This window comes from Geobacter sp. PheSNFMC (genome assembly GCF_059620965.1).
Map to the genome: position 1 here is coordinate 1 of NZ_JCAMRN010000033.1, position 55,062 is coordinate 55,062.

General features: G+C 65.4%; 37 protein-coding genes and 2 riboswitches. Of the genes, 18 read left to right on the top strand and 19 right to left on the bottom strand.

All coding sequences use genetic code 11. The annotated features are described in order from the left end of the window. The 10 genes from AC6CDK_RS09005 to AC6CDK_RS09050 form a co-directional block, all read left to right on the top strand. Window positions 1–3,117, top strand: a 3,117-nt coding sequence (locus AC6CDK_RS09005) for a fused MFS/spermidine synthase (RefSeq protein ID WP_496639806.1), incomplete at its 5' end; no start/stop codon positions are given. Beyond that, complete coding sequence (locus tag AC6CDK_RS09010) at window positions 3,114–4,427, top strand: cytochrome C (RefSeq protein ID WP_192905276.1); 1,314 nt, start codon at window positions 3,114–3,116, stop codon at window positions 4,425–4,427. The genes AC6CDK_RS09005 and AC6CDK_RS09010, both read left to right, overlap by 4 nt. A gap of 26 nt (window positions 4,428–4,453) precedes the next feature. Further along, complete coding sequence (locus tag AC6CDK_RS09015; protein WP_039643448.1) at window positions 4,454–5,902, top strand: YncE family protein; 1,449 nt, start codon at window positions 4,454–4,456, stop codon at window positions 5,900–5,902. Between the two features lie 20 nt (window positions 5,903–5,922). Next, window positions 5,923–8,100, top strand: a complete 2,178-nt coding sequence (locus AC6CDK_RS09020; protein WP_066358294.1) for a hypothetical protein — start codon at window positions 5,923–5,925, stop codon at window positions 8,098–8,100. A gap of 22 nt (window positions 8,101–8,122) precedes the next feature. Beyond that, window positions 8,123–8,722 carry a GNA1162 family protein gene (locus AC6CDK_RS09025; RefSeq protein ID WP_039643451.1) on the top strand — a complete coding sequence of 200 codons (600 nt, stop codon included), beginning with the start codon at window positions 8,123–8,125 and terminating at the stop codon, window positions 8,720–8,722. Further along, window positions 8,694–9,872 (top strand): hypothetical protein, encoded by a 1,179-nt coding sequence (locus AC6CDK_RS09030; RefSeq protein ID WP_192905275.1) that lies wholly within the window; start codon window positions 8,694–8,696, stop codon window positions 9,870–9,872. Before AC6CDK_RS09025 ends, AC6CDK_RS09030 begins: the two co-directional genes overlap by 29 nt. Window positions 9,873–9,960: 88 nt before the next feature. Then, entirely contained in the window at window positions 9,961–11,676 is a 1,716-nt protein-coding gene (locus AC6CDK_RS09035; protein ID WP_039643454.1) for a peptidylprolyl isomerase, read from the top strand. A gap of 15 nt (window positions 11,677–11,691) precedes the next feature. Further along, complete coding sequence (locus tag AC6CDK_RS09040) at window positions 11,692–13,674, top strand: cytochrome c3 family protein (protein ID WP_226048271.1); 1,983 nt, start codon at window positions 11,692–11,694, stop codon at window positions 13,672–13,674. Window positions 13,675–13,685: 11 nt separating this feature from the next. Next, window positions 13,686–14,966, top strand: coding sequence for a cytochrome c3 family protein (locus tag AC6CDK_RS09045; RefSeq protein ID WP_039643456.1), 1,281 nt, complete (start codon window positions 13,686–13,688; stop codon window positions 14,964–14,966). 4 nt (window positions 14,967–14,970) lie between these two features. Further along, entirely contained in the window at window positions 14,971–15,876 is a 906-nt protein-coding gene (locus tag AC6CDK_RS09050; RefSeq protein WP_039643458.1) for an NHL repeat-containing protein, read from the top strand. A 675-nt stretch (window positions 15,877–16,551) separates the two neighbouring features. Here AC6CDK_RS09050 and AC6CDK_RS09055 read toward each other — a convergent pair. From AC6CDK_RS09055 to AC6CDK_RS09075, 5 genes are all read right to left on the bottom strand, one after another. Beyond that, on the bottom strand, window positions 16,552–19,050 hold the full coding sequence (locus tag AC6CDK_RS09055; protein WP_192905274.1) for an ATP-binding protein: 2,499 nt from the start codon (window positions 19,048–19,050) through the stop codon (window positions 16,552–16,554). Then, entirely contained in the window at window positions 19,047–20,291 is a 1,245-nt protein-coding gene (locus tag AC6CDK_RS09060; protein ID WP_192905273.1) for an MFS transporter, read from the bottom strand. Before AC6CDK_RS09060 ends, AC6CDK_RS09055 begins: the two co-directional genes overlap by 4 nt. 169 nt (window positions 20,292–20,460) lie before the next feature. After that, the gene (locus AC6CDK_RS09065) at window positions 20,461–21,828 is read right to left on the bottom strand and encodes an L-lactate MFS transporter (protein WP_039643464.1); all 1,368 of its coding nucleotides are present in this window, start codon (window positions 21,826–21,828) and stop codon (window positions 20,461–20,463) included. Window positions 21,829–22,200: 372 nt separating this feature from the next. Further along, on the bottom strand, window positions 22,201–23,589 hold the full coding sequence (locus tag AC6CDK_RS09070) for a TatD family hydrolase (protein ID WP_039643466.1): 1,389 nt from the start codon (window positions 23,587–23,589) through the stop codon (window positions 22,201–22,203). Between the two features lie 104 nt (window positions 23,590–23,693). Then, a complete protein-coding gene (locus AC6CDK_RS09075) occupies window positions 23,694–24,785 on the bottom strand; it encodes a putative NPN-dependent ornithine cyclodeaminase (RefSeq protein WP_192905272.1) in 1,092 nt (363 codons plus the stop codon). 177 nt (window positions 24,786–24,962) lie between these two features. On the opposite strand from AC6CDK_RS09075, the gene arcC reads away from it, so the two are divergent. Beyond that, window positions 24,963–25,907 (top strand): carbamate kinase, encoded by a 945-nt coding sequence (gene arcC, locus AC6CDK_RS09080; RefSeq protein WP_192905271.1) that lies wholly within the window; start codon window positions 24,963–24,965, stop codon window positions 25,905–25,907. Next, the gene (locus AC6CDK_RS09085; protein ID WP_192905270.1) at window positions 25,904–27,268 is read left to right on the top strand and encodes a cyclic 2,3-diphosphoglycerate synthase; all 1,365 of its coding nucleotides are present in this window, start codon (window positions 25,904–25,906) and stop codon (window positions 27,266–27,268) included. The genes arcC and AC6CDK_RS09085 overlap by 4 nt, the downstream gene beginning before the upstream one ends. On the opposite strand, the gene AC6CDK_RS09090 is transcribed toward AC6CDK_RS09085, so the two are convergent. The 12 genes from AC6CDK_RS09090 to AC6CDK_RS09145 form a co-directional block, all read right to left on the bottom strand. Further along, entirely contained in the window at window positions 27,228–29,045 is a 1,818-nt protein-coding gene (locus AC6CDK_RS09090) for a KUP/HAK/KT family potassium transporter (protein WP_192905269.1), read from the bottom strand. The genes AC6CDK_RS09085 and AC6CDK_RS09090 overlap by 41 nt on opposite strands. A gap of 82 nt (window positions 29,046–29,127) precedes the next feature. Beyond that, window positions 29,128–29,267: riboswitch (cyclic di-AMP (ydaO/yuaA leader) on the bottom strand. A gap of 64 nt (window positions 29,268–29,331) precedes the next feature. Further along, window positions 29,332–30,036, bottom strand: a complete 705-nt coding sequence (locus AC6CDK_RS09095) for a response regulator (RefSeq protein WP_039643476.1) — start codon at window positions 30,034–30,036, stop codon at window positions 29,332–29,334. Beyond that, complete coding sequence (locus tag AC6CDK_RS09100) at window positions 30,026–32,725, bottom strand: DUF4118 domain-containing protein (RefSeq protein ID WP_192905268.1); 2,700 nt, start codon at window positions 32,723–32,725, stop codon at window positions 30,026–30,028. Before AC6CDK_RS09100 ends, AC6CDK_RS09095 begins: the two co-directional genes overlap by 11 nt. Then, the gene (gene kdpC, locus AC6CDK_RS09105) at window positions 32,722–33,291 is read right to left on the bottom strand and encodes a potassium-transporting ATPase subunit KdpC (protein WP_192905302.1); all 570 of its coding nucleotides are present in this window, start codon (window positions 33,289–33,291) and stop codon (window positions 32,722–32,724) included. Before kdpC ends, AC6CDK_RS09100 begins: the two co-directional genes overlap by 4 nt. A 16-nt stretch (window positions 33,292–33,307) precedes the next feature. Continuing rightward, window positions 33,308–35,377, bottom strand: a complete 2,070-nt coding sequence (gene kdpB, locus AC6CDK_RS09110) for a potassium-transporting ATPase subunit KdpB (RefSeq protein WP_192905267.1) — start codon at window positions 35,375–35,377, stop codon at window positions 33,308–33,310. Window positions 35,378–35,412: 35 nt separating this feature from the next. Further along, window positions 35,413–37,167 carry a potassium-transporting ATPase subunit KdpA gene (kdpA, locus tag AC6CDK_RS09115; RefSeq protein WP_192905266.1) on the bottom strand — a complete coding sequence of 585 codons (1,755 nt, stop codon included), beginning with the start codon at window positions 37,165–37,167 and terminating at the stop codon, window positions 35,413–35,415. Between the two features lie 181 nt (window positions 37,168–37,348). Next, entirely contained in the window at window positions 37,349–37,558 is a 210-nt protein-coding gene (locus AC6CDK_RS09120) for a hypothetical protein (RefSeq protein WP_039643486.1), read from the bottom strand. 309 nt (window positions 37,559–37,867) lie between these two features. Then, window positions 37,868–40,492 (bottom strand): tetratricopeptide repeat protein, encoded by a 2,625-nt coding sequence (locus AC6CDK_RS09125; protein WP_192905265.1) that lies wholly within the window; start codon window positions 40,490–40,492, stop codon window positions 37,868–37,870. A gap of 62 nt (window positions 40,493–40,554) precedes the next feature. Then, entirely contained in the window at window positions 40,555–42,255 is a 1,701-nt protein-coding gene (locus AC6CDK_RS09130; protein WP_192905264.1) for a protein arginine N-methyltransferase, read from the bottom strand. A gap of 260 nt (window positions 42,256–42,515) precedes the next feature. Further along, window positions 42,516–45,326 (bottom strand): GPMC system transcriptional regulator, encoded by a 2,811-nt coding sequence (locus AC6CDK_RS09135; protein WP_039643493.1) that lies wholly within the window; start codon window positions 45,324–45,326, stop codon window positions 42,516–42,518. An 84-nt stretch (window positions 45,327–45,410) separates the two neighbouring features. Then, window positions 45,411–47,255, bottom strand: coding sequence for a TIGR04442 family protein (locus AC6CDK_RS09140; protein ID WP_192905263.1), 1,845 nt, complete (start codon window positions 47,253–47,255; stop codon window positions 45,411–45,413). 102 nt (window positions 47,256–47,357) lie between these two features. Beyond that, window positions 47,358–48,113 (bottom strand): GPMC system MBL fold metallohydrolase, encoded by a 756-nt coding sequence (locus AC6CDK_RS09145; protein WP_039643497.1) that lies wholly within the window; start codon window positions 48,111–48,113, stop codon window positions 47,358–47,360. Window positions 48,114–48,242: 129 nt separating this feature from the next. Between AC6CDK_RS09145 and AC6CDK_RS09150 the strand changes: the two genes are divergently transcribed. Then, on the top strand, window positions 48,243–49,265 hold the full coding sequence (locus AC6CDK_RS09150) for a GPMC system family 4 glycosyltransferase (RefSeq protein WP_192905262.1): 1,023 nt from the start codon (window positions 48,243–48,245) through the stop codon (window positions 49,263–49,265). Window positions 49,266–49,310: 45 nt separating this feature from the next. Here AC6CDK_RS09150 and metX read toward each other — a convergent pair whose 3' ends face one another. Next, entirely contained in the window at window positions 49,311–50,417 is a 1,107-nt protein-coding gene (gene metX, locus AC6CDK_RS09155; protein WP_039643501.1) for a homoserine O-acetyltransferase MetX, read from the bottom strand. A 93-nt stretch (window positions 50,418–50,510) separates the two neighbouring features. Continuing rightward, window positions 50,511–50,613, bottom strand: a riboswitch (SAM riboswitch). A gap of 256 nt (window positions 50,614–50,869) precedes the next feature. On the opposite strand from metX, the gene AC6CDK_RS09160 reads away from it, so the two are divergent. The 5 genes from AC6CDK_RS09160 (at window position 50,870) to AC6CDK_RS09180 (ending at window position 54,741) form a co-directional block, all read left to right on the top strand. Next, window positions 50,870–51,259, top strand: a complete 390-nt coding sequence (locus AC6CDK_RS09160) for a DUF948 domain-containing protein (protein ID WP_039643503.1) — start codon at window positions 50,870–50,872, stop codon at window positions 51,257–51,259. Between the two features lie 5 nt (window positions 51,260–51,264). After that, window positions 51,265–51,576: a YtxH domain-containing protein gene (locus tag AC6CDK_RS09165; protein ID WP_039643505.1), complete on the top strand. Its 312-nt coding sequence runs from the start codon at window positions 51,265–51,267 to the stop codon at window positions 51,574–51,576. Between the two features lie 77 nt (window positions 51,577–51,653). Then, a complete protein-coding gene (locus tag AC6CDK_RS09170) occupies window positions 51,654–52,970 on the top strand; it encodes a YhjD/YihY/BrkB family envelope integrity protein (protein ID WP_039643507.1) in 1,317 nt (438 codons plus the stop codon). Between the two features lie 149 nt (window positions 52,971–53,119). Further along, window positions 53,120–54,463, top strand: coding sequence for a penicillin-binding transpeptidase domain-containing protein (locus tag AC6CDK_RS09175; protein WP_192905261.1), 1,344 nt, complete (start codon window positions 53,120–53,122; stop codon window positions 54,461–54,463). Window positions 54,464–54,513: 50 nt separating this feature from the next. Beyond that, window positions 54,514–54,741, top strand: coding sequence for a hypothetical protein (locus AC6CDK_RS09180; RefSeq protein WP_039648133.1), 228 nt, complete (start codon window positions 54,514–54,516; stop codon window positions 54,739–54,741). Window positions 54,742–54,749: 8 nt separating this feature from the next. On the opposite strand, the gene AC6CDK_RS09185 is transcribed toward AC6CDK_RS09180, so the two are convergent. Continuing rightward, window positions 54,750–55,062 (bottom strand): metallophosphoesterase family protein (locus AC6CDK_RS09185; protein ID WP_496639809.1); only part of this gene is annotated, 313 nt, incomplete at its 5' end.

The window sequence follows — 55,062 nt, forward strand, 5'->3', positions numbered from 1 at the left end:
CGACAACCGGTGAAACATCCCTCGGTTTCCGGCCTCTGCCGGGGCGAGGGTTTTGAGCGTACCATGCCGATCCTCATTACCGCTCTCATCTATCTGATCTTCTTCCTCTCGGGAGCCACCGCCCTGGTCTATGAGGTCATCTGGGTCAGAAAGCTCAGCCTCGTCTTCGGCGGCTCGCACCTGGCGGTAACCACGGTGCTGGCCGTGGTCATGGGAGGGCTTGCCCTGGGGAGCTGGCTCTTCGGCCGGCGCGTCCGCACCACCCGGAACCTGCTGCGGCTCTACGGGGCCCTTGAGATCGGCATCGCCTTTTTCGCCCTGCTCTTCATCGCCCTGCTGAACCTCTACTCCCTGATGCCCGCCTACTCCTTCGAGTCTCTGACCGAGCATTCGCACCAGCTTTCCCGCGTGACCACGCTCGCCCTGCGGGTCGTGCTCGCCGCCATCGCGCTCATCGTCCCCACGACCCTGCTGGGGGGGACGCTGCCGGTGCTGGCCGCGTTCATGGTCCGGGGCCGGCGCGCGGTGGGGCGGGGAGTGGCGTACCTCTACGCCCTGAACACCTTCGGCGCGGTGGCCGGCTGCTTCGGGGCCGGATTCTATCTGCTGGGACGGTTCGGGGTATCGGACACCATGGCCGGGGCAATCACCGTGAACGTGCTGCTGGGCATCGCCTGTTTCGCGCTCCAGGGGCCGGCGGCCCGGCACCTGGCACCCGGCGGGGAGGAGGCCCCGGCGCCCCTGCCCGCCGTTACGCAGGCCGGGGAGAGAGCCCGCATCGGGCTCGTGGTCTGGGGGATCGGGGTCAGCGGCTTCTGCGCCCTGGGGTACGAGGTGCTCTGGACCCGGATCCTGGGGATCGTGATCGGCACGAACGTGTATGGCTTCACCCTGATGCTGGCGGCCTTCCTGACCGGCATTGCCGCGGGCAGCGGGGCCTACGGCCTGTGGGCCCGCCGTCTCCGGCCGCCCGAGGCGGGGGGCTGCCCCGTGTCGAGGCTGATCGGTGGGTTCGGCATGGTGCAGATCGCGATCGGCGTCAGTGCGCTGGTGGTGACGGTCCTCATCCGCGACCTTCCCACCAGGGGGCTCTTTCTCCAGGACTTTTTCACGGCGCACGGCACCGACCTGTTCCGCGCGCGGCAGTTCGCCAGTTTCGCTCTGGTCTTTTCCTACCTGTTCATCCCGGCCTTTTTCATGGGGGTTGCCTTTCCCCTGGCCGGGACCCTTGATGCCTGCCGCCGGCGCAAGGTGGGGCATGCCGTGGGCGAGGTGCTGACCTGCAACACGATCGGCGCCATTCTCGGCACCGTGGCGAGCGGTTTCGTGCTGCTCCAGATCTTCGGCATCGAGCGTTCCCTCTACCTGCTGGCCGCGATGAACGCCGGTTTCGGCCTGCTGATCCTGGCGAGCCTGCTGCGCGGCACCGCACGCGGGCTGGTCACGGCAGGCACCGTGCTGGCCGTGCTCGGCGGCATGGCCGCCGCAAGCACCATGCCCCGGGTCTGGGACGCCAAGTACTTTGCCATCTACCGCACCAACCAGCCGGAGGTGTTCAGGACCCCGGACCTGATCGCCGAGGCCAAGCGGCACACCGATGTCCTCTATTACGCCGAGGGGATCCAGTCCATCGTCAGCTCCATCAGGGTCCGGGGGGGCTACCAGGCGTTCCTGCGCAACGGCCGGATCGAGTCCTCCGACCACAGCGAGAGCCTCCAGAACCAGTACGCCCTGGGCCACCTGCCCATGCTCCTGCACCGCAACCCGCGCAAGGTGCTTGTGATCGGCGCGGGCAGCGGCATCATCCTCGGCGCCGTATCGGTCCATCCGAGCGTGTCCGAAATGACGCTGGCCGAGGTGGAGCCGAAGGTGCTGGGGGTGACGCGCTCCTTTGCCGCCTACAATCACGGCGTGCTGGACGACCGCCGGCTGAGGGTGGCGTTCAGCGACGGCCGCAACTACCTGGCGACCACGGGCGAGCGCTACGACGTGATCACCGCCGATCCCATCCACCCGTGGCTGAGCGGCGCCGGCTACAACTACACCCGGGAGTATTTCGAGCTGGCCGCCGAGCACCTGCGGGCCGGCGGCATCATGTGCCAGTGGCTCCCCCTTTACGACCTTTCCGCCGACGATCTCAGGTCGGTGGTCCGGACCTTCCGGCAGGCCTACCGCCACGTCCTGGTCTGGATGACCCAGGGCGATGCCATGCTCATCGGCAGCAACGCCCCCATCCTCCTGAGCGAGGACGAGCTGGCCGCCCGGATCGCCGCGCCGGCGGTGGCCGCCGATCTGGAGCGGGTGCAGATGGGGAGCGCCACCGATCTGCTGAGTTTCTTCGTCATGGGCACGGCGGGTGCCGACAGGTTCAGCCGCACCGGTAGAATTAACACGGACGACAACCTCTATCTCGAATTCTCGGTCCCCCGCTCCACCGGCAAGGCTTCGCTGCCCGAGGTCAACGTGAACGCCCTTGCCCGGCACCGGGAGAGCGTTCTCGCCTACCTGGACGAAACCGTGTCCCCGGCGGACCGGCTCGCCCGGGAGAACCGCTGGATGACGCTCGACCGTGCCGCGTCCCTGGCCCTGGAGGCCCGGGCCATCTTCCTGGGGGGGCGGTACGATTCGCCCCGGTTCGGTCTCCTGGTCTCGGCGCTGGAACGGAACTATGCCTCGTTCGCCCCGTGGCGGTTCCTGCGCAACGAATACCTGGAGGAAATGGCGAGCAGTCCGCAGCCGCTCGATCAACTGGCACTGGCCTTGCTTGATGAATCTGGTCGCCGGGTCGTCGTAAACGTTGCCGCGGTCATGAGCCGCGTCAGCCGTGAGCTGACGGTGGTTGATTTCGTGGACAGCGACGAGCGGGTGATCATCGGCCAGGCGGATATTAACGGCAGGGAACGGGACGGTTCGGCCAAAAGGCTGGCCGCCGAGGTGATGGAGGCTGTCCGGGTTGCCTACAACGAGGAATTGACCGGGGCGGAGGCGCGCGGCAAGCCGCTTCCGGACCAGGCGGTATTCGTCCGCAGGATGCGCGAAATCATCGCGACCATGACGGGCCGGCAGCACGGCAACCCGTACCCGGCCCAGGGACGGCCCATTAAGGAATCGGCGTGAAAACACCCAAGGCCATACTTGCGCTCCTGGTCCTGCTGCCGGCACTGCTGCCGGCCACGGGGGGCCGTTCCCTCGCCTTTCACGAGGGGGGCGCGGGCGAGTGCGAGGGGTGTCACACCATGCACAACTCGGAAGGGGGCTTCGCGGTGGCCTCCAACGGCCGGCCGGCGGGCATGGGCAACCGGTATCTCCTGAAGGGGGGCGATTCCAGCTCCACCTGCCTGAACTGCCATGAGAAGGCGGGGGACGTGGGTCCCACCTCCTATCACGTGAGCACGCCGGGGTCCGAGATGCCGTTCGGCGTTCCGCCCAAGCAGTTGGGGCCGGGCGGCGATTTCGGCTGGCTCAGGAAGTCCTACACCTGGATTCCGGCCTTCGGCTCGACGCTTTCGAACAGCGAGGGGGACCGGCACGGCCACAACGTGGTTGCGGGGGACTACGGCTATCTCCAGGATGCCCTGAAGATGACGGCCCCCGGCGGCAGCTATCCGGCGGCGAGCCTGTCCTGCGTTGCCTGCCACGACCCCCACGGCCGCTACCGCCGCGACCAGGACGGCTCCATTGCGGTCACGGGCAAGCCGATCCGGGGTTCGGGGAGCTACGCCACCGGCGCCGAGCCCGATGCCGCCATGGCCGTGGGCGCCTACCGGCTCCTGGGGGGGAACGGCTATTACCCCAAATCGCTGGGACCGGCTTTTTCCTTCATCAACGGGCCCCCGGCCGCGGTGGCCCCGGCCGACTACAACCGGAGCGAGAGCACCACCGCGACCCGCGTGGCCTACGGCCAGGGGATGTCCGAGTGGTGCCGGAACTGTCACCCGAACATCCACCGGGACGGCAGCGGGGGAGGGCTGGTGCACCCGGCCGGCACCGAAGCCCCCCTGGGCGGCGTCATGGTGGATTACTACAACCGCTACATCAAGACCGGGGATCTGTCCGGCGTGGAGGCCACCTCCTGGCTGTCGCTGGTCCCCTTCGAGGCGGGGACCAACAACTATGCCCTGCTGCGGAACATCGTGACGGCCACCCCCACCAAGGGGCCCAGCACCGCGGACGGCACCCCGCGCGTCATGTGCCTCACCTGCCACCGGGCCCACGCCAGCGGCTGGGACGGCGCCACCCGCTGGAACACCAAGACGCCCTACGTGACCTACAGCGGCAAGTATTCCCAGGAAGGGGAGGCCTACCAGCCCTACGGCCAGGGCCGCAGCGAGATGGAAGCCCTCAGGGCGTACTATGACCGGCCCGCGTCGCTCTTCTCGCCGGAGCAGGCGGCGCTCTGCACCAAATGCCACACGTCCGTGCCATGACCGTGGCTAGGGGATCGGGGAGCACCATGAACGAGAATCCTCCCAAGCGCATGACGTCCCGCGGGACAGCCCTCCTCATCGTCCTGTGGGCCGCCGTGCTCGCCGTGCTGGCGTGCAGCGGCTGCCACGCGCCCGTTGTCGTCGCCAAGCCCCAGTTGTTCGCCGAGGGTGAGCTGTTCCTCTACCTGGAGCCCTTCCCCCGGGACGCCAACCGGCTCGATTTCACCGTGGCGGGGGTTTCGGCGATCAAAAACGACGGCACGGAGATACCCCTCACCCTCAGGCTGACCGAGGCGACCCCCGCCACCATGAAGTGGCAGCGGATGCTGGGGTCGGCGATCCTGCCGGGGGGGCGGTACAGCGGCCTGTCGTTCCGGATTGCGGGGGCGGGCATCAAGACCGACGAGGGGCGGATGGCCCTGCTGCCGCCCGAGAAGCCGGTCATGATCGAGTTCCCCTTCGTGGTGGAGCCCCAGAAGGCGGTCCTCGTCTCCCTCACGCTGGATGAAGAGGCATCGGTCAGCAAGCGCTTCAGCTTCTCGCCGGTCTTCAAGGCCGAAATCCCCGGGCGGCCCCTGTGGGGACTCACGGGCTTCGTCACCAACAAGGGGGCCAACACCATTGCGGTGTTTGACAAGCGGGAGGCCCGGGTCACGGAGTTCATCGAGACCGGGCGGGCCCCGGCCGGCATCGTCTTCGACCAGGCGGCGCGGCGGGCCTATGTGGCCCTGTCGGGCGACGACGCCGTGGAGGTCATCGACCTGATGGCCGACTATTCCCTGACCCGCATCCGCCTCAGCATCGGCGACGCCCCGGCCGAACTGGCCCTGACCCCCGACGGCAGGACCCTGCTGGTCTCCAACAGCGGCTCCAATACGCTCAGCTTCGTGGACCCGGCCTCCCAGTCGGAACTGGCTCGGGTCATCGTGGGGAGCAGGCCCGGCGCCGTGATCGTGGACCGGCTGGGACGCACGGCCTACGTGCTCAATACCCTGTCCAATTCGGTGTCGGTGGTTGACATCGCGCGGCGCGCGGTGGTCGCCACGCTGCCTACCGAAACCTCGCCGCTCTGGGCGCAGTTGAACCGAAGGGGCGACCGGCTGCTGGTCATCCACGAGCTCTCCCCCTACCTGGTCGATATCGATCTCACCACCCGGAGCACGGCCAAGCGGGTCTACGTGGGGATGGGGGCGCGGACGATCAAGATCGATACCTCTACCGACCAGATCTATATCGCCAAGCGGGGCGACTCCGTGATCGACGTCTTCGACCCCTTCTCGCTCCTTCCGGGCAATTTCATCACCGGCGGGGGCAGCCCCTCGTACCTGACCATCGACGGCGAGCACAACAATCTCCTGGCCCTCCTCTCCGGCTCGAAGCGGCTGCAGTTCATCGGCCTGGTGGGCAAGAGGGAGGTCGCGCAGATCGACGTGGGCGACGAGCCCTACCGCGTGGTCGTGGCGGGCGAAAGGTAAGGCGGAGCGTGGGCAACGGGATGCGGATACTCCGGAGGGTCATGGCGGCAGCGGCACTCGCGGCCGCGTTGCTTCCGGCCGCGGCAGGGGCCGAGGGGCTCCGGGGGTTCCTGGAGCTGGGCTACGTCACGTCCGATACCCAGTCGACGGATGCCGGCAACGTGACCACGTCCACCAAGAGCAGCTCGATCCTTCAGCGCTACAACCTGTCCCTGGACCGGATGCTCTACCCGACCCTCCGCTTCACGGGCGGCGGCACCGTTGACTACACCATGACCAGTGCGGAGTTGAACGACACCCAGCTCGATACCACCCTGCTGAAGGTGAGCCCCTTCCTGGACCTGACCCTGGGCACCCCCCTCTATTCCGCGGGGCTCGGCTACAACCGGCGCCAGGAGATCGCCGATACCGAGGGGGTCGGCTCGTCCAACATCATCCACGAGAACTATAACGCCAAGCTGAGCCTCAGGCCCGAGGGGCTCCCCTCCCTGGAGTTCCTCTACACGCGGACCAATTCCTATGATTCCGAACGGGCGTTCCAGGACGTGGTGCTCAATTCGTACAACTTGGGCTCCCGCTACAAGCCGGTGGATCAACTGGAGCTGAACTACCAGGGCCTCTACACCGATGCCACGGACAACCTGACCCGGAACAACGCCACGGTCCTGACCCACACCGGCCGGGTGACCTACAACGATCAGTTCTGGCAGGACCGGGTCACCCTGTACGCCAACTACAACATCTCGTCCCAGGAGACCAACAGCGCCCTGTTCCGGCTCTTTCCCACGGCCGGCCTGTCGGCCCTGACCGATACGCCCCTGCTGGTCACCCTGGCCGCCAACCCGGCGCTGGTGGACGGGAACCTGAACACGGGGAGCGCCGTCAATATCGGCATCCAGCCGGTGGGGGGCGACATCAGGCCCCGGAACCTGGGCTTCGATTTCGGCGGCGCAGTGTCCGTGAACCGCATCCGCGTCTGGCTCAACACGGACCTCCCCCCGGACATCGACAACCGGTTCTCCTGGACGATCTACACCAGTAGCGACAACCTGAACTGGACCCTGGTGCAGCTCCTGCCCACGGCCCCGTTCAGGAGCAACGAGGCGGGCACCGGCTGGTTCTACGAGCTGAGCTTTTCCGGCGCCACCTCCCGGTACCTGAAGGTCGTTACCTCGCCCCTGCCCCTGGGCACTGTTTCGTCGAGGGACCCCACCGCGAACCTGACCGACATCCAGGTGACCGAACTGGAGGCATTCGTCCAGTTCGAGGAGGTGCAGCGGCGTACCACGACCCAGCTTTCCCACGTGCTCGACACGAACATGCGGGTGCGGATTCTGGAGAACCCGAACCTGAACTACGAACTGAGCTACTACTACGACCGGAGCGACTCGGATTTCATCTCCACCTCCCGGTACATCCTGTCGAACGGCCTCTCCGCGAGCCACCGGTTCAACCAGTACCTCTCGGCCAGCGCCCGGTTCGCCCGGGAGGACTCCAAGGAGAACCAGGGCGCCCGCGTCTCCTACATCTACAGCACCCTGCTGACGGCCACCCCGCTCCCCACGCTAATGCACAGCCTGGTCTTCAGCGGCCGCAACGAGGAGGTCGCGGGGAGGAAGAGCGACACCAATTCGCTGTTCCTCAACAACAGCGCCACCCTCTACCGGGGAGTGGACGTGAACCTGAACGGGGGCTACAGCATGGCCACCGCCGAGTCGGGCCAGAAGACCAATACCACCATCATCACCTTCGGCCTCACCCTGCTGCCCCACTCGACCCTGACGGTGAACGTGAGCTATTCCGGCAACATGACCGATCAGACCGGCGGCGGCTTGCCCGACAACTCCACCTTCACCCACCGCGGCGACCTGTCGGCGGCCTTTAACCCGCTGCGCTCCGTTTACCTGTTCGGGGCCTTTGGCGTCATCATGGAAAAGAACAAGGACATGGTCACCACCCGGAACATCGGCGGAACCTGGTCCCCGTTCCGGGACGGCGCCCTGCAGTTGAGCTTTTCCTACAACGAGGCGTACAATTCGTCCGCCAACCAGAAGGACCGGACCATCGTGCCGAGCCTGCGCTGGAACATCCGGGGCGGTTCCTACCTGGATGTGTCCTATCTGTACCTGAAGAGCACGTCGGTCAGCCAGTCGTCCGACTCGCGCACCTTCAGCAGCACCCTGAGATTCGCGTTCTGACTTCCACGGAGAGAGGGCATATATGAGATCACGATTCGTCACCCACACCGGCGCCCTGATACGGGCATTCTGCGGAATCTTCGGCCTCGTCGCGCTCCTGCTGATGCAGGGCTGTTCCCACGTGGAGCATTTCCGGGACCCCAACATGGACTTCGGGTCGATCCAGAGCGTGGCCGTGATGCCCTTCGGCAACCTGTCCAAGGATACCCAGGCCGCGGAGCGGGTCCGGGACGTGTTCAACACCAAGCTGCTGGCCACGGGGGCCCTGTACGTCATCCCCGTGGGCGAGGTCAGCCGGGTGACGGGGGTGGCCGGCGTCATGAACCCCACCGCCCCCACGCCCGAGGAGGTGGTGAAGCTGGCCAAGATGATCAAGGCCGACGCGGTCATCACGGGCATGGTCCGGGAGTACGGCGACGTCCGCTCGGGCTCGTCCATGGCCGACGTGATCTCCCTGAGCCTCCAGGTTATGGAGGCCCAGACCGGGAGGGTCGTCTGGTCCGCATCGGCCACGGAGGGGGGGATCGGGTTCACTGACCGCCTTCTCGGCGGCGGCGGCAGGCCCCTCAACGATGTGACTGAGAAAGCGGTCGATGATCTCATTTCGAAGCTGTTCCAATAGACTGCTCGCACTGCTGCCGCTGGTGCTGCTTCTCCTGGCGGCGGGATGCGCGCGGCTTCCCGTGGAGGCCGGCCAGACGGACGGGCCGCTGGTGGCGGTCTACCCAATGGAGGACCTGAGCGGCGCCGACGCGCCCCTGGCGGCCATGCGCAGCGGCATTACGGAGCGGCTCCGGCAGAGCGGGATGCGCATCATGGACGAGGCGGATCTGCGGCGGTTCATGGAGCAGCAGCGCATCCGCTACACCGGCGGCCTCGATCTGGAAACGGCCACCGCGTTCAAGGCCAGGGCCGGGGTGGATGCGGTGCTCATCATGACCCTGGAGTACTACAGCGAGGTGAGCCCCCCCAAGGTGTCCCTGGTTGCCCGCCTCGTTGCCACCGGGGAAAAGCCGGAGATCCTCTGGATGGACAGCGTGGGGATGGCCGGGGACGATGCCCCGGGAATCCTGGGGATCGGCATCGTGGAAGACCCGTCGGTCCTGTGGAACCGGGCCCTTGACCGCCTGTCCGGGTCGATGCTGCAGAATCTGGCCGGGAAGGCGGTTCCTCCCTCCGGCTGGGAGGGGCGGTTCCGGCCCAAGGAGGCGTACCGCTTCATGGCGCTGGACCCCAAGCGCCGTTACAGCGTGGCGGTCCTGCCGTTCTTCAACGAGAGCGAGCGCACCTATGCCGGGGAGATCATGGTGCTGCACGTGGTGAAGCAGTTGGCGTCGTCCAAGTTGTTGTCCGTGCTCGAGCCGGGGGTCATCCGGGGCAAGATGCTGGCCATGAGGATCATCATGCAGAACGGCATTTCCCTGCCCGCGGCGGACCTGCTGGCCAACAACCTGGAAACCGATTTCATCCTCACGGGCCGGGTCTTCGAGTACCGGGACATGCCCAGCGGCTCCGGCCGGCCCAGGGTGGATTTTTCGCTGCAACTGCTGGAGCGCTCCAGCAAGATGGTGGTCTGGGCCACCAAGAGCAGGAACACCGGGGATGACGGTGTTTTCTTCTACGACTGGCGCAGGATCTCCACCGCCAATGTCCTGACCGAGGGGATGATGAGGGCCCTGCTGGGGGTCATGGTCGAGGATACCCGCGAAGTGAAGATGACGCCGCCGCGGATGAGCCCGGAAGAGCTCGAACGGATATTGATGAGCCCGTAGGAATTTCGTAGTGCCAATCGTCCTGACGGCCGGCCGGAGCGGAGTGCCCGGCGCGGCCACAACCTGCATGGAGAGAAAGGGGAGTCTGATGAAGAAGTCTTTGGTTACGCTGATGGTAGCATGCATTGCCGCGGGAGCTCCGGTGGCGGGATATGCCGGCTCTACGGCAAAGCCGGAAAACGTGGAAGCCGCGCCGGCATCGGCCGACGTGATGACGATCAGGGTGAAGGTGCCCCTGTTCTCGCCGCTGTTTGCCGAATTCCCCGTGGCAACGGTCAACGACGAGCCGATCACCGTCAACGACCTGAATGCTTCCCTTGAAACGGTACACGAGGGGATGGCGGAAGGAACGCAGGCCCCCCGCCGGAACTTTACGGATATCCTCAACCGGATCATCACCTCCAAGCTCATCATCCAGGAAGGGCGCAACATCGGCCTTGACCAGCAGGAGCAGCCCAAGGAGATGATCGATACCTTTTCCCGCAAACTCCTGCGCGAAATGGTGCTCAAGGATCACGTGAAGGACATGCGGCCCGATCCCAAGGAGGTGGAGAAGCGCTACGGCCAGCTCAACGTGGAGTGGACGTTCTCTACCCTCATTTTCAAGGATGAGGCGGATGCCAAGAAGGCCCGCAAGGCCCTGGACAACGGCACGTCCTTTGACGATCTGATGGCCGCGGAGGTCAAGGAGAAGCGCGCCGAGGCCAAGCAGAATGAGAAGCTGAGGTACGAGCACATCCACCCCGATATCGTGAAGATCATCGATTCGCTGAAGCCCGGCTCCGTGGGCCCGGTGATCGACATGCAGAAGGGGGCCATGCTGTTCCGGCTCGATGCCGTGAAGCATTCCGACGACCCGAGGCTGAAGGAGAAGGCCGAAAAGGAAGTGCTCACCGCGGCCCGCTTCAAGGCCCTTGAAAAATACCGCTCCGACCTGATCGAGAAGCATCTCAAGCAGGACAAGAAGCTGATCAAGTCGCTCGATTTCGAGAAGGACAAGGCGGCATTCACCAAATTCCTGGAGGACAAGCGCCCCCTGGCCACCATCAAGGGGGAGAAGCCGGTGACCGTGGCCGACCTGGCCGAGGCGATCCGGATGAAGTTCTACCACGGGGTGGACATGGCCATCGACCAGAAGAAGGTCAACAAGGCCAAGGACTCCCTGCTGTTCGAGATCCTGGCAACGCGGGCCATTGAGAAAGAGGGCCGCGACAAGGGCTTTGACAAGAAAAAGGAATACCTGGACAAGGTCGCCGACTACCAGGACTCCGTGATCTTCGGCCATTTCGTGGAAAAGGTCATCCGCCCGGACGTGAAGGTAACCGAGGATGAGCTGAAGGCCTACTACGAGGCGCACAAGTCCGAGTACTCCTACCCGATCATGGTGGTGCTGGACGGCATTGCCTTCAACGATCAGAACGCGGCCCAGTCCGCCGCGGAAAAGCTGCGCCAGGGCATGGATTTCAAGTGGTTCAAGGAGAACGCCGAGGGCCACGTGGATGCCAAGGCCGCCGGGGTCATCCAGTTCGAGGACGTGCCGGTCACCCTCAAGACCCTGCCCGAGGGGCTGAACAAGGTCATCACCGGTGCCCAGACCGGTGAATACCGCGTCTACTCGGATCCCAACGGCTTCAACTACGTCATTCTGGTCCGCAACGTGATCCCCGAGCAGGTGCAGCCCTTCCCCGAGGTTGAGGCCGCCATCAGGAAGAACGTCCAGTCGGAACAGCTCAACAAGCTGATCGTTGAGTGGGCGGACAAGCTGAGGAAGGCGTCGGACGTCAAGATTTTCGCCGAGTTTTAACGGACTGGAGGAGCTATGCGCACCGTGCATGCACAACGACAACTCTTATTCCTGGTGGTGACCCTCCTGGTGGGGGGGCTCATTCTTCACCTGTCGGAGAGCCCGGCGCAGGCGGCGAAAAAGTTCGCCCGCAAGGAATGCGTCGACTGTCATGGCAAGTTCAATGACAAGTACCTCTCCATGAAGTACATCCACACCATCGTCAAGGAGCAGAAGTGCGAGGACTGCCACCTGCGCCACGGCATCGTGCCGAAGCTGCTGCTCAAGAAGGACGGCAACCAGCTCTGCTTCGACTGCCACGGCCGGGACAAGATCGGCCTGGACAAGCCCAAGGTGCACACCCCCCTGCGCCAGGGGAAATGTACCCTCTGCCACAATCCCCACGCCTCCACCACCCCGCACCTGCTCAAGGGTGACGGGCCGGAGTCCTGCTACGTCTGCCACAAGAAGGAGGATTACGAGAAGGGGACCATCCACGGCGCCATCACGAAAAAGGGCTGCGGCTCCTGCCACGCGGCCCACAGCTCCACCGAGGACAACCTCCTCAGGGACAAGGAGCCGAAGATCTGCCTCGGTTGCCACGACAGCGGCGCCGGCAGCTTCAAGAAGGCCCACGGCGGTTATCCGGTGGAAAACAAGCGCTGCACCATCTGCCACAACCCCCACTCGTCCACCGGCAAGAAGCTCCTCCGCTCCAGCGCCCATAACCCCGTTGCCACGGGCGGCTGCGACGGCTGCCACAATCCGGCCGGCGGGCCCGAGCCCTTCGGGGTGACCCAGAAGGGGAGCGAGCTCTGCTACCAGTGCCACGATGCGGCCATGCTCAAGGGGGCTGGCGGGGTGGTCGAGCACGCGCCGTTCAAGAGCGGCGACTGCCTCTCCTGTCACCGGGCCCACACCTCCGAGTTCGCGAAACTGCTCACGGCCGACGGCAACAACCTCTGCTTCGAGTGCCACAAGGACAAGAACCTGCGCGTTGCCGTGCCCCACAAGGTCATCACCGGCGACAAGAAGGGGTGCCTCTCCTGCCACCGGCCCCACGCGGCTCCCAACAAGGGACTGCTCACCCTGGCCGGCTCGGATCTCTGCTACTCGTGCCACGCCAAGACCAAGGAAGGGCTCAAGAACAAGGTGCAGCACGTGCCCTTCAACGGCGGTGACTGCAGCTCCTGCCATGACCCCCACGGCACCAACTTCGCCGCCATGCTCAAGGAGCGGGCCGATACGGTCTGCTACGGCTGCCACACCGATGCCGAGACCAAATTCAAGAAGACCTTCACCCACAAGCCGGTCATGAACGCCGACTGCGTATCGTGCCACGGCGCCCACGGCTCGGCCGAAAAGAACCTGCTCAAGAACACCGTGCCGCAGCTCTGCGCCCCCTGCCACGCGGACCTGATGAAGGCCGAGTCGGGCGGCTCCAGCCACATGCCGTTCAACGGCGGCCAGTGCCTCACCTGCCACGATTCCCACGGCAGCAACGTGCGGGGGATGATCGTGGACAACGAGGCGAAGCTCTGCTTCGGCTGCCACACGTCACTGGCGCAGGGCGACAAGGCCGCCAAGAGCTCCCATGCCCCGTTCCGGGGAGGGGACTGCACCAAGTGCCACAGCCCCCACAAGGCGAAGCTCAACAAGCTGTTGCTCGCCCAGGGGACCGACCTCTGCGTGTCCTGCCACAAGGGGACCAAGGAGCGGTTTGCCAGCGAGAAGGTTCACACGCCTGCGGAGCAGGATTGCCAGACCTGCCACAAGCCCCACAACGCGGGCCAGCCCTCGCTGCTCACCGAACAGCTCGTCACCCTGTGCGGCCAGTGCCACTCCTACGACCGTAAGCCGTTCGCGGACGCTCACCTGGGGATCTCCGCCACGGTGATGAACTGCATGAACTGCCACGATCCGCACAGTTCCAAGGACCCGAAGTTCTTCAAGAAGGTGATGCACGCCCCCTTTGCTTCGCGTTCGTGCTCTGATTGCCACGTGACAGGAAAACAGTAAAAGGAGCTCCCATGCACGCATATCGCACATATCTTTACACGCTCTGCGCGGTGCTTGTCATTCTGGGCGCATCCTTTGCGCTCGCCCAGGACAACGCGCTCAAATTCAAGCTCAAGCCGGATGCCACCGGCAAGCTCTGCTTCAACTGCCACGCGGCGTTCAAGGAGAAGATGTCCAAGCCCTTCGTGCACACCCCCCTGAAAAAGGGGGAGTGCACCGGCTGCCACAACCCCCATACCTCGACCCACGGCAAGCTGCTCTCCGCCGATAACGGCGGGGTCTGCTACCGCTGCCACTCGTCGGTGGTGCCCTCCGGCGCCAGGAGCGTCCACAAGGTGGTGGGCGAGGGGAGCTGCATGAAGTGCCACGATCCCCACTCGGCCCCCAACAAGGAGAACCTGCTCAAGGGTGGGAACGAGCTCTGCTTCGAGTGCCACAAGGAGATGGGAGCCACCCTGTCCAAGGTCAAGTACCGCCACATGCCCGTGGCCCAGGGGTGCCTCAACTGCCACGATCCCCACTCATCGGCCAAGAACCCGTACCTGCTGAAGAACGATATCATCCCGCTCTGCGTGGGCTGCCACAAGACCGACCGGCCCATGTTCGCCAAGAAGCACATGAACTATCCGGTGGCCAATGCCCGCTGCACCGGGTGCCATGACCCCCACGGCTCAGACAACCCGGGCATCCTCTACAACACGGTCCACAAGCCGGTGGCAACCCGCATGTGCAACCAGTGCCACGAGGAGGCCACCTCGCCGAACCCGCTGGCCACCAAGAAGACCGGCACCGATCTGTGCCGCGGCTGCCATAACGACATGGTCAACACCACCTTCGGGCTGAACCGGGTCCACGGCCCGCTGCTGAGCAAGCAGGGCTGCCTCAGTTGCCACAACCCCCACGCGGGCAAGCAGAAGGGCATCCTGCGCCAGCCCATGGCCGTGCTCTGCAACAGTTGCCACGTGGACAACATGAAGCGTCAGGAAAAGGTGGCATCGCCCCACGAGCCGGTCAAGAACGGCCAGTGCACGGCGTGCCACGACCCCCACTCATCCAACTACCTCTTCCTGACCAGGAAGTCGCTGGATATCGAACTCTGCGCCGACTGCCACGACTGGGCGCACCACTCGACCCACCCCATCGGCGAGAAGTTCCGGGATCCGCGCAACAAGAACATCCCGATCCTGTGCGTGAGCTGCCACGACGCCCACGGGACCGAGTTCAAGAAGATGCTCTACTATCCCAAGACCAGCGACCTCTGCGTCCAGTGCCACGAACAGTACAAGAGGTGATTCCATGGCAAAAACGATCATAACCATGCTTGCCCTTGCAGGAGCGCTCGCATCGCCGGCCCTGGGCGCCGACGCCATCAAGCTCAAGCACTTGACTACCGAGTTCAACGATGAGAAGGGGGGGACCATGAAGGCCCCCGAGGGGATAGCCTGCGGCAAGAGGCACCTGGTGGTTTCCGACACCGGCGGCGGACGGCTGCTGAGCTACAGCATCGAGAACGGCTCGGTGCGCGGCGGCACCGAGATCAAGGCAGAGCAGGTGCCGTACCCCACCAAGGTGCAGTTGACCTCCAAGGGGGACATCCTGGTCATCGACGGTAAGCTCCGCCGCATCGCCCACTTCTCGCCCGAGGGGAGCTTTGCCGGCTACCTGGATCTGAAGGGGGTTCCGGCGCCGGCCGCCATCGCCCCCCGCGGCATCCGCGTGGACGACAAGGACAACATCCATATCCTCGACATCTTCGGGGCGCGGGTCATCGTCACCGATGCGGCCGGCACCTTCCAGTCGCAGATGCCGTTCCCCGAGGGGTATCGCTTCATCTCAGACCTGGCGGTCAGCGCCAGCGGGACCACGCTTCTCCTGGACAGCGTGGCGTCCAGGGTCTATGCGGCCGCCCGCGGCGAAACCGCCTTCAAGCCCCTGACCGACGGGATGAAGGAGTATCTCCAGTTCCCCTCCAGCATTGCCACCGACAAGCAGGGGAAGATCTTCATCCTCGACCAGACCGGCAATGCCGTCGTCACCCTCGGCCAGGACGGCTCCTTCCAGGGCCGTCAGCTCAACATGGGCTGGAAGAACTCGTTCCTCCACTATCCGTCGCAACTCTGCATCAGCGAGGAGAACGACATCGACGTGGTGATCGCCGACAGGAACAATAACCGCATCCAGGTGTTCAGAGTGGTAAGATAGTTGCTAATGAAATAACAAAGCCCTCCACACGACAAGGCGGGAAGGCTCCTTTCAATTGGCCCGGAGATTTATTCTCCGGGCATTTTTTTTGTACGGCGAGCAATATCAGGCGGTTGGCGGCGCCGGTGGGGCGGCCGGGCGGGGGCAGCACGGATACGGGCCTGTTTCATGAGATACAGTTCTGTTACGTACACTTGTGTAACATGTGACACTTGATTAATGATATTCTTGGGTTACGTTAATGTTGTTCCGGGCGCCGGAGGCGGCAGCGAAAAAAAAAGAGGGAACACGTCAGGCGGGCAACACGGGATACGAGGAGCCTGCCGGACATGGGAGATCATAGCGGAAATTCGGCTGGGCAAGGACAGGTTTCGTTGATTTTTGGAGCCACTAGTTGTTCTATTGACCGATAACGCGGCGGGATATGGACCACCCGACCGGATTCGCAGCCGATCCGCCCTGAAAAACTATTGCGGGGCCGGTCTGCGGTGCTGACTCGGCCATACGGCCTCGTCCTTCGGGCAGCTTTGGCTGTCCAATGTGCTCCGCACATGGTGCCGTTCGCTCAAAAGCTCAACGTACCGATGGGTATGCCTCGCCTTTTCGCTCTCGTGCGCCGGGCATCCCGGCCTCCTCATAACGTTTTGCAACAGCCTGCTGAGTCCGACAGGCGTCCTAGACGCCATGTCTGGGGAGGACGATGGTGAAGGTCGTTCCTGCCCCGGCGCTGCTTTCCACGCTGATCCTGCCGTGGTGCTCCTCGACGATGCGCTGGGTGATGGAGAGCCCCAACCCGGTGCCCGCCCCCTTGCGGGTGAAGAAGGGCTCGAAGATGAGGGGCAGGTCGTCTCCGGCGATGCCGGGGCCGGTGTCGGCAACCGTTATCACGGCAGTGTCGCCGTCAACGCCGGTGGCCACCCGGACCGACCCGCCGTCGGGCATGGCCTCCAGGGCGTTTTTCACCAGGTTCAGGAGGGCCTGCCGCACCTTTTCCACGTCGATGCGGAACACCGGCACGTCGCCGGGCTCGAAGCCGAGCGCCACGTTCCGGCTCTCGCACTCCCGGCGCAGGAGCAGGAGCGTATCCTGGATGACGCGGTTCAGGTCGGCCTCCCGCAGGAATGCCTTGGGCGGGGATGAGAAGTTGAGCAGCCCGGCCACGAGCCGCTCCACCCGCTCGATCTCCTGGAGCGCCTTGCCCATCATTGCCTGGCTTTCGGGGTCGAGCCCGGCCCGGTCGTGGAGGTCGTCCAGGAGCAGCGACACCCCCGTGAGCGGGTTGCGCACCTCGTGGGCGATGCCGGCGGCCAGCTTGCCCAGGGAGGCCAGCCGGTCCAGCCGCGTCATCTCCTCCCGGAAGCTCTCCTTCTCGGTCTCGTCCCGGATGGTGACGGTGAGCCCGCCGGAACGGTCGGCATAGATGGGGAAGAAGCCCACCTCGAAATGCCGCTCCTTGCCGTCGGCCCCGAGCACGAGCGGCTCGCGTCCGTACTCGCGCCGGCCGGCCAGGGCAGCGGCGATCCGGCCGGTCATATCGCTCCATTGGCTGAACACCTTCTGGTAGGGGGCGCCGATGACCGCTGCCGGCCCCAGCAGGCGCGTGCCGGTGCCATTGATGGAGGTGAGCAGCCCCTCGGGCGACAGCGTCATGATGGCACTGGAGATGCTTTCCAGAACGCTTTCCTTGAAGTTGCGCTCATCCATCATGTGCCGCCGCGATTCCTCCAGCTCCTCCAGGGTCTTGAGGAGCCTGTTCTTGCGGAGCTCCAGCTCGTCGGCCATCCGGTTGAAGGTGTCTGCCAGCTCGCCCACTTCGTCGCGCGCGGTCACCTCCACCGTGGCGCCGGATTCGCCCCCCGCCAGCCGCCTGACCCCGTCGGTCAGCAGGGCCAGGGGGCGGGTGACGCCCCGGGAGAGGAGCCAGGCGCAGATGACCACCATCAGGGACGTGGCGGCCACGATGATGGCCGAGAGCCGCAGGTGTTCCCTGAGCTGGAGGTTGATGACCGCGGCGCCGGCCCGGGCCGTTTCGTGGAACTGGTCCGCCTGGAAGCCGATGGTTACCCCCCCGAAGATGCCGTGGCGCTTGTAGTCGCCGGTAGAGTAGGGGATCGGCGCGAAGGCCATGATCTTCTTGGCCCCCCCCACGTTGGTGATGTCCACGTAGCCCGACTGGCGCTCCCGCACCAGTTGGGCCACCCGGGGGTAGTTGGGGTGAATGAAGCCGGCGTGGTCCAGGTTGAAGGGGATGCGGCCCGCCTCGACGTCGGCGGGGGGGGAGTTCTTCGTGTAGGGGGGGACCAGGATGCCGTCGGCGTCCACCCCCCGGATGTCCCAGAACTTGGGATGGGTGATGATCCATCCTTCGTCGTCGAAGATGAAGGCGTAGTTGCCGCTGCGGTAGGAGGGGAAGACCACAGCCCGGTTCTGGCCGGGGCTGATGTGCTGGGAGAATTCCATCAGAAGGCGGTGGTCGAGGGACAGGACCATGACCCCGTCGAACCGGCCCCGCTTGTCGAACAGCGGGGTGGCGAAACGGATCACGCCCCGGAATTCCCTTCCGCCGTAGGCGTCCTCCGGTTCCCGGGCGCCGGCCAGTTGCTCATCTTTGCCCACGTGGAAGCCGGTGACGTGCGTCACGATGATTTCGCCCCGTTTCAACTGTCGGGCGCGCTGGAAGTAATCCTCCCGCAGGAACTCGGTCCGGGCGGGATCTGCCACGGTGCGCAGCCCGCTTTCGGGCACGATGGACCCTTCGCGGATCACCAGGGTTTCCCGGCCGTGGGCATCGATCACGGCCAGGGAGGCGTAGCGCGGGATCGACTCCCGCACCTCCCGGGGGGCCGCGGCGGTGCCGTCCCGCCGCCAGACCTCGCCGTGGCGGCTCTCGTAGAAGGCGGTCAGGATCCCGGGGGTGCGGGGGAGGGTGACGCAGAGCTTCAGATCGGCCTCGCAGTCCTGCAGGAAGCCGGCTATGCCCTCGGCCACCTGCTCGGCCCGCAGGCGCAGGCTTTCGGATGCCTGCCGGTCCGCGGCATCGGCGATCCGGTCGGCAAGGGTTTCCCGCACGTTGCCCAGGTTCAGGGCCAGGATGGCCGAAGAGACCAGCAGCGGCACCAGCGACAGGGTCAGCATGGCCAGCAGGATCTTCTGGAACAGGGAGAGCCGGTTCACCTTCGGCCTCCGGCCATGCGCGAGCTCTCGGGGCAGCGGCGCAGCAGCCACATGAAGATGGGCCCCGTGAGTGCGCCCGCGCCGGCCGTGGCAAAGGCGATCCCCCACTCGCCGCTCACCCCGGGCAAGGGCTCCCACCCCCGGCAGAGATCCAGCGCCCAGCCGAACACCGTGGGCGAGATCATGCCCAGCGAGTAGCCCACCAGCGACTGGAGCCCCATGGCCGCCCCCAGGTAGCCGGGGGCCACCAGCTCCGTGAGGCCGGTGGAGAAAACCGGCGACTCGGCCACGATGAGATAGCCGTAGGCCAGCCCCACGGCCACGGCCAGGTACGGAGAGACGTTGACCAGCCAGCCGAAGAGGAAGGACAAGGAGGCGCTGCCGAGCATGACCAGGGTGATGGTCCGGGTCCGGCCCAGCCGGTCCGAGAGGGTTCCGGTGATGGCCGTGGAAAAGGTGCCGATGCCGACGATGGCTGCCGCCGCGGTGGCAGCCCAGCCGGTGGCCGCCCCCTGGTCGATCCCCTGCCGCACCAGCGACGCCGTAAAGAACGGCGCCAGCCAGCTCCGCATGCCGTACATCTCCCACATGTGCGAGCCGTAGCCCAGAATCATGAGAAACGCCGGCTTGTTGCGCACGATTTCCTTCTGGAAGGTCTGGTCTGATGTCACGTGCCGGACCGGCTCGTATCCCCGGAAGACGATCAGGGAGAGCCCCGCGCCCAGGTAGACCCCGGCCGAGCAGACGAGAATCGCAACCCGCCAGCCCGCCACCGAAGCCACGGCCCCGGTCAACGCCAGCGACAGGGATGCCCCCAGCACCAGCGCCCCCACGTAGATCCCCACGGCACGCCCCCGCTTGGACGGCTCGAACCGCTCCGCCACCAGCTTCAGCCCCGGCATGTAGGTGCCCCCCATGCCGATGCCGGTCAGGGCGCGTAGGACCATGGCGGAGGCGTAGTCATGGGCGTAGAGGCCGAACAGGAGGTTCGCCGTTCCCGACCAGAGGGCCGCGCCGATGAAGATCCGCTTGGTGTTGAGCCGGTCAGTGAGGGCCGACAGGATCACCCCCGACGCGATGTAGCCCAGTTGGTAGACGGAAAAGACCGACCCCGCCATGGTGTTGTTCATCCCCCATTCGGCCTTGAGCAGCGGGAGCACGGCCGAGTAGTTGATGAACACCAGCATGATGAATATCTGCGCCAGGCAGAGTATGAGAAGCCAGCGTGCCTTGTCGGACATGGGGCGTTCCGGGATCGTGGTTGACTGTTGTTTTCAGGTTTAATGAATACGAAAAGTATAGCCAGTTTGATTCACCGGGACAACGGATTTGACCGGTGATCACAAAAAAGAAGGCCCCGCCGGAACGGGGCCTTCACTGGTGCTGGATACGTCCGTGCGGACTGCTTGGTTAACGCATGCCGCGCGGGGTGGAGGGGGTGAAGCCGAGGAAGTCGGCCCAGCCGCGCATGAAGCTCTCCATGAAGTCGCTGCGGGGAACCGGCTGCGCCGCGGCGGTGGCCGGGGTGGCGGCCTTTGCCGGTTTCAGGGCCAGGGAGACGAGGGCACCCACCGTGAGCAGCGCGCCGGCCAGGATGAAGGAGGCGTTGAAGCTGCCGGTCTGGGTGTTCAGCATCTCGGAGGCGCGTCCCATCACGAAGCCGCCCACGCCCCAGGCGGTGAAGAGAATACCGTAGTTGAGGCCGTAGTTCTTGAGTCCCCAGTAATCCTTGCTGAAGGAGGGGAACAGGGCCAGGTTGGCGCCGTAGTTGAAGCCCATGAAGGTTGCCAGCAGCACCACGAGGACGGCGTTGGGATGACCGGCGCTCACGACCGGGATGGCTGCGAACATGAGAACCGCCTGGAACACGAACATGATGAGCAGCGTCGCCATGCGGCCGATCCTGTCGGAGAGGACGCCCGCCACGACCCGGCCGCCCGCGTTGCCCAGGGCCATGATCGCCACTGCCAGGAACGCCATGCTTCCCATGCTCTTCTTGGCGATGCCGGCCACGCTGCCGATGACCATGAGTCCGGCGCCGGCGCCGATGAAGTAGGTGATCCAGAGGATGTAGAACTTGCCGGAACGGAGCATCTCGGAGGCCGTGGCATTGACCGCCGGCTTGGCCGGGGCTGCCTTGGCCGCGCCCTCGGCCTTGGGAACGTCGGCAGGCACGTAGCCGGCCGGCGGGTTGACCAGGAAGAAGGAGAGGCCGCAGACGATGACCGCGAAGGCGGCGGCGTAGATCAGCATGGCCTGCTGGATGCCCACGGTGCCCAGGAGATAGCTGGAAACCGGAGCGATGTAGACCGGGGCGAGGCCGAAGCCGGCCACCACGATCCCGGCGATGAGGCCGGTCTTGGAGGAGGGGAACCACTTGAGGGCCGGGGGCGTGGCAGCGGAGTAGCCGAAGCCGAAGCCCGCGCCGGCCAGGATGCCGAAGCCCATGACCCATGCCATGTAGGCATTGCTCTGGGAGAGGAGGGTGAAGCCGATGCCCACCAGCAGGCCGCCGATGAGGGCGGTGCGGGCCGGGCCGATCTTGTCCTGGCACTTGCCGGCAAGGATCATGGCAAAGGCGAAGGTCAGGCAGCAGACCGCGTAGGGGTCGTTGATGGAAGCCAGGTTCCAGTCGAAAGCCCCCGGGCCCCCCTTCTCGATGGACGTCTTGATGGCGCCCTTGAAGATACTCCATGCGTAGAGAACGCCGAGTGCCAGGTTGATCCCGGTGCCGGCGAGGGCTACTTGCCACCCCTTGTTTTTGACCTGTTCCGACATCGCGCTACCTCCTTATGAACGAGTTCAGACTCTGTGGACGAACGAAGTGCGTTTGTTTCAGATAGAGCAACTTGCATACCATTGTTATAAAATTCTGTTTATTTTAAAAATCGTTTTAAAAACAATATGTTGTAATGATGTGAAAATGTGTGGAACATTGCGAAGAGCTGGGGAGATTTTGCATAACTGCAAATTCAGTTATACCTGTTTGGAGCCGTTGGCCGGCGGCACGGGGGGTGGGGTGAGAAATTACGGCTCTAAAATCAGGGGGTTGGAGTTGTGTGCCGCACCGGCGCGATGGAGTTTGCAGAAATGCGAGGGGCAACGGTCACGTGCGAGGATGCGAAAAGGGGGAGGCGTCCGATGAGGGGCTTACCCCACCTCGGCATATTCGCGCTCCCGGAACTCGACGCCCAGGGACTCGGCCAGGGCGCGCACGGCGGCCACGTCGATGCCCGGCACGGTGACGGCCGTGGCCACCACCGTGGGGATGTACTGCCGGGCCTCCTCCAGGAACCGGCAGATGCCGGTGAAGCCGTTGGTGCCGAAGGGGGTGTTGCAGATGCGGGCGTAGGTGTCGGCGTCGGCGGCGTTGAGGCTCACGGAGATGCAGTCCACCAGGCCCTGCAGTTCGGGCAGGACGTTGCGGCCGTGGACCAGGTTCGCCTGGCCGTCGGTGTTGATGCGGATGCGGAAGCCGCGTTTCTTCAGTTCCCGCGCCACTTCCACGATCAGGTCGATACGGAGCATGGGCTCGCCGAAGCCGCAGAAGACGATTTCATCCACCGGCCCCGGCTCGCCCACGGCGGCCAGCACCTCGGTGCTGTCCGGCTCGTGGTCCAGCCGGAGGTGATGCCCTTTCACCGTGTAGTCGTCGAACTTGGCGCAGAAGGAACAGCGGTTGGAGCAGCGGTTGGTGATGTTCAGGTAGAGGGAGTTCCTGATCCGGTAGGCGATCCGGGCCGCCTGGTCGCTCTCCCCGATGCCGAAGAGCCGCCGGGCGTTGAGGGAGGTGATCCGTCCCACGTCCTCCAGGGAGAGCCCCTTGAGTTCCGCCACCTTTTCGGCGGCGAGCCGCACGTAGGCCGGTTCGTTCCGCTTCCCGCGGTGGGGGACCGGGGTGAGGTAGGGGCAGTCGGTCTCCACCAGCAGGTGCTCGACCTTGACGCCGCGCACCACCTGGCGCAGGGCTTCGTTGGAAGGGTAGGTGACGGTGCCGGGGATGGAGATCAGGAAACCCATGTCAATGCACTCCCGGGCCATGGCCAGGTCGCCGGAGAAGCAGTGGAGCACGCCACCCACGTCCCGGGCCTTTTCCTCGCGCAGGATCGCCATGACCCGCTCGTGGGCGTCGCGGTCGTGCACCACGATGGGCAGGGCCAGTTCCCGGGCCAGCCGGATGAAGCGGCGGAAGACCCGTTCCTGCTCGTCGCGGGGTGAGCGGTCCCGGAAGAAGTCGAGGCCGATCTCGCCGATGGCCGCCACCTTGGGGTTTCCCTGGGCCAGGGTCCTGATCTCGTCGTAGCAGCGGTCGGTCACCCGCCCCGCGTCGTGGGGGTGGATGCCCACGGCGCACCAGATCCGCTCGTGGCGGCTGGCCAGTTCAACCGCGGCCCGGCTGGACTCCAGGTCAGCTCCCACCGTGACGATGTGGGACAGCCCCGCCTCCCAGGCGCGGGAGAGCATGGCGTCGAAATCGGCCGCAAAGTCGCGGCCGTCGATGTGGGCGTGGGTGTCGATGAGAAAACCTGACAGGTTCATGGTGGTCCTTCCCGGTCCGAGAATGCCGATGGCGGCCTACGAGCCGCCATCGGAGATAAGGCTACCACGAACGGCCGTGCCGTGACAAGCCCGGCCGGGGAGGGTCATCCCTTCAGGTTGTGCCAGAGATTGACCATGAAATCCTGCACGTTGGTGAGGATGGCCCGGGCCTGGCCCGACCCCCGGTTGGCCAGCTTGTCGGCCCCGAATTCGGACATGTCCACGATATAGAAGTATACCGGCCGCACGGTGCCGTCATCCAACACCCTGTAGCTGGGGGTCATGTTGCCCACGGCAATGGCATGCAACTGGGTGGCCAGGGCGATGACCGTGGTGGCCCGGCGGGCGTGGGCGCGCATGGCGTCCTGGGCCTGGCGAGAATCGGTGATCACGTCGGGGAGCGGCCCGTCGTCCCGGATGGAGCCCGCCAGGACCACCGGCACCCGGCGCTCCAGGCAGGCGCGGATGATCCCGTCGCGAATTCCCAGCTCGGCGATGGCCCGCTCCAGGGAGCCGTGCCGCATGACCTCGTTGATGACGTCCAGGTGGTGGTAGTGGCCGCCGGTCACCAGGGCCTGGGTGTAGATGTCCTGGCCGAGGCCGGTGTGGAACAGGGCAGCCTCCAGATCGTGGGTGGCCAGGGCGTTGCCGGCCAGGAGCGCGTGGCAGTAGCCCGCCCCGACCAGGCCGGCCATGGCGGCGCGGCTGTCCCGGTCGAACGCCACGGCGGGCCCCAGGACCCAGACAATGTGGCCGTGGTCCCGGTCGTGGCGCAGGATGTCGTACAACTCGTCATAGGAGCGGGAAAAGGGGCTCTCCCGGGTGCCGCGGCTGCGGAAGGTGAACTTGCCGCCCCCTGCCCCGGCCGGGGCGTCGAACCCCGTGGTGTGCACGTAGATCCCCTCTTCGCCGTTCTCGGTCCGCCCCATTGCCACCCGGTCGCCCCGCCTGACCAGGCGGGGCTCCACCACCCTGAGCATGTCGCCGTCAAGCACCAGCACCGCGTCCATCCTGCTTCCCGCTGCCAGGAGCCAGCGGCCGCCCCCCAGGTGGACGTATTCGGGATAGTTTGAGGTGGCATGGAACCCGGCGGGGAGCACGCCGTTGCCGGGGGCCTCGGCCACGCGGACCGGCGGCGCGGCGGCCAGGTCGGGCCGGGTGAAGTCCGGGGACACATAGGCGGGAAAAGGTGTCATGGGCCATACCTCCCGGGGAAATCTCGGTAGCGTCAGGCAAAGTAAAGCCCCTGCCGGGGCGGTTGTCAATGGCCGGGCCTGCATCCGGCCGATCTCTGTGGTACCATTCCAGAGTCATTCATGAAGCCCGGGCCCCGGCAAGGGCCGCGGCAGGCAGATCACCACAGGGGAGAACCCATGACCGACAGCCCGAACCGGCCCATCCTGCTGGTCGCCCTCGGCGGCAATGCCCTGATCCGCCCGGGCGAACGGGGGACCTGCGCGGAGCAGTTCGCCAACCTGCGGCGTCCCATGGGGCAGATCGCCCGGCTGACCGACCGGTACCGGCTCATCATCACCCACGGCAACGGGCCCCAGGTGGGCAACCTCCTCATGCAGCAGGAGTCGTGCGCCGAGGTGCCGGCCATGCCCCTGGAGATCCTGGTGGCCCAGACCCAGGGGCAGATCGGCTACATGATCGAATCGACCCTGGAGAGCGAACTCCTGGCCCTGGGCGGCGAGAAGCGGTGCCTGGTGAGCCTGATCAGCTACGTGCAGGTGGCGGAGGACGATCCCGCGTTCCGCGCTCCCACCAAGCCCATCGGCCCCTACTATGCGGCGGCGGAGGCCGCGCGCTTCGCCTGGCCCATGGTGAGCACCCCCCGGGGATTCCGCCGGGTGGTGGCCTCGCCCGAGCCCCTGACCGTGGTGGAGAAGGACGAGATCCAACGGCTGGTGGAGATGGATTTCATCGTGATCTGCTGCGGGGGCGGCGGCATCCCCGTGACCCGGGAGGGACGCGCCTTTCACGGGGTGGATGCGGTGATCGACAAGGACCTGGCCAGCGCCTGCCTCGGCCGGGAAGTGGGGGTGGATACCCTGGTCATCGCCACGGACGTGGCCGGGGTGGCCACCGGCTTCGGCACGGCAGGGGAGACGTTCCTGCGGCAGATGGATGCGGCGCGGGCGGAGCAGTTGCTGGCGGCGGGCGAGTTTCCCCCCGGCTCCATGGGGCCGAAGGTGGAAGCGGCCGTCCGCTTTGTCCGGGGGGGCGGCACGCGAGCCGTCATCTGCCATCTGGACGAGATCGGGGCCGCGGTGGCGGGAACGGCGGGGACGGAGATAACCGGAGGGACGACATGAAGCGGAAACGGATCATCATCATGGGGGCGGCCGGGCGGGACTTCCACAACTTCAACTGCTGCTTCCGGGACAACCCGGCCTGCCGGGTGGTGGCCTTCACCGCAACCCAGATCCCCTACATCAGCGACCGGCGCTACCCGGCGGAACTGGCCGGAAAGCTCTACCCCCGCGGCATCCCCATTTTCCCCGAAGAACAGTTGGAGGAGCTCATCCGCCGCCTCAGGGCGGAGCAGGTGGTGTTCGCCTACAGCGACGTGGCCCATGAGCGCCTGATGCACACGGCCTCCCGCGTGTTGGCCTGCGGGGCCGATTTCACCCTGCTGGGGCCCGATGCCACCATGCTCGCGAGCCGGCTCCCGGTGGTCTCGGTCTGCGCGGTGCGCACCGGCTGCGGCAAGAGCCAGGTGGTCCGCTACTTCTGCGATATCCTGCGGGAGCGGGGCATCCGTCCCGTGGTGGTCCGCCATCCCATGCCCTACGGCGACCTGGCCGCCCAGGCCGTGGAGCGGATGGAGAGCATGGCCGACCTGGACCGCTTCCGGTGCACCATTGAGGAACGGGAGGAGTACGAGCACCTCCTGGACCACGGGGCCATCGTCTACGCCGGGGTGGACTACCGCAGGATTCTGCGGCGGGCGGAAAAGGAGGCGGCGGTCATCATCTGGGACGGGGGGAACAACGATCTCCCCTTCTTCCGCCCCGACCTGGAGATCGTGGTGGCTGACCCCCTGCGTCCCGGCCACGAGACTTCCTGGTATCCGGGAGAGGTGAACCTGCGCCGGGCGGCAGTGGTGGTGGTGAACAAGGTGAATGCCGCCGAACCGGCGGCCGTGGCGGCGGTGGAGGAGGCGGCCCGGAGCGTGAACCCGTCGGCTGCGCTGGTGCGGACGGAATCGGTCATCACCGTGGCGGACGGGGAGCGGATCAGGGGAAAGCGGGTGCTGGTTATCGAGGACGGCCCCACCATCACCCACGGCTCCATGCCATCGGGCGCCGGGCTTGCCGCGGCCCGCCAGTACGGCGCCGCGGAGGTGGTCGACCCGCGCCCCTGGGCGGCTGGCTCGCTGCGGGAGGTCTATGCCGCCTGGCCCCACATCGGGCCGGTCCTCCCGGCCATGGGCTACAGCCCCGCCCAGGTGGCCGACCTGACCCGGACCATCGACACGGTGCCGTGCGACCTGGTGATTGCCGCCACCCCCATCGACATCGCCCGCCTCACCGGCACCGGCCGGCCGGTGCTGCGCGCCTTCTACAACGTGGTCGAAGGGGAGGGGGCTCCGCTCCGGCGGACCTTTGAAACCTTCCTGAACACCTGGCAGGCTACATCTCGACCCGCGTCACCACCCCCTGAAGCTTGCTGACCGGCAGCTTGTTGAACTGGACGAAGTTGGCGCTCTGGCGCTTGATGGTGGCAAAGATCCGCCAGACGGGGTTGCCGGTGTCGATGTCCTCGATGCCGTAGAAGATGACCTTTTCCTCGACCCCGTTTTTCTTGAGCAGTTTCTCGATGTCCAGCCGCTCCATGTAGCCGGCGTTGACCTCGAAGGCATCGAGCCCGGTGCCGATTCTCCGCGTCAGCTTCGTCCTCACGTCAAAGGGCTCGTCGGTCCGCGTCAGGGAGACGAACAGGTTCCGCTCGTAGATGATGTTGCTCCGGATGATGCAGTGGATCACGTAGGGGGGCACCACGTGGGTTTCCCGCACGAAAAAGAGTGCGGTGCCGGGGATGTTGTGCCCCTTGGCGTAGATCTGTTCGTAGGAGAGGAGGAAGGTGTCCAGGTCAAGGGGCTTGAGGGAGCGGTACAGGGCTCGCTGGCCCCGGGTCCAGATCACCATGATCGCCAGGGGGATGGAGGCGAGCACCAGGGACCAGTAGCCGCCGTGGGGCAGCTTGTGCATGTTGGCGATGAGATAGGCGAAGTCGATGACGGTCACGGCCAGGGCGATGGGCACCTTCCACTTCTTGGTGGTGCGGGAGAAGATCATGATCATCATGATGCCGGTGATGGTCATGGTGCCGGTGACTGCCAGGCCGTAGGCCGCGGCCAGGTTTTCAGACCGCTGGAACAGGATCATGATGAAGATGACCGCCACCAGGAGCGACCAGTTGACCGAGCCGATGTAGATCTGGGACTTCAGGTGGGTGGAGGTGTAATCCACTTTCATCAGCGGCAGGATGCGGGTGGTGATCCCCTGGTAGACGATGGAGAACACCCCGCTGATCAGGGCCTGGGAGGCGATGATCGTGGCCGAGATGGTGAGGAGCAGGAACGGGATGTAGAGCATCGGCACCTGGCTCTTCACCATGGAGAAGAGGATGTTCGTGGCCTCGGGGTTGCGCAGGATGAAGGCCCCCTGGCCCAGGTAGTTGATGACCAGGGCGCAGAAGACGAAGTACCAGGCCCGGATGATCGGCTTTCTCCCCAGGTGCCCCATGTCGGCGTAGAGGGCCTCGCCGCCGGTGGCGCAGAGGATGACCTCGGAGAGGACGAAAAAGCCGGCCAGGCCGTTGTGCTTGAGGAAGAGGACGGCGTGGTGGGGGCTGATCGCCTGGACCACCGTGGGGGTGCCGATGATCGAGGCCAGCCCCGACACCGTCAGGGCCGAGAACCAGACGACCATGATGGGGCCGAAGGCAGCGGCCACCTTGTCCGTTCCCTTGAACTGGAAGATGAAGAGAAACACCGCGATGACCGCGGCCACCAGGATCAGGCCCCCCTGGGCCAGGTCCTCCAGGCCGGGGATCAGCCGCATCCCCTCCACGGCGGAGAGGATACTGATGGCCGGGGTGATGACCCCGTCGCCCAGGAGCAGCGAGACGCCGAGGAAGGCGAGAAAGCCCGCGAAGGCCGCCTGGCGCCCCGATTTGAGCAGCCGGATCAGGATCTCCTTGAGGACGATGGTCCCCCCTTCGCCCTTGCGGCCCAGGCTCATGGCCAGCCAGGCATACTCGACCGTGACGAGGATGATGAGGGTCCAGACGATGAGGGAGAGGATGCCGAGCACGTGCTCCGCGTCGGGCTTGGTCAGGGTCATGATGACCGTGAGGGTGTAGATGGGGCTGGTGCCGATGTCGCCGAACACCAGGCCCATGGATTTGATGATCCCGCCCCAGTAGGATTGGGCTTCGGTCTTCATGTACGCGCCTCCCGGATGATGTGCGTGAAGGGGCGGGAAACGGAAAAGCCGCCGGCAGGCGCCGGCGGCCCTGAGACCGCTGTCGTGCCCTTCCAGATGCCTACGAGGTTAGCTGACGGGCTCGAGGCTGAAAGTCCTCTATCCGGCGCCATTGCCGGAATACGCCCCCAAAGTGGGTCCCCCGCATCCGTTCTCGCGAACGGATCTCGGCTGCATGAATATCCTCCATAGTATGCTCCGTTCCACCGGCAGGTCAAGTCCCCCGTGACGGCCGGCGGCGCGCCGTTCATTGGACCCTCAGGCGATAGCCGACCCCGGGCTCGGTCACGAGGTAGCGGGGACGCGAGGGGTCGGGCTCGATCTTGCGGCGGAGATTGCTGACGTTCACCCGCAGCACGTGGGGCTGTTCCAGGTGGGCAATCCCCCAGATCTGCCGGAGGATCTGGCTGTGGGTCAGGACCTTGCCCGCGTGGACCGCCAGGAGGCGCAGCAGCTCGTACTCGGTGGGGGTGAGCTGCACCTCGGCCCCGTCCACGGTCACGCGGCGGCGCGGCAGATCCACCTCCAGCCCGCCGATCCGGCAGATCGGTTCGGGCGCCTGCCGGATGGAGCGGCGCAGCACCACCCGCATCCTCGCCAGCAGTTCCCCGATGCCGAAGGGCTTGGTCAGGTAGTCGTCCGCCCCGGCGTCCAGGGCATGCACCTTGTCGTCCTCCCGCTCCCGGACCGACAGCACGATGATCGGCACCGGCGACCACTCCCTGATCCGCCTGATGACCTCCACCCCGTCCAGGTCCGGCAGCCCCAGATCCAGGAGGATGAGATCGGGCCGGACGGCCGCGGCCGCGGCCAGGGCCGCGTGACCCGTTTCGGCCTGGTGGAGCGAGAACTCCTCCCCATCGAGGACGGTGCGGAGAAAGCGGCGGATTGCCGCTTCGTCGTCCACGATCAGGATCCGCGGCCGGTTGATGCCGCTCGCTTCATGGGCCATGGGAAACACCCTCCTTCGCCCCGATGGCCAGCGGCAGGGTCAGGGTCACCCGGAGCCCCCCCCCGGCCCGGTTCTCGGCCCGGATGGAGCCGCCGTGGGCCTCGACGATTCCCTTGCAGATGGAAAGCCCCAGCCCGGTTCCCTGGGCCCCTTCGGGCACCGCAATGCGGTAGAACTTGTCGAAGACCCGCTTCAGGTCCTGCTCGGGAATGCCCGGGCCGCGGTCCGTCATCTCGATTCGGAGCCTGCCGCCGTCCACCCGGGCCGTAATCTCCACGCCGCTGTCGGGCGGCGAATATTTCAGCGCATTGTCGAGCAGATTCACCAGCACCTGGGTCATCAGGACCATGTCCATCCTGACCAGGGGCAGGTCGGGGGGGAGGCGCACGTCGATCCCGCGCTCGCCGATCCGCCGTTCCAGGGCCGCCAGGGCGCACCCGATCAAGTCCTGAACATCGCTCAGCTCCTTCTTGAGCTTGATGGCCCCGGACTCCAGGCGGGTCATGTCGAGGAGGTTGCCCACGAAGCGGTTCAGTCGCTCTGCCTCTTCCCACGCGGTGTCGAGCAGCTCCAGCCGGGATTCGTCGGCCAGGGTGTGGACCTTGTCCCGCAGGGTGTCCAGGGCGCCGGTGATGGAGACGAGCGGGGTGCGCAGGTCGTGGGAGATGGAGTTGAGCAGGGCCCGTTCGAGGTTTTCCCGGGCCTGGAGGATCTGGGCCTGCTCGGCCTGGCGGGAGAGTTGGACCCGCTCCAGGGCCATGGCGGTCTGGGAGGTGAAGGCGTCCAGTAGGCGGCGGACCTGGGTGGAGCGGTAGTCGGCATCGTTTTTCAGCCTGACCCCCAGCACCCCGAGGATGGAGCCCGCGGTCTGGAGCGGCAGGTAGAGAAACCCCGCCGAGGCGAGGGTTTCGGTCCCCTGGCCCGCGGTCTGGCGGTTGCGGAACGCCCAGTCGGCCACGGCCATCTCCTTGACGTCGGGCTTGAGCCCCTTGCTGGCGGCGGCGACCCTGAGCCGGTCCCCCTCGGGAAGGAGCACGGCAACCCTGGCGGACAGGGACTCGCCGATGTTCCTGACCACGGCCCCAACGAGGGTTCCGATGTCGGCGGCGGCGGCCAGGTCGCGGCTCAGGTAGTAGAGGGAGGCGGTCTGCTCTTCCCGTTCCCGCACGGCCTCGGCCCGTTCGCGCACCGTGGAGACCAGGGTGCTGATGACCACGCCCACGGTGAACAGGGCGACAAAGGTGATCAGGTACTGGGTGTCTGCCACGGCAAAGGTCAGGTGCGGCGGGATGAAGAAAAAGTCGAAGGCCAGGACCCCCAGAAAGGCCGTGAGGATGGCCGGCTTGAGGCCGAGCCTCAGCGCGGCCAGCACCACTGCCAGCAGATAGATCATGACCATGTTGGTCGGCGCCAGGAAGGGACGGAGCAGGAGGCAGGCCAGGGAGGCCGCGACGACCAGTGCCAGGCTCGCCAGGTAGCCGGTGAGGGGAATCGGCCTCCGTTGCGCGGGAGGGACCGCCCCCTTTCCGGCTTCGGCCGGCTCGTAGCTGACCACGTGCACATCGATGGCGCCGCTCAGGCGGATGATCCGGTCCACCAGGGGCAGGTGCAGGAACTCGCGCCAGCGCGGCTTGGCCGGCTTGCCGACCACGATCCTGGTCACGTTGTGCCTGCGGGCGTAGTCGATGACCGCCTCCGCCACCGACGTGGCCGTCACGGTGGCGACCTGGGCGCCGAGGCTTTCCGCCAGGCGGAGATCCTTCCAGACCCGTTTCCGGTTTTCCTGCTCATGCCTGCCGTCGCCGGGGGGCTCCACGTAGACCGTGAACCAGGGGGCCTTCAGTTCGTCAGCCAGGCGGCGGGTGGTCCGGATCAGCCGCTCGCTGAACGGGCTGCCGCTGATGCTCACCAGGAGCCGCTCCGCCGCCGGCCAGGGGCCCGGAATGGCCCGCGCCTCCATGTAGGCCCGCATCTCCCCGTCCACGCGGACCGCGGTGCGGCGGAGCGACAGCTCCCGCAGGGCGATCAGGTTGCCGGGGCGGAAGAACTTTTCCGCGGCAAACGCGGCCTGCTCCGGCACGTAGACCTTCCCTTCGCGCAACCGCTGCAGGAGATCCTCCGGCGGGATGTCCACCAGCCGGATCTCCGCCGCCAGGTCCAGGAGCCGGTCCGGCACGGTCTCGCGCACGGCGATGCCGGTGATCTGCGCCACCACGTCGTTGAGGCTCTCGAAGTGCTGGACGTTGACCGTGGTAAAGACGTCGATGCCGGCCGCCAGGAGTTCCTCCACGTCCTGCCAGCGCTTTTCGTGCCGGGAGCCGGGGGCGTTGGTGTGGGCCAGCTCGTCCACCAGGGCGAGCTGGGGCCGGCGGGCCAGCACCCCGTCGATATCCAGCTCCGGGAGCATGACCCCCTGGTACTCGATCCGGGCCGCGGGGAGGATTTCCAGCCCTTCCAGGAGCGCATCGGTTTCCGGCCGGCCGTGGGATTCCACGTAGGCCGCCACCACGTCGCGCCCCTCATGCCTGCGCTCCCGGGCCGCCTGCAGCATGGCGTAGGTCTTGCCGACGCCGGCGGCGTAGCCGAGGAATATCTTCAGTTTTCCCCGCGCCCCCTCCGCCTCTTCGGCCTGGGCCAGTTTCAGCATCGCCTCCGGCGAGGGGCGTCTCTCGTCGTCCATGTCGCTCATGGCATCAGTGTATCCAATGCCAGATTCAGGGCAAGCACGTTGACCCGCGGTTCTCCCAGGAACCCGAGCTGGCGGCCCTCGGTATGGGCGGCGACCAGGCCGGCCAGGGCCTCCTCGCTCATGCCGCGGGCCCCGGCGACGCGGGGAATCTGCGCCCGGGCCGCTTCCGGCGAGATGTGGGGGTCGAGCCCGCTGGCCGAGGCCTGGACCAGGTCGGACGGGATCGGACCGGAAACGCCAGCGGCCCTGAGCGCCGCGACCCGGTCGGCCACCGTTTTCAGGTACGCGGGATTGGTCGGCCCGGCGTTCGAGCCGCCGGAACCGGCCGGGTTGCAGGCGAAGCCGGGGGTGGCCGAGGGCCGGGGCCAGAAATACTCCGGCGCGGAGAAGGGCTGGCCGATCAGGCCGGAACCGATCTCGCGGCCGTGCCGGTCAATGATGAGGCTCCCCGCGGCCTGCCCCGGGAAGGCGAGCGAGGCGATGCCGGTGACGAGCGCCGGGTAGATGCCGCCGCAGATGACGGTAAAGACGACGACCAGCAGGATGGCGGGTTTCAGGTCCTTCATGGCTGCGTCCCCCTTGTCACACAAATATCCCCACCACCAGATCGATCCCCTTGATCCCGACGAACGGCGCCACGATCCCCCCGACCCCGTAGATGAGGAGGTTGTGGATCAGGAGCTTCTCGGCCGGCATGGGCCGGAACCTGGTTCCCCTCAGCGCCAGCGGCACCAGCAGCGGGATGATGAGCGCGTTGAAGATGACCGCCGAGAGGATGGCGGAGAGGGGGGTTGCCAGGCGCATGACGTTCAGCGCGCCCAGTTGCGGATAGACCGAGATCATCATGGCCGGGATGATAGCGAAATACTTGGCGATGTCGTTGGCGATGCTGAAGGTGGTGAGGTTGCCCCGGGTCATGAGGATCTGCTTCCCCACCTCCACGATGTCGAGAAGCTTGGTCGGGTTCGAGTCCAGATCGATGATGTTGGCTGCCTCCCGGGCCGGCTGGGTGCCGGTGTTCATGGCCACGGCCACGTCCGCCTGGGCCAGGGCCGGGGCGTCGTTGGTGCCGTCGCCGGTCATGGCGACCATGAGGCCGGCCTCCTGGCTCTCGCGGATCAGGCGCAGCTTCTCCTCCGGCTTGGCCTGGGCCAGGAAGTCGTCCACCTGGGCCTCGGCGGCGATGGCCGCGGCGGTGAGGTAGTTGTCGCCGGTGATCATAACGGTCTTGATCCCCATGCTCCGCAACTGCTGGAAGCGTTCCTGGATCCCCCCCTTGACGATGTCCTTCAGGTTGACGACGCCGAGGATCTCGGTGTCCACGGAAACCACGAGGGGCGTGGCCCCGGCGCGGGCGATCCTGTCGACCACGTCGGCCAGGTCGCCGGGAACGGCCCTGCCGCCGAGCCCCGTGACAAAGGCGACGGTCGAATCGGACGCCCCCTTGCGGTAGTGCCTCCCTCCCGCATCCATGCCGGAAAGGCGGGTCTCGGCGCTGAACGGTATGTTCACGGCACTGGCGGGAAGCTCATCCATGCGCAGGCCGTACTTCTGCTTCGCCAGCACCACGATGCTGCGCCCTTCCGGCGTTTCATCGGTCAGGGACGCCATCAGGGCCGCCTCGGCAACCTCCTGTTCGGTATGCCCGCCCACCGGCACGAAGGCGACGGCTTCCCGGTTCCCCAGGGTGATGGTGCCGGTCTTGTCGAGCAGCAGCACGTTCACGTCCCCGGCCGCTTCGATGGCCCGCCCCGACAGGGCCACGACGTTCTTCTGGAACAGCCGGTCCATGCCGGCGATGCCGATGGCGGGCAGGAGCGCCGCGATGGTGGTCGGCGCCAGGCAGACGAAGAGTGCAGTCAACACCGTGAGGGAGACCGGCGTTCCCCGGCCGGCCGCCTGCACGCTGTACAGGGAAAGGGGGCTCAGGTTGATGCAGACCAGCAGGAAGACCACCGTGAGCGCGATCAGGAGCACCTCCAGGGCGATCTCGTTGGGGGTCTTGCGCCGCCTGGCCCCTTCGATCATGGAGATCATCCGGTCCAGGAACGTCTCCCCCGGGTTGGCGGTGATCCTGACGATGATGGCGTTGGCGGTCACCGTGGTGCCGCCGGTCACCGCACTCCGGTCTCCGCCCGATTCGCGCACCACCGGCGCCGATTCGCCGGTCACTGCCGCCTCGTTCACCAGGGCCGCGCCGGCCACCACCTCGCCGTCGCCGGCAATCAGCTCCCCCGCCTCCACCAGGATGCAGTCGCCCTTGCGGAGCTGGTTGGCGCCGACCGGCGTGACATCGCTGCCGAATTCGGGCGTGCCCAGCCGCTTGGCCGTCACCTCCGTGCGGGTCTTGCGCAGGCTGGCGGCCCGGGCCTTGCCGCGCCCCTCGGCCAGGGACTCGGCAACGGTGGAGAAGATGACCGTCAGCCAGAGCCAGAGGGAGACGAGGCCGGTGAACCAGGCCGGTTCCCTGCCCACACCGGCGAGCGACATGACAAAGGTGGCGAGGGTGATGACGCTGGCCATCTCCACGCAGAACATGACGGGGTTGCGCCAGAGGCTGCGCGGGTCGAGCTTCCTGAAGGATTCCGCCAGGGCGGGGCGCACGATCCGGGCGTCGAAAAGCGATATCGGTTGCGCTGAGTGTTTTGACATCAGTGTCTCCTGTAGGGGCACTTCATGGCGTGCCCTTACGAAATCACGGTCAGGTGCTCCACGATGGGCCCGAGGGAGAGGGCCGGGAAAAAGGTGAGAGCACCGATGATCAGGATGACCAGGGTGAGCCAGAGGGCGAAGGGCACCTTGTCGGTGGGAAGCGTGCCGAGGCTCTGCGGAACATACTTCTTCCCGGCCAGGGAGCCGGCCAGGGCCAGCATGGACACGGCCGGCACATACCGGCCGAGGATCATTGCAACCGAGCCGAGGAGGTTGTAGAAGTTCGTGGTGGCGTTCAGGCCGGCAAACGCGCTGCCGTTGTTGTTGGCCATGGAGGCGAAGGCGTAGAGCACCTCGGTGAGGCCGTGGGCGCCGGGGTTGGCCATGGACGACACCGCCTGGGGGGTGACCATGGCGAGCCCCGAAAGCACCAGCACCGTGACGCCGGCAATCAGGACCGTGACGACCGACAGCCACATCTCGCGCACTTCGATCTTCTTGCCCAGGTACTCCGGCGTGCGCCCGATCATGAGGCCCGAGACGAAGACCGCGATCACCGCAAAGGCGAGCATGGTATAGAGGCCGGAACCGACCCCGCCGGGGACCAGTTCCCCCAAAAGCATCAGGGTGAGGGGGACCATGCCGCCGAGGGGCGTGAGCGAGTCGTGCAAGGTGTTGACCGCGCCGCAGGAGGTGCCGGTGGTCGCCACCGTGAACAGGCTGCTTCCGGCCGGACCGAACCTGGTTTCCTTTCCCTCCATGTTGCTCCCGTGGACGCCGAGTTTCGCCACCAGCGGATTGCCGCCGGATTCCATGGCATGCAACGCCGCGAGGGAAGCGGCCAGGATCAGGAGCATGACCCCTAGCAGCGCCCATCCCTGGCGGGTGTTCCCCACCATGGCGCCGAAGGTGTAGGTGAGCGAGACGGGGACGAGGAGGATCAGGAGTATCTCCACCAGGTTGGTGAGCGGGGTCGGGTTTTCGTAGGGATGGGCCGAGTTGGCGTTGAAAAAGCCGCCGCCGTTGGTCCCCAGCTCCTTGATGGCCTCCTGGGAGGCGACCGGCCCCATGGGGATCGTGACCTCCTTCACGGTCACCCGTTCGACGGCCGGAATCCCCCCGGCATCGGTCTTCGGCGTGTCGTGGACGACCGGCTGGACCAGGGACACCGTCCTGTAATCGCTGACGTTCTGGATCACCCCCTGGGAAACCAGGACAAGGGCGGCGATCAGGGAGATCGGCGCCAGGATGTAGAGCGTGGCGCGGGTCAGGTCGACCCAGAAGTTGCCGATCAGGGCGGTCGTCCGCCGGGCAAAGCCGCGGATCACGGCGATCGCCACGGCGATGCCGCTGGCGGCTGAGACGAAGTTGTGCACCGTCAGTCCCGCCATCTGGGTGAAGTAGCTCGCTGCCTGCTCCCCGGCATAGGCCTGCCAGTTGGTGTTGGTGACGAAACTGACGGCGGTGTTGAGCGCCAGGGGCCACGGGAAGGCCGGCAGCCGCTGTGGATTGAGGGGGAGCAGGTGCTGCAGCGTCAGCATGGCAAAGAGCGCCGCAAAAAGGACCAGGTTGAAGAGGACCAGGGCACGCGCGTAGCGCTTCCAGTCCATCTCCTCCTCGTGCTTCACCCCGCAGATGCGGTAGAGGAGGTTCTCGCAGGGGACGAGAACGGGAGACAGGACGGTTCGCTCCCCTTGGAAGACCCGGGCCATGAAGGCGCCCAGGGGCTTGACCATAACCAGGAGGAGGGTGAAAAAGAGTACGGTCTGCAGCCATTCGTACAGGTTCATGGTTCAATCTCCGGATTGAACAACGCTAGTAAGTGTATCACATCGGTGGGATGCCGGCGGGGGCCGGTCCCGGCTCTCGTGTTTCGTGCGGGAAGCCCCCGGAAGTAATGGTGAGGCATTGTGGCTGCTGCCGAGGCGCGACGAGTGTCCTGCCCGCTTCATGTCCGACCTGAGCAGAGCCTCAGTCCGGCGTGGGGTGGGGTTTCGTCTTCTGCGGGAGCGTCGTCACGGTCCATGTCCTGCTCCGGCACTGGTAGACCGGTATTTCCCCCCTGCCGTAGGGCGGCGGCGCCACGGTCGTGGCCCCGTCAATCGTGCCGGCCATTGTTTCGTCCTCGAACCCCTCACCCTGGTACACGCCCGTGACGCAATCGAAAAAATAGATTTTCATGGCCGTCCTCCCGCGTGAACTCCTTGTCACTACCATAGCGGAAGGCGCCTCAACGCAGGCTCAAAAGAGGGGGGGACCGCATCAAGAAATCATCAAGAAGAGAGGCCCTGGAGAAACCGTTCTTTCCTGAGGCAGGGGCGGGAAAAAACAAAGGCCCCGGTTGAGCGGGGCCGTGCAGGACGGGAACTTGGCGGTCGGGATGGCGGTGGTTGTCGGGTGATCCGGTGCCGGGCCGGCCGGCGTTCATCCCTGTCGAAGAAGATCTGTCGCATCGCCCGGCTCAGATGTCCGGGAGGTCATGGCGGCAGCTTACTGCAGAACCGGCAGCCCGCTCGCGGTTTCATCGGCGCGGAACACGAAATCCTGGGCCCGGACGGAATCGCACAGCAGGCACGGCTTGACCTGGCCGCCCGTACGGCTGTCGATCCAGGCCGTCAGTTTGTCGTAGTTGCCCTTCACCGTGCTGTCAGGGAAGGATCGGCACGCCCTTTCCAGGAAGTCGAGGGACGTATCGATCTGATTGCGTGCAAGGGCAATGCACGCGTGCTGGTTGAGGATGATGTTGTTGATCGGGAAGCCCAGCTCCTCTGCCCGAGTCAATGCCGCCGTGGCTTTGTCGAACAGGCCCGCGCGAAGGTATGCGTTGGCGAGCTCCGCATGGACAGCGGGCACGTCAGGCAGAAGCTCCACAACGGCTTCTCTTTCTTCAACGGTATATTCGTACCCGCTGATGGTTCCGATGCTGCAGTAAAGATGCTGCATGACCGTATCAAGGTCTTTTTTGCGCTTTCTTTCCACGGAGATATCCATGAAGTCGTTCCGGAAGTAGACATCCGAGGTCAATCCCTGTTGTTCGCACAGATGACCGTAGTCTTCCGTGCCCGGAAGAAATGTCAATGGTGTAAGGTCGTAGCTGTTGGGCCGACCGGCCCGGATCAGGTCGATGCTCGCCTGGAGCGTGTCGGGCGTTTCTCCGCGATTGCTCACCATCATGTAGTAGTGGACGAGCATGCCGTACTTTTTGGCCGCGCGGGTCACCGTGAGGACCATTGCGGGGGTGATCCCCTTGTGTATCCTCTCAAGGATCTCCGGTGACCCCGATTCCACCCCGATCATGATCTCCTGGCAGCCTGCCCGCCTCATCCTGTGCAGTACCTCGTCCTCCATGGCATCCACGCGGGTGCTGCAGCTCCAGAGAAAGTCGAGCTTGTTCCCGATGATCGCGTCGCACATTTTCAGAGTACGCTGCTGGTTGGCGGTGAAGGTGTCGTCTGCGATCATGAGGTAGGGCACCGGCAGCCGGGCCAGCGCCTTCCTGAACATATCAATGCAGTAGTCTGTGGAGTAAAAACGGATCTTCCGTCCCCACAATACGGGATTGCCGCAGAACGAGCATTTGGAGGGGCAGCCGCGCGACGTCATCACGATGTTGCTTGAATAGTAGTCAAAATGGGATGCAAGCGTGTCGAGGTCACTGATCCGGGGGCGCACTGGGCCGAGCGACACCTCGTCACCGTTTCGCCACGCAGTGCCCGGGATTCCCACTGCCGGCCGGTGCGAGCGGATATGGTCGAGCAGCTCCATGAAGGTCTCTTCGCCTTCGCCGATGACAACCGTATCGATTGCGCGGTAATAGCGCAGCGTTTCAAGGGGGAGCGTCGTTGCGAAGGGGCCGCCGACGGTTATGTGGGCGTGGGGGTGGCACTGTCTGATCAGGGCGCACAGCGCACCCATGCCGCGCCGGTTGGAGTTGTAGGCGGATACGCCGTACACGTCGGCCCCGGTTTCGGCGATGAGGGCCACGATGTCGGCCCAGGGCGCGTTGAACAGATTGTACACGCGGACGTCGTGCCCGGCTTTTTTCGCCTGGGCCGCGATGGACAGCACGCCCTGGGTAATGGTCTTGAGTTCCCTGCTGATGGCGACCGGGCCGCCGGCGGTGGCGGGCGGGCCGAACGGCATGCCTTCCGGTACGTTCAGATCCGCGGACGGTATCTGCCACAACGGAGGGTAGATCAACACAATGCGCAGGGGGCGGGGCGCGTTTTCGTCTCTCCCGGCAACGGCTACCGCTTCGCCAGATCCGTCATGCTCATGGGAGGGGACCCGATACTTCCGGTCGAGCGACTCTGCGGATGCCGCCGCGGTCTGTGACGATAGCTCCCGGGGTAACGGGTGCGGCTGTCCCTCTGCCGCGTCCGCGGCGGGATACTCGGGATCGCGGATCAGATCCCCGTCCATGAGCAGGGGATTGGTCAGGCGCCGTAATGCGTTAGTCCAATCTTCCTGGTGCGCGAGAGACAGTTTCCAGCTTTCGAGCGCCTCATCCAGGCGGCCCATTTCCTTAAGGACGTTGCCGAGGCTCGCGTAGGCCTCTTCATACGTCGGCCTGATTACCGCTGCGCGGCGATAGCAACTCTCCGCTTCCTCCAGGCGGCCCAGGGCCTGAAGCGCGGAGCCGAGGTTGTAGTGCGCCTGGGCCAGATCCGGGTTGTTCTCGATGGCGCGGCGGAAACAGGCTTCCGCCTCGTCCAGCCGCCCCAGGCTGCTCAGGATGTTGCCGAGATTGTTGTGCGCGATGGCGTCGTTCGGCCGCAGCTTCAGCGCGTAGCGGCAGTAGTATTCAGCCTCGTTGAGCTGATTCAGCTCATAGTAGATGATGCCGATATTGCAGTGGATATCCGGGTCGTCGGGCAACAGGCCGGCGGCCTTCAGAAACAGGGGCAGCGCATCCCCGTTCTGCCCCAGCAGCAAGGTGCAGATCCCCAGTATCTTCCAGCCGAAACCATGATCGGGGAACCGTTCGGTAAGGCCCTTTGCAAGATGCGCCGCCTCTGCGTAGCGACCCTGCCGCATGTAGCTGATTACATTGCCGGTCTCGTGGGGCGTCGGCTCGCTTGCTTTCAGGTTGGCTCGTCTCAGTTTGCGGTTCATTGGTTCACCATTAAGACGTTACATACGGGATGCATGTCTGATCTGCCCCGTGCGAAGGGATGTCATGGGGTCACGATTTTCTTCAGAAAGAACCAGCAGGTCCTGATGTCGTGGGAGGCGATGATCTGCGCGACCTGGCCGGGCTGCACGTCGACGGGGGTTTTGAAGAGATAGACGCAGTGCTGCCAGCCGGATGCCACATTCCTCTCTGCCGGATGGTTCTCAAAGACGAAGGTATCGTCCATTTCAAGGCGTATCCACTGGATGACGCCGCAGCACCTGCCGGCCCTGGTGATCGGCACGTCTATGCCGTAGCTTCTGCTGGCGGGGAAGTGATCCGTGCCCATGAAGTCGAAATGAATGGCCCCGATACCGTCGCTCAGCAGTTCGATGTTGAGATCGTTCCTGCCGACATACTGCTTCGGGGGCACGATGTCGTTGAACCTCGACAGGTCGAAGCCGTAGACCTCGTCGACCCGGACGTTCATTTCGATGTCCCGTCCGCCGAACAGGGCAATCCGGACCGAGCCCCGGGCGGGGATGATCCGGGCTCCCGGCTTGAGCAGCCGCCGTTTTGCGTCTTCGATGCTGCTCAGAACGCCTTCGCCGAGAAATTCGCTCGACAGGATTTCCGAGACGAGCAGATCGGCCCGCTCTTCCAGGTCGACGCCGACCTCCAGGGTGGTGGACAGTTTCGGAATCACGGTGACCTGGTCCGCGAATCCGTTGTCTTTCACGATGGACGCGGCAGTCTCGGCAATTGCCGTGACCACCTCGCAGGTTGTCACGTGCCGTGCGCCCAGGCGGGCCGACATCATGGACAGAAGGCCCGATCCGGTCCCGATTTCCAGAACGCGCGTCTCCGGGGTGACCGCGGCCTGCAGGGCATTGAAATAGGCATCGTTCCTGGGCTTGTCGTTCATCATGGGCAGATGCCACAGGGGAACCGTGTCGCCGAGGGTCATGCTCAAGCCGTCATGGGCTTCCAGTTCGTAGGGGGAAAGCTCGATTGCCCGGCGGAAACTCGCCGCTGCCTTGTCCGGCTGGCGGAGCTTGAACAGGGTGTGGCCCAGGCCGATGTGGGCGCGGGTGTAATCCGGCATCAGCGACAGGGACTTCCGGTAGGTGGTTTCTGCCTCCTCCAGCCGGTTCAGCCCCTTCAGGCTCGTGCCCAGGTTATTGAGGGCTTCGGCAAAATCCGGCTTGAGGACGAGAGCCCTCCGGAAGCACTCCTCTGCCTCCCCATACCGTTTCTGATCATTCAGCACATTGCCGAGATTGTTGAGCGCCTCGGGAAAATCCTTGTTGATTTTCAGCGCAGTGCGATAGTTGCTTTCCGCCGCCTGGAGAAGCCCGATCTCTGCCTGGGCGATACCCAGGTTGGCGAAGGCCTGGGCATAATCCGGCTTGAGGCTGGTGGCCCGCTGCAGCCAGGGTACGGCTTTTTCATACTGCTCGAGCCGCAGGTATGCCACCCCGAGGTTGTGGTGCAGCTGCGCATCGCCCTGCGCCAGGTTCGCCGCCGTGGTCAACGGTTCGATTGCTTCCTTGAACCGCCCCTCCATGAGCATGATGACGCCGATCGCCTTCCAGACCACGGCGTGGTTGGGCCATTTGTGCACGGCCCCATTGATCTTCTGGTCCAGCAGGTCGAAGCGTCTGGAGTTGAACAGCGCCAGCGTGTCTTCAAAAAAAGTGCGGGGGGGATTGGTCACGGACAGATTCGGCCCTTGTCCCGCGGCATGCGCCTTCTTTTTTTTCATGCAGCATCTCCATAACGGGGAATGAACTGCCGGTTCGGGGTTATGTCTCGTGCAAAGTTTGCGCCATGCGTATCCCGCATGGCGCGAGTGGCTGAACGCCAAAGGGGTCCGTCATGGCGCAGGCGGTGCCCGGCGCCGGCGAGCGGCGCAGTAAGCGAGATCGCTACCGCCAATCGTCTTTTAACAGGCACGGCCAGTGCCCTGATCGGCCGGCACCGGCATTCGGGCCGGCCGTGCCGTCGGTTCCCGGGCTGCCGCTCTCAGATCTTCACCGTCTTGTACAAGAAATTCTTGAACTTGAAGAACCGCTTCCGTTCCTCGTCGTTTTCTTCCACATCGTCGCCCACGGCCTTGAGGTAGCGGGCCACCTGGGGCATGCTCCGGCCCGCCGCGTCGCGGCTCCGCTCGATGACGAGCCGGACGGCGTCGCGGGGGATGGCGTTGCGGGAGTAGGGCTCGTAGACCGCTTCCCAGAAGGTTTCGCCATTGGCGATCTTGTCCAGGATTTCCGTCACCATCCGGTCGTTCAGCTCCTGGGTGGCGGTGGCAGGGGCGAACTCGCGCATGCCCGCGGCCAGGGCGCGTCGGACGTCGTCGGCGGTGAGCACCGTGCCCTTGCGGAAGAAGAGCGCCCGCAACAGGATGCTCCGCAGCTCCCTGATGTTGCCGTGGTAGTGGTGGTTCATCAGGAGCCGCTTGGCCTCCTCCGCCAGGGTGGGGGCGGCGTCCTTGGACTCGTCCCCCCGGTAGGTGCGGTAGAGCTTGCCCAGGAAGTGGGTGGCCAGGTCGGGGATGTCCTCGCGCCGCTCGTTGAGGGACGGCACCTGCACCGCCAGCTCCGACAGCCGGTGGTAGAGGTCCTCCCGGAAGTTGCCCTTGCGGATCTCTTCCGCCAGGTCCTTGTTGGTGGCGGCCACCAGGAGCACCCGGCTGAAGCGTTCCTGGTTTTCCCCCAGCCGCACGAACCCGCCGTTGTCCAGGAACCGGAGCAGTTGCACCTGGGTCTTGGGGTCGGCATCGCCGATTTCGTCCAGGAAGACGATCCCGCCGGCGGCATCCTCCAGGATGCCCTTGCGGTCGCTGTAGGCGCCGGTGAAGGCCCCCTTCTTGTGGCCGAAGAGTTCCGAGTAGGTCAGGTCACCGCTGTAGGCCGCGATGTTGGTCTTTTTCACGGGGAGCTGGCCCGCGGGGTTGAGCTTCTCCCGGTACATCTCGTTCAGCTTGTTGTAGAGGTTGTTGAAGAAGAACTCCTTGCCGGCACCGGTCTGCCCCTGGACGAGGATGGAGGGGAGGCCGATGGTCGCCTCCTGGAGGACGTTCTTGCTCCAGAGGGTGATCCGGTTGAAGAGGGGCACCGACACGGTGTTGATGAAATCGACGATCTCCTGGGCCTTGCGGCTGTTGCCGATGATGTTGCCGAGCCGGTAGGAGGATATCTGGGGGTCCTTGTAGGCCACGTCGGTCTTGAGCCGGGTCACCTCGCTCTGGAGCCGTTCGATCCGCTGGATGTCGGAGATGTGCCGGGAGGTGAGCCGGTCGATGATCTGCAGGATCCGCTTGTGCTCCTCCGTGAACCAGGCGGGCTTGAGCGAATTGAGGCAGACCACGGCGATCACCTCGTCGTCGCAGACGATGGGGACCGCGATCTCGCTCTTGATCAACTCGTGCATGGAGCGGTGGAACCCTTCACCCCCCTGCTCGTCCGCCACGTGGGCGATGATCTTCGGCTGCTTGGACCAGGCCACGTAGCCGGTGAGGCTCCGTTCCTCGGGGGGGAGCTCGTGGCCGCCGATCCTGAAGGGGGGAATGTACTTCTTGAGCCACGACTTGTTCTTGGCCCCGACGATGGTCCCTTCCTCGTCTTCCACCACGAGCCATTTTTCGCCGTCGCGCTCCTGCACGATGGCGATGCTGCCGGTGTCGGCGCCGATCAGCTCGGTGGCCATGGAGAGGACCCGGGTGAGGAAGGGAGAGAGCTCCTCGTTGCGCTCCTGGAGGAGTTCGGTGATCTCGGCCAGGACCCGGATCTCCAGGTGCTCGCCGCCGATCTCGTTCACCATCCGCTCCGCCATCTCCGCATGGGTCTGGAGCAGGCCCATCTCGAAGTCGGAGAAGCGGTACAGGTCTTTGGTGAAATAGTTGACCAGGCAGATGACCTTGCGGCTCGATGCCTCGTAGCGGGGCACCACGTAGAGGGAGCGCAGCGCCATCTGTTCGGTGAGGGCCTTTTTCTGGAGCTCCTGCTGGGTCAGGTCCGGGATGAAGAGCGGCCGCAGGAGCCGCTCGTCGGCAATGACCGCGTTGTCGTCCAGGAACCGGGAGATGAGGGAGGTTCCCCTCTGGAGGGCGATCTCTCCCTGCTCGTCGTATTGCTTTTTGAGGCTGGGGTCTTCCGAGTGGCTGGCCAGGATGGCGAGGCGCGACGAGCCTTCCGGGCCGGCAACGGGCACCAGCACCGAAGCGAGGGTCAGCCGGTCGATGAGGCGCACGGCCGACTGCACCATGAACGAGGCCGCTTCCCGTTTCTTGTACTCCTCGACCCGGCGGGCGAGCAGGAGCTGCTGGTGGTAGATGCGGGCGACGTCGAGCCGGTCGGCCACGGAGGTGACGAACTCGCCCAGGAGCGCCTTCCCCTTGCCCCGCAGGATCTCCCCCGGCCGGAAGCGGTCGATGCAGACCACGCCGATGGATTTCCCCTGGCTCACCACCGGCAGGATGTAGCTGTGGCCGATGGCGAAGCGCTCGGCAAAGCCTCGGTCGAAGGTGTGTTTTCCTTCCGGCTCGTAGTGGAACTCGGCGGCGTACTGGGACACGAAGACGCTGGAAACCGACGCCTCCCGGGAGATGATGGGAAAGCTCACCTCACGGATCTCCTCGGTCAGGGGGCCCGAGGCGTGGACACAGGTGAGGACGCCGCGGGTCAGGTCTTCCAGGTAGATGCGAAGCCGGTCCTGGCCGGAGACGAGGCGCACCCCTTCGGCCAGCAGGTGGAGCATCTCCGCCAGGTTTTCCTTGCCATAGGCAACGATCTGATCTCGCAAAAGGGGGAGGTGCGACGAACGGGACTCCATTGGGACCTCTGAGTGTAGAAAGTGTACTCAGGGCCAGTGTAGGTGAAGGGAGAGGGGAAAGTCAAGGGAGGCGGGCGCGCCCGGTCAGCTCAGCCCTTTTCGGATCTGGTACAGCTCCTCCAGGTCCAGGTCGTTCAGCTCGAAGTACTCCCGCTCCAGCTCTTCCACGTAGAAGCGGTCGAGGCCCGAGTTTTCCAGGAAGTCTTCGCGCAGGGCGGTGTCCCGGTCGGCAATGATGCGGGGCAGGAGGCCGTGGAGGTAGACCGCTTCCTTCTGGATGGTGAGGATGGCCTCGTCGAAGAGCCGGTCCGGGACGTTCCCGTCGACGAGCTTCTTGGCGATCAGCTCCTCGTTCACCTCGCGCCTGAGGGCCTGCTGATCCGCCTTGGTGGTGTACTTCGAGTAGAAGTTCCGGATGCGGTCACGCACGTGGGACAGGAGCAGGATCGCCAGGCGCTCCTCCTGGTCGATGGTCAGCAGGTGCTCCATCAGGGCGGCCACCGTGAGCCGGTTCTGCTCGATTTCAGTCAGGCCGCGCCGCAGGGTGGTGATCTTCATCCGGCCGTAACGCCCCAGATACTTGTTTTCCAGGAGCCCCGCGATGAAAAGCTCGTCGAACAGGCCGTCCCGGAGCGAGTCGAAGGCGATCTTGTTGCCCAGCAGGCTGCGGACCATTTCTTCGGTGATCCGGACGTTTTCCATGAAGGCCAACTGGTTGATGGCCTGGGAGGTGGTGTCGTACCGGTCGAAAAAGGTGATCAGGTAGGAGAATCCCTCGATGATGGCCAGGTCGGCGCCGTCGCGCATCTTTTCGTCGCAGAGGCGGCTGGCGTCCAGCAGCAGCTCCTCGAAGGCGTGGTCCCGGTTTTCGGCGGCCTTCTTCTTGGCGAACAGGAGCCGGGCCATGTCCTCCCGGTCGATGACGCTCTCGATGTCCCGCTCGGACAGGAAGATTCCTTCCAGGATCTGGCGGATATCGGAGAGATAGTCCTGCTCCTCGGGCGCAACCAGCTTCTTGTCGTTTTTCAGGACTTCGTCCAGGGTGTAGAAGAGCGCGCCCGGGATCTTGTTGCGGACCGACAGGGTCTTGAGCCGAGTGAGACGGGCATTCTCGAGCCGGCTGATCTCCCCCTTGCGGTGGCAGCCGATCAGGATGTTCTTGTACTCGTCAACGATCCGGCGGTTGGCCGGGTGCTTGTACATGACATCGATCCTGATCCGCTCCTGCTGGTAACGGTCGATGCCGTGGCGTTCGGCAACGGCGGTGAGCATGGCGAAGTCGTCGTCGGCGATCTTCTTGTTCCTGAAGTAGAGCCGCCGGAAGGTGTCGTGGTACTCCCGGTGGTGGACGTTGATCAGCTTGAAGAGGAAGAACAGGGCCGTGGGATCGCCCAACAGGGCCAGCACCTCGGCGATGAGGGCGTTTTCGTCCTGCTCCCCCACGGCGACCGACCGCTTGAGGGTCTTGCCGATGGTCCTGACGATGGATTCCTGCTGCCGTCTCAGGGGGCCGGACACCCGGGCCGTGGAGATGAAGAAAAAGTAGTTGACCACGGCGTTGCCTTCGAAAAACATCTTTTCGAACCCGAGCTGGCCACCGGTTCGGTCGTCGAAGACGAGGTTGCCGCTCTCCTCCTCCATGCGGGCGCCGTACATGACGAGCCGGTTGATGACGTCGCCCTTGGCCAGGTCCGGCACCGGCTGGTCCACGCCGAACATGTACTCGCAGAAGGAGCCGCCATTCCCCTCGTGCCTGATGCCCCCCGGGCCCAGGACGAATTCGTTGCCGGGCGCGAAGAAGCGAAGCTCCCCCCCGGGACCTTCCGCGGCATTGAAGAAGTAACGCTGGTGCGAGTCCTCACCCGCCACGATGGCGTAGTACTCGATCCGTTCGTCTATCTGGCCGTGGAGGCGGATGTCTCTGTGCATGGCTGCCCTGTCAGGGGATGCGTCACCCGGAGCGTGTTCACGAATATGCTCTTATATCGGTAAATCACGGGTTTTTCAAGGGTGATGCGCTAGGGGGACGACTCAGAGCGTGACGGTCATTCCGTCGTGGGCGAACTCCACCCCATTCGGCAGCCGGATGCCGTCGGCGTAGGCCACTTCGTGGGTCAGGTGGGTGAAGATCGTCCGCTTCGGGCGCAGTGCCGCAACCACGCCGAGCGCCCCATCGATGTTGAAGTGGTTCTCGTGGGGAGTGTAGCGGAGCGCGTCGATCACCAGCAGGTCGAGCCCCCCCAGCAGCGCCAGGGATGATTCGGGGATGCGGCTGCAGTCGGTCAGGTAGGCAGCCCCGTCGATCCGGTAGCCCGTGGCGGGCATGGCGCCGTGGTGCAGGTGGATGGGGACGATGGTCCGGCCGAACAGGGCGAACGGATCGTGGATCACGTGGGGGTCCAGCAGCGGTGCATAGCCGGACACTTCCATCCCCTTGAAGATGTAAGAGAAGTTCCGCAGTACCGCGTCCATGGTTTCGCGGCTGCCGTAGCAGGGGATCACGCGCCGGTGGATGAAGTGGAATCCGCGCAGGTCGTCGATGCCGTTCACGTGGTCGGCGTGGGAGTGGGTGAGGAGCACCGCGTCGATGTGGGGGATTTTTTCCCGCAGGGCTTGGCGCCGCAGGTCGGGGGAGGTGTCCACCAGGATGTAGCGGCCCGCCGCCTCGATGAGGAGGGAGGCGCGGGTCCGCTTGTCGCGCGGGTCGGTCGACGAACAGACGGGGCAGGTGCACCCCACCATGGGAACGCCGGTGGAGGTGCCGCTGCCGAGTATGGTAATCTTCATGGGGTGAGTCTCCCTGCGAGATGGGCCACGATACCATGAGCGGAAGCGGCCCGGCAAGGGTCTTTGTCCTTGCGTCCGCCGCCGGTTCGGGCTACCATCGGCACCCTGCGGAAGGGATGCGAGCCACCCATGAACATCACCCTGATTACCCCCTATTATCACCCCCCTGTCCGGGGGAATGCCGTTACTGCCAGGCGGATCGAGCGCCAGCTCCGGGCCGCGGGGCACGGGGTGACCGTCCACGCCCTGGACGCCGCGCCCGCCGAGGAGATCCTGAGGCGGATCGCGGCCGATCCGCCGGACCTGATTCACGCCCTGCACGCCTATCTGGGGGGGCGCGTGGCCCGGGAGGCCGGCCGGGCCACGGGCATCCCGTACCTGGTCACCCTGACCGGTTCGGACGTGTATGAGGCGCTGGAGGACGCCCGGCGCCGGGATACCCTGGCGGTCCTGCGCGATGCCGCCGCGGTGGCGGCGTTCCACAAGTGCGTCCGGTGCCGGGTGCTTGATCATCATCCTTCCCTGGCCGAAACGATGGCGGTCATCCCCCAGGGGGTGGAACTGCCCGGGGAAGAGTTCGAGTGGGGGGAAGAGCGGTTCGAGGGGGGCGAGTTCGTCTTCTTCCTGCCGGCCGGACTGCGGCCGGTCAAGAATGCGGCCTTCGCCCTCGGTCCCCTGGCGGAGCTCCACCGGGAGGACCCGCGGGTCCGCTTCCTGCTGGCCGGGCCGATCCTGGACCGGGAGTACGGCGCCGCAACACTGGAGGCCATGGACCGCCATCCCTTTGCCCGCTACCTGGGCGAAGTGGGGCGCGGCGCCATCGGCGCCCTGTTCCACCGGGCCGACGTGGTCATCAACAGCTCGATCTTCGAGGGGGGGATGGCGAACAGCGTCCTGGAGGCCCTGGCCTTCGGCACGCCGGTCCTGGCGTCGTACATCGACGGCAACCGCTCGGTGGTGAAGGAAGGGGCCACCGGTTTCCTGTTCCGGGGCGAGCGGGAATTCCTGGACCGTGCCCGGGACCTGCTCCGCAATCCAGCACTGGGCCGGCGCCTCGGCGAACAGGGACGGGAGCTGGTGCGGGAGCGTTTTTCCCCGGAGCGGGAGACGGAGGCCTACCTGGATCTCTACCGGCGGATCACCGGCGCGTGAGCGGAACCCGGCGGACGATCGCCGGGTTTTTTTGTGTGCGGAGGCCTAGCCCCGCTCCACGCGGGCCAGGAAGTCCCGCACCATGGGCGCGAAGGTTTCGTGCTCCAGGAGGAAGGCGTCATGGCCGTAGGCCGAGGGGATCAGGTGGTATTCGGCCTCCTTGCCCAGGGCCCGGAGCGTGGTGGCCATCTCCTCGGTCTGGTAGGGGGGGTAGAGCCAGTCGGAGGTGAAGGCGAAGAACTGGATCGGGGCCGCGACGCGGCTGAGCGCGTCCTCCAGCGACTCGTACCCCCAGGCCACGTCGTACATATCCAGGGCCTTGGCCAGGTAGAGGAACGAGTTGGTGTCGAAGCGGTCCACGAAATTGTAGCCGTTGTAGGTGAGGTAGCGTTCCACCTCGAACTGGCCGAAGAAGTCGAACAGGCCGTCCCGGGCCGAGTAGCGGCGGCCGAACTTCTGCCACATGGATTCGTCGGAGAGGAACGTGATGTGGCCGATACCCCGGGCAAGCGCCAGGCCGTCCTTGGGGTTTTTCCGGTACTCCCCCTTTTTCCAGGACGGATCGTTGAAGATGGCCCAGCGGGCCACGGCGTTCAGGGAGATGGCCTGGGGCGACGGACGGCTCGTGGTGGCGAGGGCGATGGCCGAGCGGACCCGGTCCGGGAACTGGGTTGCCCATTCCAGGGCCTGCATCCCGCCCATGCTCCCGCCGAGGACGGTCAGGAGCCGGTCGATGCCCAGGTGGTCCAGCAGCAGGGCCTGGGCCCGTACCATGTCCCGCACGGTGATGACCGGGAAGGAGAGGTTGTAGCGCTTGCCGGTCTTCGGGTTGATGGAGGCGGGGCCGGTTGAGCCGTAGCAGGAACCGATGACGTTGGAGCAGATGACGAACCAGCGGTCGGTGTCCAGGAGCCGGCCCGGGCCGACGATGGCGTCCCACCAGCCCGGCTTGGGGTCGTCTTCGCCGTGCCTGCCCGCCAGATGGGCATTGCCGGTCCAGGCGTGGGCCACCAGGATGGCGTTGGACCGCTCGGCGTTCAGCCGGCCGTAGGTCTCGTAGGCCAGGGTGATGGGCCCCAGTATCCGGCCGCTTTCCAGCCTGAGATCCGTTGCAAAGGTGACGGATTGTTCTTCGACGATGCCGACGGACATGATTCCCCATGGGCGCGTGCGCGCGGCGGCGAAAACGAAAGGCCCCCCCCGGAAACGGGAAGGGGCCTGTACGTGTCGCTGGTCTCAAGCTCCCTCTCATCGCTCCCTTTCGGGCAGGATTTAGCACCTGGCGTCCGCTGCCGGACCGGTTGCTGTGGTTTCACAGGGCCTTTCCCTCCACCACTCTTGATAAGAAGGTCTACTATTCTCTTTTGGTGAAGGATACGGAAGCCCCTGCCGGTTTGTCAACCGGATTTTGCCGCCAAGCTTCCGTATCTGCGTAAACAATGAGCAATTCGTTTGCAAAAGCAAGGACCGTTGGCTATAGTTAACCGCACGCTAAAGCAGCAGCAACGGCGGCCGGGGCCGGGGCCTGTCGGCAGGTGGGCTCCTTGCAATCCCCGTCCCGTGCACTATACTGTTTCCCATTAAGACCGTGGAGGGTCGACTTCATGAGCATTGGCGCACTTGCCGTACTGGTAATGGCCTGCGCACTGGTTGTGCTGGTGGCGTTTCTCATTCCGACGCTGGTGGAGATCAGGAGAACCGCGGCAGAGTTCAGGAACGTCATGGCCCAGGTGGGGCAGGAGTTGAAGCCCCTCACCCAGGAGCTCCAGCAGACCCTTGCCGAGCTGAAGGTCGTCACCGAGGGGGTTGCCGAGCGGGTGGACGACGTGAAGGAATTCATGGAAGCCGTGGGCGACACCGGGCGCAACATCCGGACCATCAATGCCGTCATCGGCAGCGTTGCCCACGCGGCAGCGGCCTCCTCCGCCTGGAGCACCGGCGCCCGGGTGGCCGGAAAGTACCTCATGGAACGACTCATCAAGAAAAGGGGGTAATTCGTATGTCAGAAGAAAGAGGAACGAGCGTCGGAACGGTATTCCTGTCATTCCTGGCCGGAGCCGCGGTGGGGGCGGGCCTGGGGCTTCTGCTCGCACCCAAGACCGGCAGGGAGATGCGCGAAAACATCATGGATCTGACCGATGAGGCCCTCGACAAGATCAAGGGCTTCACGAAAGAGGCCCAGTCCAAGATCAAGGACACCTACGAGGAGACCAAGGACCTCATTACCGAGAAGAAGACCATCATCAGCTCCGCCATCGAGGCGGGGAAGGAAGCCATGGACCGGGAGCGGGAGAAGTTCAAGGAGATGTAGCCACTCCCGGCGCCGCACGAACCAGCCCACCCCGCGTGGGCTTTTTCGTGCGCACTCCGGCAGGGCGGGGGACGCGGATGGAGCAGGGACCAAAGAGTACAATCACCCGCTATCTGGATGCGTTCCGGGCCATGGACACCGACGGGCTCGGGCCGGTCCGCGGCCGGCTGGTGGCCGCGCTCCAGGCGGCGGTGGCCGCCGTGGGCAACTTCGTGGACGACCAGTGCCTGCTGCACGCCTCGGCCCTGACCTATTCCACGCTCCTGTCGATCGTTCCCTTCTTTGCCCTTGCCTTCGCGGTCCTCAAGGGGCTGGGGGTGCAGAACACCCTGGAACCCTTCATTCTCGATCAGGTCGCGGCAGGGTCCCATGAAATCGTCGACCGCATCATTACCTACATCAACAACACCAAGGTCGGCTCCCTGGGCGCCGTGGGCCTGGTGACCCTCGTGGTGTCGGCCGTCACCCTGCTGGGGAACATCGAGGAAACCTTCAACTCCATCTGGGGGGTGCGGGAAACCCGGTCGCTCTACCGGCGGTTCAGCGATTACCTGAGCGTGGTGGTGTTCGGTCCGATCCTGATCTTCGCCGCCATCAGCGTCACCACAACCCTCGAGAGCCAGAAGGCGGTCCTGTGGCTGATCGGTACCGCCTACCTGGGAGACGTGCTGGTGGCGGTTTTCCGGCTGGTCCCCTATCTCAGCATCTGGCTCGCCCTTGTCTTCCTCTACATGCTCATCCCCAATGCCAAGGTGCGCTTCCGCTCGGCCCTGGTGGGCGGGGTCATCGCCGGCACGCTCTGGCAGGCCGCCCAGTGGGGATATATCCACTTTCAGGTGGGGGTGGCCAAATACAATGCCATTTACGGCACCCTCGCCGTGCTGCCGGTCTTCATGATCTGGCTCTATGCGAGTTGGGCGATCGTGCTGTTCGGCGTGGAGGTGGTCTATGCCCATCAGCATCGCCGCACCTTCCGGCGCGAAACCCACATCCCCGACCTGGAGCCCGCGGCGCGCGAGCGCCTGGCCCTGGCCCTGCTGCTGGAGGTGTGCCGGGCTTTTTTTCACGACCGGGCGCCCTGGAACGCCGAACGCCTGGCCGAGCGGCTCGACGTGCCGGAGCGGACCGTGCGGGAAACCCTGGGCATGCTGGTCGCCAAGGGGTGGCTTGCCGAGAGCTGCGGCGGGGAAACCCTCTACCTGCCGGCCCGGGAGCTGGAGCACATGCGGGTCCGGGAGCTGGTCGCGTCGCTCAGGGGCCGGGCCATGCCCCTGGCTGACGGGCGGTTCGACCCGGCGGTGGAGTGGCTGGCAACGAGAATGGAAGGGGCCGTGGCCGCGGAGCTGGGGGATGTGAACTTCAGGACCCTGGCCAAGGGGGCCGGGACCGATTAATTATGGCTCATGTCGGCCCGTCAACGGGCGCCGACATTGACAATGCGGGTCTTTTGCCTATATAGTGACGGCAGTCTGCCATCCATTCACAGTGACCCCGCATCCGGGCCGGCGACGCCGGCCGCGATGTTCGCGCGGAATGAACATATATGCAGGATTTTAAACATTTAACGAACAAGAAGCGATTCTCTGCCTCATCCTTCCTCCCGTCGAGGAAGAGCGCCTCCCGCAATGCCTTCAAGAGGCTCGACGAACCACCTCCCCGCAAAAAACGCCTCCGCTTCCTGCTTCCCCTCATTGCCGCGCTCCTGGTAGCCTATCCGGTGCTGTCCCTCCTTCTCTCGGGCCGGCCCGCCGTTTCCAGCGTCCGCGAAGAGGCCCATTCGGGCACGCTGAGCCTCAGGGACCTGGACACCTACGGCGCCTTCCGCGTGGCCGCCGGCGCCTTTCCCACGGCCCGCGCCGAAGGGGGGCGCCTCGTGGCATCCCTTGCCGGCGGAGGCACGGTGGTGTATGCCATCAACGAAGAGGTCCAGGAGCGGGTCAAGGACGTCCTGGCCCGGTTCCAGGTTCCCTACGGGGTTTTCGTGGCAATGGAGCCGCGCAGCGGCCGGATCCTGGCCATGGTGGCCCATTCCTCGGTCCTGCCGGGCTGGGAGCAGCAGGCGTTTTACGGCATCTACCCCATGGCGTCGCTGTTCAAGATCATCACCGCCACCGCTGCCCTCGAACAGGGCAAGGTCTCTCCCGACACCGTGATCCCCTTCAGGGGGGGGCTCTATTCGGAGAGTTCCCGCCACTGGAGCGACCTGCCCAAGCGGGGCGCCCAGGAGATGGACCTGACCACTGCCATGGGAAAATCGGTGAACCCGGTCTTCGGCCGGCTCGCCTGCGACGTGGCGGGCCGCGATTCGGTCCTTCGCTGCGCCGAGCGGTTCGGCTTCAACCACGCGCTGCTCCCCGGCACGCCCGTCCTGCCCAGCAAGGCCGAGCACCCCTCCACCGACGACGACCTGCGCCTCATGGGGGCCGGGCTCGGGCGCGAGGTGAAGATATCACCGCTCCATGCGGCGGTGCTGATGGCCACGGTTGCCAACGGCGGCACCATGCTCGCCCCCTCCCTGGCAGACGAGATCCGCGATCCGTCGGGAAAGGTTGCCTATACCCACCAGCCCCGGCCGCTGCGGACCGTGACCACGGCCGAGGTCTCATCGCAGCTCACGCGGATGCTGTCCACCACCGTGACCACCGGCACTTCCCGCCGGGCGTTCCATGACCGCAACGGACGTCCCAAGCTGGCGGACGTCTCCATTGCCGCCAAGACCGGCTCCATCAACGGCACCGACCCCGAGGGACACTACAGTTGGTTCGCCGCCTATGCTCCCACCGACAACCCGCAAATAGCCCTGGCTGCCCTCGTCATCAACCAGGACAAATGGAAGATCAAGGCGTCCTACGTGGGCGAGCAGGCCCTGGAGGCCTTCTTCAAATAGGACGGGCGGCGGCGGTCGCCTGAAATCCGTAGCCAATGATCCGGGTTTTTATGGACTGTCTCAGATGCGGGACCTGCTGCACCGCACCCGACATCAGCACGCTGGGCAAGCCGGTGGGCGTGCGTTGTGCCCATCTGGGCGCGGGGGGGCTGTGCGCCGTCTACGACGAGCGGCCGGCGGTCTGCCGGGGGTACCGTCCCGACGAGATCTGCCTCCGGATTGCGGCGCCGACGCTGGAAGAGCGGGTGAAAAGGTACCGGGAGCTGTTCGGGGTCTAGCGGCGGGGTTACGGTGTTCCGTAGGTCTTCAGCGAAAGGGTGCCGTCGCTCCATTCGCCGTAGGTGTAGTGGGTGAGCCAGTCGCCCAGGGAGAGCAGGACCGTGCCGTCGTCGTTGCGATCGATGAACGGCTGGTGGAAATGTCCGGCAACGACCGCGCGGCATCCTTCCCGGAAACGCTCGGCGGCGAAGGCCCGGAGCATGGCGGCGTAGTCCCAGCGGTGCCGGCGCCGGCCATGGTTCTTGCGGCTTTCCCGCGACATGCCCACGGCGATCCGGCAGGCCACGGCGGGCGGAACGATGCGGGTGGCCACCCGCGTC

Coding starts and splice junctions, on each gene's coding strand:
- AC6CDK_RS09150 (WP_192905262.1), top strand. CDS start 48,243: ATGAACATCACCCTGATTACCCCCTATTATCACCCCCCTGTCCGGGGG.
- AC6CDK_RS09075 (WP_192905272.1), bottom strand. CDS start 24,785: ATGACACCTTTTCCCGCCTATGTGTCCCCGGACTTCACCCGGCCCGAC.
- AC6CDK_RS09015 (WP_039643448.1), top strand. CDS start 4,454: ATGAACGAGAATCCTCCCAAGCGCATGACGTCCCGCGGGACAGCCCTC.
- kdpA (WP_192905266.1), bottom strand. CDS start 37,167: ATGAACCTGTACGAATGGCTGCAGACCGTACTCTTTTTCACCCTCCTC.
- AC6CDK_RS09060 (WP_192905273.1), bottom strand. CDS start 20,291: ATGTCCGACAAGGCACGCTGGCTTCTCATACTCTGCCTGGCGCAGATA.
- AC6CDK_RS09035 (WP_039643454.1), top strand. CDS start 9,961: ATGAAGAAGTCTTTGGTTACGCTGATGGTAGCATGCATTGCCGCGGGA.
- AC6CDK_RS09095 (WP_039643476.1), bottom strand. CDS start 30,036: ATGGCCCATGAAGCGAGCGGCATCAACCGGCCGCGGATCCTGATCGTG.
- AC6CDK_RS09090 (WP_192905269.1), bottom strand. CDS start 29,045: ATGAAGACCGAAGCCCAATCCTACTGGGGCGGGATCATCAAATCCATG.
- AC6CDK_RS09085 (WP_192905270.1), top strand. CDS start 25,904: ATGAAGCGGAAACGGATCATCATCATGGGGGCGGCCGGGCGGGACTTC.
- AC6CDK_RS09070 (WP_039643466.1), bottom strand. CDS start 23,589: ATGAACCTGTCAGGTTTTCTCATCGACACCCACGCCCACATCGACGGC.
- AC6CDK_RS09030 (WP_192905275.1), top strand. CDS start 8,694: ATGATCTCATTTCGAAGCTGTTCCAATAGACTGCTCGCACTGCTGCCG.
- AC6CDK_RS09065 (WP_039643464.1), bottom strand. CDS start 21,828: ATGTCGGAACAGGTCAAAAACAAGGGGTGGCAAGTAGCCCTCGCCGGC.
- AC6CDK_RS09160 (WP_039643503.1), top strand. CDS start 50,870: ATGAGCATTGGCGCACTTGCCGTACTGGTAATGGCCTGCGCACTGGTT.
- AC6CDK_RS09125 (WP_192905265.1), bottom strand. CDS start 40,492: ATGAACCGCAAACTGAGACGAGCCAACCTGAAAGCAAGCGAGCCGACG.
- arcC (WP_192905271.1), top strand. CDS start 24,963: ATGACCGACAGCCCGAACCGGCCCATCCTGCTGGTCGCCCTCGGCGGC.
- AC6CDK_RS09045 (WP_039643456.1), top strand. CDS start 13,686: ATGCACGCATATCGCACATATCTTTACACGCTCTGCGCGGTGCTTGTC.
- AC6CDK_RS09180 (WP_039648133.1), top strand. CDS start 54,514: ATGGACTGTCTCAGATGCGGGACCTGCTGCACCGCACCCGACATCAGC.
- AC6CDK_RS09140 (WP_192905263.1), bottom strand. CDS start 47,255: ATGCACAGAGACATCCGCCTCCACGGCCAGATAGACGAACGGATCGAG.
- AC6CDK_RS09050 (WP_039643458.1), top strand. CDS start 14,971: ATGGCAAAAACGATCATAACCATGCTTGCCCTTGCAGGAGCGCTCGCA.
- AC6CDK_RS09165 (WP_039643505.1), top strand. CDS start 51,265: ATGTCAGAAGAAAGAGGAACGAGCGTCGGAACGGTATTCCTGTCATTC.
- AC6CDK_RS09020 (WP_066358294.1), top strand. CDS start 5,923: ATGCGGATACTCCGGAGGGTCATGGCGGCAGCGGCACTCGCGGCCGCG.
- AC6CDK_RS09130 (WP_192905264.1), bottom strand. CDS start 42,255: ATGAAAAAAAAGAAGGCGCATGCCGCGGGACAAGGGCCGAATCTGTCC.
- kdpB (WP_192905267.1), bottom strand. CDS start 35,377: ATGTCAAAACACTCAGCGCAACCGATATCGCTTTTCGACGCCCGGATC.
- AC6CDK_RS09120 (WP_039643486.1), bottom strand. CDS start 37,558: ATGAAAATCTATTTTTTCGATTGCGTCACGGGCGTGTACCAGGGTGAG.
- AC6CDK_RS09040 (WP_226048271.1), top strand. CDS start 11,692: ATGCGCACCGTGCATGCACAACGACAACTCTTATTCCTGGTGGTGACC.
- AC6CDK_RS09025 (WP_039643451.1), top strand. CDS start 8,123: ATGAGATCACGATTCGTCACCCACACCGGCGCCCTGATACGGGCATTC.
- AC6CDK_RS09175 (WP_192905261.1), top strand. CDS start 53,120: ATGCAGGATTTTAAACATTTAACGAACAAGAAGCGATTCTCTGCCTCA.
- AC6CDK_RS09170 (WP_039643507.1), top strand. CDS start 51,654: ATGGAGCAGGGACCAAAGAGTACAATCACCCGCTATCTGGATGCGTTC.
- AC6CDK_RS09135 (WP_039643493.1), bottom strand. CDS start 45,326: ATGGAGTCCCGTTCGTCGCACCTCCCCCTTTTGCGAGATCAGATCGTT.
- AC6CDK_RS09145 (WP_039643497.1), bottom strand. CDS start 48,113: ATGAAGATTACCATACTCGGCAGCGGCACCTCCACCGGCGTTCCCATG.
- kdpC (WP_192905302.1), bottom strand. CDS start 33,291: ATGAAGGACCTGAAACCCGCCATCCTGCTGGTCGTCGTCTTTACCGTC.
- AC6CDK_RS09100 (WP_192905268.1), bottom strand. CDS start 32,725: ATGAGCGACATGGACGACGAGAGACGCCCCTCGCCGGAGGCGATGCTG.
- metX (WP_039643501.1), bottom strand. CDS start 50,417: ATGTCCGTCGGCATCGTCGAAGAACAATCCGTCACCTTTGCAACGGAT.